Source organism: Providencia lanzhouensis (assembly GCF_050469745.1).
In the GTDB taxonomy this organism is placed as follows: domain Bacteria; phylum Pseudomonadota; class Gammaproteobacteria; order Enterobacterales; family Enterobacteriaceae; genus Providencia; species Providencia lanzhouensis.
Map to the genome: position 1 here is coordinate 4,035,959 of NZ_CP174123.1, position 57,671 is coordinate 4,093,629.

Here is a 57,671-nt window from a genome sequence, read left to right on the forward strand (position 1 = left end):
CTCGACCATGATGCAAATATCGTCAGTATTTCCCAGCGCGAATTCACGCAAATTTACCCAAAACCAGGCTGGGTAGAACATGACCCAATGGAAATTTGGGCAACGCAAAGTTCGACATTAATTGAAGTTCTCGCTAAAGCCGATATTCGTACCGATGAAGTGGCAGGTATCGGTATCACTAACCAACGTGAAACCACGATTGTTTGGGAGAAAGCGACAGGTAAACCTGTCTATAATGCGATTGTTTGGCAATGCCGCCGTACCGCTGACTTTTGTACCCATTTAAAAACGAACGATAAAGAACTTGAAGAGTATATTCGCCAAAACACGGGTTTAGTGGTTGACCCTTACTTCTCAGGAACCAAAGTAAAATGGATCCTCGATAACGTCGAAGGTGCTCGTGAACGCGCAGAAAAAGGTGAATTACTGTTCGGTACTGTCGATACTTGGTTAGTTTGGAAAATGACTCAAGGTCGCGTCCACGTCACTGACTATACCAACGCTTCTCGTACCATGTTATTCAACATTCGTAATTTAGAATGGGATGACAAAATCCTTAAAGCATTAAATATTCCTCGTAACATGCTGCCAGAAGTCCGCCCTTCCTCTGACGTTTACGGACAAACCAACATTGGGGGTAAAGGCGGTACACGTATTCCAATTTCGGGCATTGCGGGCGACCAACAAGCAGCACTGTATGGTCAATTGTGCGTAAAATCCGGTATGGCAAAAAATACCTACGGAACTGGCTGCTTCCTCTTGATGAATACCGGTGATACCGCAGTTCGCTCTAATCATGGTCTATTAACCACGATTGCTTGCGGTCCTAAAGGCGAAGTGAACTATGCCCTTGAAGGTGCGGTGTTTGTGGGCGGCGCCTCTATTCAGTGGCTACGTGATGAGTTGAAACTGATTGATGAATCTACGGACTCCGAATATTTCGCCACCAAAGTTAAAGATAGCAACGGTGTGTATGTGGTGCCTGCATTCACTGGTTTAGGCGCTCCATATTGGGATCCGTATGCGCGCGGCGCTATCTTTGGCTTAACACGTGGGGCAAACCGCAACCACATTATTCGTGCCACATTGGAATCCATCGCTTATCAAACCCGCGATGTCCTCGATGCGATGCAAGCCGATTCTGGTGAACGCCTAAAAGCCTTACGTGTGGACGGTGGCGCTGTTGCGAACAACTTCCTGATGCAGTTCCAATCAGACATTCTCGGTACCTCTGTAGAACGCCCTGAAGTCCGTGAAAGCACCGCGTTAGGTGCCGCTTACTTAGCGGGTATCGCCGTTGGATTCTGGGAAAGTTTGGATGAACTGCAAAGTAAAGCCAACATTGAACGTGTCTTTAAACCGGGTATTGAAACCACTGAACGCAATTATAAATACGAAGGTTGGAAAAAAGCGGTCGCTCGTGCTCAAGAGTGGGAAGACCGCGCTTAACTTTTCGATATCACGACATATATTGCTAAACAAAATATATTGCTAAGCAAACCGTCAAAGCAGTGCTCCGGCACTGCTTTTTTATTGCTGGTGACTACGAATCGCAACATCTCAAGTAATTCGCTAATAAATAAAAACATCACTCATAGATGAATAATAAATTAGAAAGCTCCCACTTGCTTATCTAGAATTCGTCCCTGCAATAACTATGTTTATGAATTATTTTATAAAAAATTATTTTTAAATTATTTCAGGAGTGAAGGTTATGGATAACCGGAAAAAATATGCATTGATGCACACCAATCAAACCAGTGCACAACTCACATCCCAAGCACAACAGCATGGATATTTAGAGCTTGGTCTATACAAAAATCGAGGACGAGTTGCAAAAATCCACACAGACAGTTTTTACTTAGAAGGGCTACAAGACGATCCTCAGAAAACACATTCAGGACACGCCGCTTTTGATATCACAAACTGGTTACTGGATAAGCCTCGTTTACCGGGAGAACAGCGAAAAAACTATCTATTAAGTACTCTAGATGAAGATGATTTTTCAGGGTTTAAATTCCATCCATTGCATAATTTATGGGTTGATAGCTTTAACTCCCCTCATCAATGGCGCGATGGAGAGCCTCGTTCTCAATCGCAATTTGTTGAGTTACTACTTCCAAGCGGCCAATCAGAGCGTCATTATGGCATGCTCATTCTTGCGGGTGATGCTAACGATCTGCAAGTAGAGCTGGCACGACATTGGCTTGAATTGACTGGTGGCGGCTTACTGATTATTGAAAATGATACAACGCTTATCTCGAAGCCAGTTCAATTGCTTCTTGACGAGCTAGAATACATACAAGACTCCCCAGCATCTGAGCAAGATACAACGATTTTCGCTCAATATTCTCAACCAGGGATATCCGTCACTGCCACCCCTGCATTCCATGAAGATAGCTCCGAGCAAAAATATTATGTTCTAGATAATTTAACTTACTATTTCAGCGGATTACCTCAACAAATAGAGCCAACCACTTGGGTTTATGAAGGCGTTCTCACCGTGCCTAAATCTGAACGCCTTATCCTCTATGTGGATACACAATATCATCCCTATAACCTCACACTGGATATTGATCAGTACACTCATCAAATTAATGCTCAAGATGAATGTAGCGAAATCGTGATTAAACATACCCAAAAGGGGCAGCAAGTTCACTTTAAAATCACCACCACGACACAAGATAATGCCCCCAATATCCGCTTAGGGTGGGGGTTTTCAGGGCAAGAATCAGTTCAATTTATTCCTGATGATTTCATTCATCACACTCCCTTGATTACCACAGAAAATACCTCGGTTGAGCAACCTGCCCCACATTCTTTATTCAACCCTGATGGCTACCAACAGACACTGTCATTACCTTCTACGTCGATAAACTCATTCGCACTCACAGAAGAGACCCGAAATAATAGCTATTATTTTTCAATTCAAATAAATAGCTCACGGTTGAATACCGTTTTAAGACTGGATGATATCAGCCTATCACCACACGATTCCTGGGAGGGACTTGCAGCCGAAATCGAAGACTATGTTAATCAGCAACTCGCTGATCTTGAACTCCCTCTTATCTCCGCTCATTATAAAAATAACCAGATTGTCATCACCTGTGGGGGCATGATTGTTTCCCAATTTCAGCTAAAAAATCAGCAGTTACACCCTCTTCTTATTGCAGAAAATCCCCATGGTATCGCCAATCAATTTCACGTAGGTGTGCTATCTGGAAGTTTGCCATTTCATGAGGAAATTGAATATTTTCAGCTTATTGAAGAGCCATTATTTGGAGAGGTTGTATTAAACGAAATAACCGGAGAATGGCAATATATACCTGATGGTAAACAATCTTTCCGTGGGCATGACCAGTTTGATTTTATTGCCATTATGAAAGATGGCTCTGTTTCTGCCCCTATGTCTATTCAGCTACAATCTGAAGAAGCGCCTTATCTGTCCCTTCCAAGTAAGCGTATTTTTACGTTACCAGATCCGATTTATCATCAGCCTCAGATGCGCCATCACCCCGTGCCAAGCGATATGCAAATTCACAATATTCAGCTAGCACAAACCCACTTACTTGAGCCCCATACTAAATACTTCAGTTTAACGGCTGACCGACCCGCTTTATTAAAAATTGATATTACCAGTGACTCTGAGGCTACAGCGCCCGACATTGTGGCCATTATTCGAGATAAAGAGGGAATTGAATTAGAGAAAGTGGTTTTAACGGGTCCATCAAATCTTCCCGCCGCTCTCACCCCACCGCCTAATACGCCTAGCTTCGAAGCTAAAGATTGGCACCGTTACAGCTATACCGCGCCGATAAAGGGAAAATGGATTCAACCTAATATGGAGATACAAATTCTCGCAGGAGGTATACCAATAACTCAATATGGCATCCAAAATGTTGAAGCTGAATACGCAATGCCTGGTGAAGGTACACCATTTCCCTTCTATACCGCTGCAGGAAGTTTTTTTCCTAGAATCAAAAAAATAAAGCCCATCACTGCACATGTCGCGCATAAAACGCTTTATCAAGATGGACACGGTACTTACTCTTATTCCCTTCTCAGTTGGGGATTAGAAGCGCTCGCCAAATTACCCATTCACCAGCTAACCTTATATAGCTATCCCCCTATCCCTCAGAAATCGGCTTTATACCCTTGTATCGTTCAAGATGATGCGATTTATACAGATAGAACGACGCTGGTTCATCTCTTGTATGACGCTCCAAACAGTATCCAAGAGCCATCAATGTCACAAATTGAGAGGTCTTACTTAGAGAGCCAAAAAGCAGCGCGGAGAACAGAGCTGTATAGCGAATTTTTTTATATCGCTATCCTGCCGCTATCTATGGAGGGGGGCACATCAGGTGTGATTGGGTTAGCAACCCATAACTTTGGTGGCGGAATATCAAAACCCAGTATTTTATGGCATGAAATGTTTGGGCATGGTCTTGCACTCGGCCATACCACAAATGAAGGTTACCCATATCCAGCGGAAAGTCATGGTAAGAACATCGCATATGATTCATATCGCCAGCAATACACAACCTTCCGTAAAGACGAGCCAGAATATGAGATTATACCCGCAATGTATCCGAGTGATTATCCTCATTACAGTGATCAATACGACGCATTCTTAGCGCATTCAGATTACTATATTTACTTGGCTCAACATTTTTTATCTAAAATTAACGAAAGTGAAGTCCCAGGCGAATATGTCTCCGTCTACCAACTTAATGGCATATTTCTTCCTTTACCTGATGGCTCGCAGCACCCCTATAGCTACCTCACCGTGACTCAAACTATCGGGCAATTGATCCAACAGGATCATTCTGATTCCCCTCATAGTTTGACGATCACCTATGTCACGCCATCCGGTCTACTCACCGAATCCCTAAAAATTTCCTTGAGGGATAACGAACTTAATTTGAACATTCCCAATAAGGGGGAATTAGTCAGTATTCAGATTATCGAATCTAAAGAAAACAACGACACAACGCTCTATCACTATAAAAATCCTGAATCTCTAGCAAATCGCTTATTTATTTATGGTGATGGAAAAACCGTGCCGGAACAATTGCAGATAGATAACTATTGGCGTGGTAGTCGATTATCTTGGTCTGCAACGGATAAAAATTTAATTGATATCTCAACAGGGAAAGTAAATTCTCAATATATCACTCCGCAAAGTGCGATTTGTGCCAGTTGGATAGAGAGCGGGCAATTACACCAACAATACTTCTCATTAAGTGACCCGTTTGGTCAAAATAATCAAGTTGATACAACCCATCATTTCCAACCAATTCATCATTTCGATATGCAAAATAATGAAAATGATATATCAACCTCTCATTTAAATATTCTTTCTGATATCAGGCTACTTTCTGATGTGCATATCAACCAACAAATTGATATTAGCAAGCTAGGGATCACTGAGAAAAATAACCAATATTGGGTGACCCTACTCATTTACGATGAACAAGGTATTATCCAAGAAAAAACGCCGCAGGAACCTTGGTTTTTATCCCAGAATAAAAATATACTTTCAGTCAAAGGAACAATCGACAGCACCCCAGGCTTAAAAATCGCGGGGATTAAAATTTATATCGATCAACATTTACATGATGATGTAGCCGCCAGATCAGTTTGGCTTAATCAAAATACTAATCAAACATTGGATGAAAATACCGAGTTTCTCAATTACGATCGCCCTGTGGAATTTAACTCGCTCGCTTCACAAATGGCAGGAATGAAAGAGGACACAATCAGCGCACAACAACAAGCCACTCAATGGGTTGAGTCAGCACATTTCATACCGTTGGTCGCATAATAAATCAGGGGGCTTATTTGCCCCCTTAACATAAAACTTAATCAGTATTCTAAATTAAACCATACGCTCGGTATGACTCATACGACGCGCTAATGGTAACCAGCACAACACGACCAGCATCGACATCAAGAACATCAGTAAGCCAAGGCTAAACTGGCCATTTTGTGGCATTAACGCAGACACCCACGTTGCAACACCAGAACCCACGTTCTGTAAACCACCCACTAATGCTCCTGCTGCACCGGCTAAATATGGGAATGGCTCCATCGCACCAGTAGTCGCCAACGGGAATAACATCCCAGCGCCAAAGAAGAAAATGGCGGCAGGTACCAACAGTGTCCATGTATTCATGATGCCAAACCAACCTGGTACCCACATCATGATGCCCGCAGCTAAACAAATCAGTACAGACTGCCACATCAAGGTGGAGAAATTCTTACCTTCACGCCCCGCGTACCAAGCACCAAAGAACGCCGCAGGAATAGGCAAAATAAACAGAATACTGACGGTAATACTGCTTAGCCCTAAGACACCACCCATCAATACACCGCTACAAGCTTCAAAAACAGCGATCCCCGCCAGAGCACCAATCAACATCGTCAAATACGAAAGAAACGAACCGTTAGATAATAATTCACGGTATGACGCCACTAAATTATGTTTTTCAGGTGAAATAGGACGAGTCTCCGGCATCCAGCGATACATACTGAACAACACTCCGCCACCCAACAGGAATAAGAAAATATAACAGGCGTGCCAACCAAAGAAATGCGCCAGTATCCCACCAAACATAGGGGCTAACAGTGGGCTCACTAACACCCCCATATTGAGCAAACTATTGGCGTAACGTAGTGCAGTGCCTTTATACAGGTCACGCGGCATGGTTCTCACCATTACTCCAGCAACCCCTGTACCTAAACCTTGTAAACCACTCGCGACCGTCAATACCGTCAGCGTTGGGGCAAAAATAGCGACAATCGTTGAAATTAAGAAGATAGATAACCCAGCTAAAATCACCGGACGGCGACCAATTTGGTCAGATAACGGACCATACAGTAGCTGGGAAAAACCGTAAGAAAACAGATACGCCGCCATAACGCGCTGTACAGCACCCGAAGGTTCACCGAAATACACCGCAATTTCAGCAATCACGGGGACATAAACAGTTTGAGTCATTTGCCCAACCGCAGCGAGGGCAATCAACATTAGCAACAGATTAAAATTTTCAAGCTTTCTCATTTTGCTCTCAGACATTCACAATTCCTGAGCACACAATAGCGCCGCATTATTAAAGTTTAATAACACGAACAGTTGCACTCAGGATTAAATAATAGATTTTTATTCGTTGTTTTGCCCATTACATTGGAATTATATAACTAGCAAACAATTGATGTTGTTCTTGTGTGATAAAGATAACAAAATTTATGAATTTTTCGAGGTAGGACACCATTTTAATTTACTTCACGTTGGCAGTAATATTCGCCACCTCTGTCAACTTAACTGTACATTAAAATTACCAAACTCCTCATTTGCAGAACAATCTACTAAAACACTTTATCGATAAGCATAAACAATGAACTGATCTAGTATGAAATCCTATTAAGTTCAGCAATGTATATCTTAAATAATTCACACTGTTGAATACTTTCTCTGAGGCTTTTTCGATAAGAGGGACAAATTTATGGCGAATTGGGTAACAGGTCGGGTGGTTGAAGCCAAATATTGGACAGAAACCTTGTTTAGTTTAGTGGTGGATGCGCCTATTCAACCGTTTATTGCAGGACAATTTGCTAAACTCGCCCTTGAAGTTAATGGGGAACGCGTTGCCCGCGCCTACTCGTATGTGAATGCCCCCAGTGACAACCGCCTTGAATTCTATTTCGTCATTGTTCCCAATGGAAAACTGAGCCCGAAGCTAGCTGAGCTACAAATCGGCGATACATTGCAAATCACCGATGAGGCCTCTGGCTTCTTTGTGCTAGATGAAATCCCAGAATGTAAACATCTTTGGATGCTTTCAACAGGTACGGCTATTGGTCCATTTCTCTCTATTTTACAAGAGAATAAAGGGCTAGAACGCTTTGAAAAAATCGTCTTACTGCATGCCGTGCGTTACCAAAAAGATCTGAGTTACCTGCCGCTCATGCAGCAATTAGAGCAGCAATTCCAAGGGAAATTACGCATTGTCACTGTTGTGAGCCGTGAACACGCCCCCGGCTCACTGTATGGGCGGGTTCCCGCATTAATTGAAGATCATCAATTGGAAGAGTTTGTTGGGTTGCCAATTGACGCAGATAAATGCCACATCATGCTGTGTGGCAACCCAGAAATGGTGCGAGATACACGGGATAAACTCAAAGAAACCCACGGGTTAGTTAAACATTTACGCCGTAAACCGGGACATATTACTAGCGAACAGTACTGGTAATAGCCTAACTGCTAAGACAGATAATCGACTTTATCTGTCTTTTCTCCATACGGATTTTCACCTTCCATTCCTACAAAAACGCCACAATCAATCAGCATCATCATCGTAATCAGCAATGGAAGAAAGCGCCCAATACCCCATTGCCAAATTTCGGCCAATTGGCTGACATCGAAGGAAAAAAGAGCAAAAGCTAACACGACTAAAGCAAACCATCCTCCCGGTTTACCTCTATCGTGAAGACGCTTGGTGAAAATTGCGGCAAGGGGATATAGTAATAAAATAAACAACACCACCACAACAACATCCGGTAATGAAAACGCGTTTTGAAAGAGAGAGATCAGGGTCATCAAAATAAAACAGCCTGCAACTCCTGCCCAAAATGGTCGCCGTCCTATTCTACCTTTAAAGGAAAAAGCCCATTGTAGTAATGTCATTGTCTGTAATCCTGATACAATATTAATCTCTGAAGAATAAGTGGCAGAAAAAATGGCTCAACCAATATTCCGTTCCATGTCCATCATCATAACCGCTTTTGTGTGCTATTTTCCACAAATGGCACTTTCCCAAAAGGTACCGACGTTACCTGATACCAACTTAAGCGTTGCGTATTTAGCGCCCGATGCGCCAACCTTTAATCTCACGATCCCAGAGCTACGTAGTCAATTTAATCAAACCTATAAAGATTTGTATCTTCACGAATACAAAGTGATTGCTAGCCAAGATATATCCGTGCCCTACATTCGCGCCGCATCACGTATTAATCAACAAATATACTCATCTGCTGTCCTCGAACGGGGTAGTGAGAAAATTAAAAGCTTACAAATCACATTATTACCTACTGACAATGAAGCTGACGCCCAAGAAAGTCGCCAATTAATTGAGCGCTATATCATCGCTATTATTCATCAATTTGACCCTAATGTTTCTTTGGATAAAGCCCCTGAGCTGACCGCAGCGCTGAACAAATTTATGGCCAATAAAGCCCCAACCCGCGCAGAAGAAGCGAGATTAGGCGCATTGCGATATATTTTGGTAAAAAGTGACAATAATGTGCTTACTTTTGCTGTTGAACCGATTAAGCTAGAACAACAAGCAAGCGAAAGCAGTAAATAATTGAGAGCAACAAACACGCGAAATGGATGATGATCACGCTCTGGCAATAAGCATGATGAAAAGCAAAGCTATTATTATCCATTGTTCCTATAATGCAGGAACAGCGACAGAAACGTCTCGTTGCGCGTAATACCTTGATCGCGTGATGAAAAACTAATCGATAAATCATTCAAACTTTTTGGTTGGAGGAAATAACATGCGACATCCATTGGTAATGGGTAACTGGAAACTGAACGGCAGTACCCAGATGGTCAATGAACTGATTGCTGGCCTGCGTAACGAACTGAGCAGCGTTGATGGCTGTGACGTAGCAATTGCGCCACCAGCAATGTACTTAACTCAAGCTAAACACGCTATCGCTGGCAGCCGCATTGCATTAGGCGCACAAAACGTTGACGTCAACCTGTCTGGCGCATTCACTGGCGAAATTTCTGCTGAAATGCTGAAAGATGTCGGTGCAAAATACATCATCATCGGTCACTCAGAGCGCCGTACTTATCACAAAGAAAGCGATGAGTTCGTTGCAAAACAATTTGCAGTACTGAAAGAACAAGGTTTAATCCCAGTTCTGTGTATCGGTGAAAGCGAAGCTGAAAACGAAGCTGGTAAAACAGAAGAAGTTTGTGCTCGCCAAATCGATGCAGTCCTGAACACATTAGGTGCAGAAGCATTCCAAGGTGCTGTTATCGCTTATGAGCCAATCTGGGCAATCGGAACCGGTAAATCAGCAACTCCAGCGCAGGCACAAGCCGTACATAAATTTATTCGTAGCCACATTGCGAAAAAAGATGCAGCTGTCGCTGAGCAAGTAATCATTCAATACGGCGGTTCTGTTAACGCAGGCAACGCTGCTGAGTTATTCACTCAACCAGATATCGATGGTGCTTTAGTGGGCGGTGCGTCCTTAAAAGCGGACGCTTTTGCGGTGATTGTTAAAGCTGCTGCTGAAGCCAAAAAAGCTAAGTAATTAAATTCTGTATTTAATCACTCAATTTAACCGTCTATTTTAATTTAACGTTAAATAGACGGTTTTATTTTTCCTTCTATTAAATGAAAAATAATAAAAAAAGAATTTAAAAAATCATTAATTAAAAATATAAACCATTACTTTACATTTAAAAAACCACTGCAAAATAAAAGAAAATATAAGTATCAGACAAACTTCAATTTCATTGTAAATATAAATAAAAATCGAACAAACACAACCCACTAGGTAATAAAAAGTTAGCTAACCCACTAATTTAAATGCCTATACCATCAAAAATTAACCATAGACAGCCTCAAGATAATTCATTTAGATTGCTTGCATCGGCTCGCCGATTTTTCATTATTGATATTTTTGTTCTGTTCTCTTTAAATTAGTAACGTAATAAAAATCAATGGCTTCTTATTAATTATAGTGGCGTCCCTCTTCAAAGAGTTCGACAGACTCTTGCTTATTATAATTAATCTGTGAGTCCATCGATTTTCAATCATTAAATAATTAAAGCATTCTATAAAGGATGAATATGAAGTTTATAACGAGTTTAATTCTTAATACTGCAATTCTTAGCACAGCAATCATTTTCCCTATCGCCAGTTATTCTCAATCCAGTGATAATCATTGGCACGTTAAAACCAATGTGTATGTCGAGCTCGAAGAGTATCAAGGTCAGCGGGATTCACAGAATAACAAAGTGTATGACAAAGCCAGTATGATAGGTAAGTTATCGCTGAGTAATCCGGCATCCACTTGGTCGTTTGATCTCGAACACCGAGAAACCTTAAGAAATCACGGAAAAAACTTCTCCAATTCCAGAGATTCCTACATTCGTAATCGAACCCAAATCGGTGTAACCAAACAGTTCATTAAAGATAAAATTTCCAACCTCGATATCAATTTCACCTACCGCAAAGAATCCAATGATGTAACTCCAGGCTCTAAAGCCCGCTCATCCAACAGCCTCTATTGGGTTATGCCTTCCGGTTCAATCAACCTTGATGAACGATGGACATTTAATTATTGGGGCGCGCTTTACTACTACAGTAATTTCTATGAGGCCAATAACTACGAATTTGAATCTGAAGTGGGCGTGAGTTATAAACTCACCAATAGAATTAAAGCCAAAGTCAGCTATTACAGTGATAAAGCGTGGGATAATGAGTTCACCACCCAATCCTTACAACGCCAAATTCGCCTTGGCTTACCTGTGACTATTAACCAAGATTGGAGCATTTCCCCTTATTTCCGTTATCTCATTAATGATAATGAGTACAACAGTAGAGGCTCGCTCACTCAGCAACTACGCAGTGGCTACCGTATCGGAACTCAAGTGGAATACAAAATGACACCGAAGTTAGCATTATGGGGCGGCGTTGCCTATGAGCCCACTAAATGGAAATACCCAAAAGGCAGTGAAAAAACATCAGGAAACAGTAATAAACAAACGATGTATCTCGGTCAGCTAGGCGTGAAATATAGCTGGTAGCGATAAACATTCGGCAGTTATAAATTCCTAGCCGCTCCGCCATGATAGCGGACGGTTAGGAGCTTAATTTGGTCTTCAAATCGTTAGCGATTAGCGGCGAATGATTTCATCAAAGATCCCACCATTAGCAAAATGCGTTTTCTGCGCTTGTTGCCAACCACCAAAATTCTCATCCACGGTGAGCAATTTCAATTGTGGAAACTGGTTTTGATATTCTTTGGCTACTTGAGCATCTCGCGGACGATAATAGTTTTTTGCGGCAATTTCTTGCCCTTTAGGTGAATACAAAAACTCTAGATAAGCTTGTGCCACTTCACGGTGATCTCGCTTATCCACTGTTCTATCGACAACAGCAACGGTTGGTTCTGCCAAAATGGAAATACTCGGGGTAACAATTTCAAAATCCCCCTTCGCGCCCAACTCATTAATGGCTAACAACGCTTCATTTTCCCACGCAATCAGTACATCGCCGATTCCACGCTCTACAAAGCTGTTGGTTGCCCCTCTCGCGCCAGAGTCTAGCACTTCAACATTTTGATAAAGCTGCTTCACAAACTGTTTTGCCTTCTCTGGATCATTATGATTTTTTTCTAATCCATATCCCCATGCAGCCAAATAATTCCAGCGTGCGCCGCCCGATGTTTTCGGATTAGGCGTCACAACCGAAACGTCTTTTCGGATCAAATCATCCCAATCATGGATATTTTTCGGGTTATCTTTACGTACTAAAAAGACAATGGTTGAAGTATAGGGTGCAGAGTTATCGGGCAGTTTTTTCAGCCAGCCTGGATTAATTTTGCCACTTTGTGCAATCGCATCCACATCGTATGCCAAAGCTAGCGTCACTACATCTGCCTCTAACCCATTAATCACCGAAGTGGCTTGTTTACCGGAACCGCCATGAGACTGGCGCACCGTCACTGTATCCCCCGTTTTTGCTTTCCAATAATCACCAAACTCTTGATTATATTGGCGATAAAATTCGCGAGTCGGGTCATAAGAGACATTTAAAATTTGGATATCTTTCGCCCATGCTCCCGCAGTTAATAACAATAAAGAAAATGCCGCTATTGGATAGCGTGAACTTTGCCAGAAACGTACCATCATCCTTTTCTCCATTAATTGAATACGGAATCAGGCTGACAGATACCCACGGCAACGGGAAATACCGAAAAGGTAAATCTTATAAATAAGAGGAATATCGAGGGGAACAAGGTCAATCTTCGCCGATATGGTCAGTATAAGGCCAACCATACCGGTGAGATTTGCAATAATAGAGGTGAGAAATTAGTACAGTTTTTTCGCTGTTTCCAGCCAATCTTTCTTGAAGACGCGTTTCATGTTCATGACCGCATCAACAATATCATGGTGAACTAATTTTTCATTTTGGATCCCCACACAACGCCCGCCGTAGCCTTCCAGCAGCAGTTGGATAGAGTATGCACCCATACGAGAAGCCAAAATACGGTCATAAGCAACCGGAGAACCACCGCGCTGAATGTGACCTAATACAGTTGCACGAGTTTCATGATGAGTTTCTGCTTCAATGTATTTTGCTAACTCATCCACATCGCAAACGTGCTCGGTGATCGCAACGATTGCATGGCGCTTACCTTTTTCAATCCCACGTTTGATTTCTGACAGTAACTCTTCACGGTTAAATGGCATTTCTTGTTCTGGCAGAACTAAAAACTCACAGCCGCCTGCAATTGCCGCAGAGAGAGTGAGATCGCCACAATAACGCCCCATCACTTCAACGATAGAGATGCGTTTGTGAGAAGTCGATGTATCACGTAAGCGGTCAATCGCTTCAACCACGGTTTCTAACGCAGTGAAATAACCGATGGTGTAGTCTGTTCCAGCAACGTCGTTATCAATCGTGCCTGGTAAGCCAATGCATGGGAAACCTAATTCAGTCAGGCATTTAGCACCAAGGTAAGAACCATCACCACCAATAACAACCAGTGCATCAATGTGGTTTTTCTTCAGGTTTTCAACCGCTACCGCGCGGACTTTTTCATCACGGAATTGAGGGAAGCGAGCAGAGCCTAAGAATGTACCGCCACGGTTGATCATATCCGAAACGCTATAACGGTCTAATTGCTTCATACGGTTTTCATAAAGGCCGAGGTATCCATCAAAAATACCCATTACTTCTAAACCTTCCGCAAGAGCTGCGCGTACTACGCCGCGGATCGCTGCGTTCATACCCGGTGCATCTCCACCGCTCGTTAACACTCCAATTCTTTTAATCTGCTTGACCATGATGACCTCTGATTAATGAACATAAATTGCAAATCTATGAAAAAACCACCGCACTGCACTGATATTCACTGCGACTCACTGACGGATTAACCGCAAAACTCAGCCAATAATTTTGCTGAATTGATTCAACAAGCGAAATAATACGACAAAGCAAGGATTATGCATGGGTTTTCTCGCCAACTTTTATGTTTTCTTGTGATCTCGATTACATAATTTTAGCTCAAATGACGAAAACCAACCCACTCAACGTAATCATCTTACTTCGAAGTACAAATTAAGTCTCGATGATAGCATGTTAATCTCAGCACGACCCCATCATTGCAAGATGCGGGGCATTTTCCTATAAAAAAAGCACCCTAAGGTGCTTCTGTGGTTGATGAAAAATGGAAAAATCTATTTATAACAGTCTATTAGGTATAAAAATAACGCGTTAGGTGGAAGAAAATTGGTGCAGCAAAACAGAGAGAATCAATTCTATCTAACATTCCGCCATGTCCTTCAATGATGGCTCCAAAGTCTTTGATCCCGCTGTCGCGCTTAATTGCAGACATACACAACCCACCGACAAAGCCCATTAACGTAATCGCCAGTGACATTAACCCTGCCGCCCACCAACTAAATGGCGTCACCCAGTACAAACAGATACCAATCAGCACTGACGTTAATATGCCGCCGATAAATCCTTCGACGGTTTTATTTGGGCTAAGCTTAGGCACAATAGGGTGTTTGCCAAGTAACTTACCGAATACATATTGCAATACATCAGAGATTTGCGTGACCACAATTAAGAACAGCAACAGCTTAACGTTTTCCCCTTGGTAACCTTCAATATTCAGCATCAATAATGCCGGTACGTGGCTCAAGCAGAATACCGTGACCAACATACCCCACTGTATTTTCGCCGTACGTTCGAGGAAGTGGTAAGTATCCCCCGCCAACGCGATTCGCGTAGGTAAAAACAAGAAGACAAACACGGGCACAAAAATCGAGAACATCCCATACCACTCAATCCCAACCAGCACATATTGCAGAGGAAGGAAGACGAAAAAACACCAAAATAACGCTTCATGATCGCTACGGCGAGTCGGTGCTAGCGTAATAAATTCCCTTAATGCAAAGAAAGAGATCAACGCAAACAGGATCACGACCCCAATATTCCCAAGCACTACCGCCAAAACGCAGACGATGCACATCACCCACCAAGCACGAATGCGCGCATTTAAGTTATCAATGGTTGGGTTACTTTTTTCCCCTGAATAACGGTATGCCAGAATGCCGCCTATTACGCTGGCGACCATCAAAATACCGAAGACACCAGATAACAGCAGTGCTAATTCACGATCCCAAAGACTCATGGCATCATCTCCTCAAGTGCAACTTTCGCTCTTTGCAAAAAATCCGCCTTATTTTCATCTTCAGTCAGTGGGGATAGTGGCTTCCCAACCGTTGCTGAACAGATAACTGGAACCACGAGCTTTGTTCCTTTCGGTAGCACGCGATTTAAATTTTCCAAATACACTGGGATGACTTCAACATTGGGATATTTTTTCGCTAAATGATAAATTCCGCTTTTGAAGCTACCCAGTTCCTCACCATCTCCTCGGGTTCCCTCTGGAAATAAAATTAATGAATGGTTTGCAGCAAGCACCGCTTCTAGTGGCCCAAGTACAGACTCTTTGGCAGGTTTGTCCCCTTTTCTATCAACCAATACGGCTCGAAACACTTTATTGACGAGGTATCGGCGAAACGGCGTGCCATCCCAATAATCTTTGGCGGCAACAGGATGAACAAAATGGCGCATTAAGGGGGGTAGCCCTGACCAGATAACCAACCCGTCGAGGTGACTTGAGTGGTTAGCATAGTAGATGCGGGGGGTAATAGCCGGTTGGCATCCGACCCAACGTGTACGGACACCCGTTAATAAACGACAAGTACCGGACAACAGCATTCCCATTCCTTTCGCCAGTAGAGAAACTCGCTGTGTTTTTTCCATCTTTTTTCCTTGCTCTCTTATCGAGCACAAATAAAACAATGATAAAAAAAATTCTTAATCGTATTTGCTTAATAAGATATGCAGCGTCGAACAAGAGTACAACTGGATAAGTTCTGATTTGTGACTTTATTTTCACCACCAGAATTAAGATAAAATGCAGGTTATATATAAAACTCAGATGTTAGATAAAAAATGGGGAAGCCTTAGCTTCCCCATTAATATCATTCAAGATAAAAATTATTTTTTATCTGCAGCGATACGGTCACGGATATGTTGTGCACGCTCATCTGACGGTGGATGAGAATCAAACATGCTAGTTTCTTTGCTGCCCAGTTTTGCTAATTTGTCAAAACCAGTCACTAAGCCTTTAGTATCCACACCACGTTTTTTCAGCAGATCATAAGAGAAATCATCTGCTTGGCTTTCTTGGTGTTGAGAGAACTGAGAGTTAACCAGTTTTTGACCCAGCTCACCTAATTGTGAAGAGCTTAATTGAGTCGCAACATCGTTACCTGTTGCCGCTGCCGCAGTACGTGCTGCAACTGCTGCATAAGCAACTTGCATTGCTTTACGGGTATGACCTAAAGCAACGTGACCCATCTCGTGACCCAGAACACCTTCAACTTCGTTGTCGTTCATGATGTCCATCAGACCGCTGTATACACGTACACAGCCATTTGCCATTGCCCATGCGTTCACATCTTTGGTCATGTAAACTTTATAGTTAACCGGAGTACCGTCAACTTCGTTACCCAGTGCTTTAGCAATTTTGTTTAAGCGTTGAGTATATTTGCTTGAAGCTGGAGCAATTTTGTTTTCTGCATCCATCTCTTTACAAGCGTCATCACTGAATTTTTTAACATCTGCATCAGATAATGTTGCAGCTTGGAATAATTGCATTCCAGAGTTGGTCATCAGCCCAGTGTCCATACTCTTACAGCCAGTCATAATGACCGCAGAAACTGCGACCGCAACAAGCGCCTTCATTTTCATCTTCTTTTTTTTCCTTGCTACAAAAATTATATTACTGTTTTTAATAAACCATTCTCGTTCTAATAACGATTCGGAGATATAGCCTAAAGATTCTGTTTAAAATCACAATAAGAATAAAGCCATTAAATAAGCAATCTATGAATTTGATAACAATTTTGTCCAAAGAGTGAAATTATCAGAATTATCCGCTAACTAAATAGTCGCGATTTGACTGAGTTAAATCACTCTAAAATGACTTAAATGGCTTTGTAGCGTTATCTTTCGAATAACTCAATCACACAAAAGTCCCCATGACACTCAGGAGAAGCAATATATTGCGTAGGAGCACCTGTTTTTTCGACCAATAGGGTTTCAAAATCATTTAAGACTGAGTGCTGCCCATCTACCTGCAATTCTAACTTGCCCTGTAAGTTAAAAATCAGCACACAGTTTCCATTACTGATCCACGAGTTTGCTGACTCACAAGATACCCACTGCAGCCGAGCTGAATACTTTTCAGGGTTGTAAATCAAATTAAAATCGCGGATGGCTTCATTGATTAATTCGGCATATACATCACTTTCACCATTAAAGGCATGAAATTGCTTTTGTAATAAAGAAACTGGCGAGTTTTTATCTATCTGCAAGACAATTCCAGTGCCTTCCAGCACACCAATAATGCGTTGTTTATTTGGAAAGAAAGAGAAGGAGCCTGCGGATTTTACGTCTGCAATCGACACTCGCCAGTCAAAATTTTCTAGTCCTTCCCCGTGGCTTCTTGCGAGTTCTAACGTAAATCCTTGCCCATTTTTCCAAGGCATTTTTTTATAATCTTGAGCAGTAAGTTTCTGGATCATGGCGCAATATGACCTCTTTGGATGTGTGAAAATCTATTTTGCAAGTGTTCGGAATAATCGCTGGAAATAAAGATAGTACGTGGAAAGTGAATGTATAGACAACATATCAGTAATAAAAATATTACTGATATTAATAGAAGAGTAAAAAAGAGGGTTATCTTGCGCTCTTAAATTGCAGCTTTAGTCCTAGTGAATGAACTATCTTCAAGATAGTGGTAAATGCAGGGTTGCCTTCACCAGATAGTGCCTTATATAGCCCTTCTCGGCTCATTCCTACTTCCTTTGCTAATTGGGTCATATTTCTCGCTCTAGCAATATCGCCTAATGCCGCAAGAATGAGTGCCGTATCGCCTTCTTCTAATATTTCATTAAGATACAGCTGAATTTCTTCTTCGTTCGTTAAATGCTCAGCAATGTCATACTCTTTTATTTTAATATTCATAGATCACCTTCAATTTCACGAAAAATTTGTTTGGCTTTGTCGATATCTTTTTGCTGCGTCGATTTATCACCACCGCTGATTAACAATACGATTGTATTATCAATCTTTCTTAAATAAACGCGATATCCTTTCCCTTCATGTATTTTTAATTCAGAAAAACCATCACCTATTGATTCAACATCACCAAAATTGCCTTGCTTCAAACGCCGAATTCTTACCTGTATTTTTGTTTTTGCTCGAATATCTTTCAGGTCATGCATCCATCTATTAAAAATATCTGTCGTTAGTACGGTCAACATAGAGCCTCCCTTCTCGCTATCTGTTAACTATAGTTATCACACTCACATTGTCAACTATAGTTAACATAGTTCCATTTAACACAAAAAAAAAGCCCCTTAAAAAGGGGCTATAAAGACAGGGATGGTGTCTATGGCAAGGAAAAACTTCAGTTATTGCTACTTCACTACTTACTTCGAAACTCAACGATACAGCTTAGAAACTCAACTACAGGCTTTAAAAAACTCAACTACACTCACTACTAGGAATCTCTACTGCATAACTTGATATTCAGCGAACTTATGCTGATTAATTTGCTCAAGCTGCGCCTTTTGCTCTGGCGTCAGTAACTGGTAAAGCTCGTGATGGATGCGAGCCATCTCAACGCGTTCATCCAATTCTTTTTGCAATTGTTTCTCAAGTTGCGCTCGGACAGCTTTATCATCAAAGCGATCCGCTATAATAAGTTTGTGTAATGACTCACGTTCTTGTATTGAAGCAACATTTTCACCATGACGGTGGCGCTGGGTAGCCATCAAGTCACGAAGCTGTTGGCGCTGTTTCTCACTCAACGTGATACCATTAAACATAAATTCACTGGCACGTTCGTCGCTATTTAATGATTCAGGGATCTGAAACTGAATAGCAATATGTGTGGTTTGTAGTGGCTGGTCCGGTTGCATTTGAAGCACTAATGATGGTTCATCATTAACACTACTTTCAGATGCTTCACCAAACGCAGCGACTGGCCCGAAAACAAATGCAGAAGCTAAAACGTATGCGGCTGTTTTATGTACTGAACTGTGTTTTGTTCTGTGTACTATTCTTTGCATTTAGATACCTTGTCTCCGAACGATGCTCGTGATTCAATGGAGTTAAATATACGCGGTCGGCTGCAAACTAGCGTCAGAGCATGTAAAAGAACGTAAAGTCATGGAAACGTGAAGATTGTTATCGTATTTTGGCAGTTGGAGGACTTAATTAATGCATAAAATCCTATTAGTTGATGACGACCGTGAACTCACGTCGCTTTTAAAAGAACTGCTGGAAATGGAAGGTTTCAATGTTGTCATCGCTTATGACGGTGAGCAAGCATTACAGCAAATCGATTCATCCATTGACCTATTATTACTCGACGTCATGATGCCGAAGAAAAACGGTATTGAGACATTAAAAGAGTTACGCCAAATTCACCAAACGCCAGTCATTATGTTAACGGCGCGTGGCAGTGAATTAGATAAAGTGCTGGGCTTAGAGCTCGGTGCCGATGACTATTTACCAAAACCATTTAACGATAGGGAGTTAGTAGCGCGGATTCGTGCGTTACTGCGCCGCTCAAACTGGAGCGAGCAAACTCAAGGGGACAACAGCAACACCCCAACCTTACAAGTGGATAAATTACAGCTCAATCCGGGTCGTCAAGAAGCCAGCTTCGATAACGAAATCCTTGATTTAACCGGCACCGAGTTTACTTTGCTCTATCTATTAGCCCAGCATTTAGGGCAAGTGGTTTCAAGAGAGCATTTAAGCCAAGAAGTTTTGGGTAAGCGCCTCACGCCATTTGACCGTGCGATTGATATGCATATTTCAAACTTGCGCCGCAAACTTCCAGAACGCACCGATGGTCAACCTTGGTTTAAAACCTTGCGTGGACGCGGTTACTTGATGGTTTCTGCCACATGATCAACAGCTTAACAGCTCGAATATTTGCGATTTTCTGGTTTACCCTCGCACTAGTATTAATGCTAGTGCTGATGGTGCCTAAGCTAGACTCTCGGCAGCTCACCGTCCTGATGGAAAGTGAGCAACGCCAAGGGGAGATGCTTGAGCAACACATCGAAGCCGAACTCGCGCAAGCTCCAATGAACGACCTACTTTGGTGGCGACGGATTTCCAACGCCATCAAAAAATGGGCGCCCCCAGGGCAACGGTTGATTATCGTGACCAGTGAAGGCCGCGTGATTGGTGCGATGCCGAGTGAAATGCAGGTGATCCGCAACTTTATTGGTCAATCTGATAATGCCGACCATCCGAAGAAGAAAAAGTACGGACGCGCAGAAATTTTGGGCCCATTTTCTATTCGAGACGGTGAAGATCATTACCAACTCTATTTAGTTCGCCCTGCAAGCAGCCCGCAATCAGACTTTATTAACCTCTTGTTTGACAGACCATTTTTACTCTTGATTGCCACAATGTTAATCAGCGCACCGTTGCTATTATGGCTATCATGGAGCTTGGCTCGCCCTGCCCGTAAATTAAAAATGGCGGCGGACGATGTGGCAAAAGGTAACTTGCGCCCACACCCAGAGCTAGAATCGGGTCCACAAGAATTCTTATCGACGGGTAACAGTTTTAACCAGATGATCAGTGCGTTAGATGGCATGGTCACTGCCCAGCAGCGATTGATTTCTGACATATCTCACGAGTTGCGTACCCCACTCACACGATTACAGCTAGCGACGGCATTATTACGTCGCCGCCATGGTGAGAGTAAAGAACTGGAGCGCATCGAAACAGAAACTCACCGTTTAGATAGCATGATCAATGACTTGCTGGTTCTCTCTCGCAGCCAGCATAAAAATGAAATTCTTCGCGAACACATCAAAGCCGATGAGTTATGGGGAGATATTCTGGATGATGCAAGCTTCGAAGCGGAGCAGATGAACAAGACGTTGGATGTCACGTCGCACCCAGGCTCATGGCCGTTATATTGCAATCCATCCGCCATTGGCAGCGCGTTTGAAAACATAGTACGTAACGCGCTACGTTACTCAAATACCCATATTGCGGTTGATTTCAAAGAAGAAAATAACGGTATTTTAATTACTGTCGACGATGATGGCCCGGGAGTTAGCCCTGCTGACCGCGAGCATATCTTCCGACCTTTCTATCGCACCGACGAAGCTCGCGACAGAGAAACCGGCGGTACAGGGCTTGGCTTAGCAATTGTTGAAACAGCGATTTCCCAACATAAAGGCTGGGTAAAAGCTGACGACAGCCCGCTAGGTGGATTACGCCTACAGATTTGGCTGCCAGAACACGGACGCTAATCTTGCATTATGAAGGTCTTTGGTGCTTATGTGCCAAAGACCTTTTTATATATCAGCCATATATTCCTATCTTATTTCGCCGAATATTCCCTACCAAACTCAACCTGGCTGATAATTAACTTATTCATATTCACAAACAGTGATGAAATTAGTGTCTCAAACATTTAATGATATTTGCCTATACGCGTTTACCACATATACTTGTAAGTAAGAAATAGCTCAGACAATTCTTATAAATATTATATTTCATTGATTATATCGTTATTCGAGTAATTACCTTTTTCTACGCCGCACGGGCGTGATCTATTTATATATTAATAACATACATCAAGTTACAGCTGTGATTATCATTATTTTTTATACTATCTAGCCGTATACATGCTTTTTCTTGACTATCATATTAGCCCCTACGTATAGATACCACTCAAACCAATATGCCATCCAATGTGAAATTAACAATTTTTGATAGAACTATATACTAATAACTCACTTAATGGTTTCAAAAAGGTGATCAGATGATTACGGGTAAAGTAGTGATTTTTAGGCGTCTCACACCGATAGTCACTCCGATACTTTAGTGCTATTATTAAGGGCTTTTGATTGATTGTGCTTACGGCACGAGTCAACCTATATGGGAAGGCTATCATAAGCAGTGTTTATCAATTGATCAATCCTGCAAAAAATGCAGTATTTTCAATTAATAAACACTAAATTTTGAAATTCAATGGCGCTCTGGGACCCGATAACCCAGTGCGGTAGCTATGGGTTTTTGAAATTAAAATATTCACCTCACTGCTCGAATAGCATTCTTTAATATAAATACAACGGAATCACAACGTCAAATGTACAAAGAAAAATTAATTGATAATTTAACAAAATTAAAAAATATGCATTCAGAAATTGCTGAATTAATTAAAAATGATTCTGTCTCTTATATTGATATACCTTTACATTATAATATCGGAGATCAGCTAATATATTTAGGAACAGAACAATTTATACGTGATTTTGATATAAATGTAATTCACCGTGCTTTTTTCTCGAATATAAACAATAAGAAAATTGAAGAATCAGATACTATATTATTCCATGGAGGTGGAAATATTGGGGACTTATATCCCCGACACCAAAAATTAAGAGAAAAACTCATATTAAAATATAAGAATAAAAAAATAGTTATACTTCCGCAATCAATTCATTTTGAGAGTATTGAAAATAAAATTAAGTGTGAAAAAATATTTTCATCACATCCCAACCTTCACATATTTGTGAGAGATAAAAAATCCTTTGAGATAGCTAATTCATTTTCTAAAAATGTGAAACTAATGCCTGATATGGCTCATAGTCTACACCCATTAATTTACACCAAAGAAGTCACTGACTTAAACTATATAAAGAAGATACTTAACTTAAGAAGAAGAGATAAAGAAACTCTAAATTCAGTGCCATCACTATACAAAAAAGAGTTTGATTGGGATGATATGATAGGAATTAACGATATATTAATACTGAAATTATTTTCTCTTTTACAGCTAACTCCTTTTTTGAAAAGTAAAATCAATAATTATTGGCTAAAAAATTCATCCAATCTATGCTTTAGAGCTGAACAATATTTTAGTAGCTTTGATGAGGTACATACTGACCGCCTACATGGTTTCATTCTCTCCCTATTGTTAGGTAAGAAAATAGTAATTTATGATAATGCATATGGTAAAAACTCAAATTATTTTGATGCATGGATAGAGGAAAATGAGCTATTAAGAAAAGAGATATCTAGTAAGTGAAAGAAAATAAAACCTCAAACCTGAAATTAGCTAAACTAGCCTCATACTCCGGTTTATCTCGTTTATTCAAAGCCATTTCAGGGCCTGTGATATTACTAATTATAGGAAAAAAACTATCATTAGAAGAAATTAGTTTTTATTTTACTTTTTTTAATCTAATTGCTATGCAGCAATTAGCAGAACTAGGTATTGGTCATGTAATAAAGCTATCAATCGCGCATTCATTCTCTCATACTGAAGATAAAATTAATTTTAAAATAAAATCATATTTTTATTTTTCAATTCTGTGGTTTCTCGCCATATCAATATTTATAATACTCTTTGTTGGCTATGGTGGAAACCTTTTCTATAGTTCATATAATGGTAATGTTGATTGGTTTTATCCTTGGTGGTGTCTTGTTATCTCATCATCATTGGTTAGTTTATTAACACCAATATCACTTTTATTAGAAGGCGCACAACAACAATTAATTTTATACAAATCACAAGTTATATCTTCAATTATTAATCCAATAATGATTTGTATTTCATTGTATTTAGACTTTGGTTTATATAGCATTTCACTAGGTTTAATAATATCAAATATTTTTCTATATTTAATATTATTACCATCCTTTTTAAAATTTTTGAAAAAAATAAAATCTTGTAATGTTAAAGTGAGGCTAATCGAAGTATTTAAAGAGCTTTGGCCTCTACTATCTAAGGTTTCAATTGTTTGGGGTCTAGGCTTTATTTTTTGGAATGGATTTAATTTAATTGCGTTTAAAACCTTATCACCAATTGATGCTGGAAAACTAATTTTCACTTTTACTCTAGCTAAAGCAGGATTTTCTATTGCTGAATCATTTACTCAATCACACATGACATATTATTCAGCACAAATATCCCAAAGAAAAGTCAACATTACATATAAATCATTTTTGAAATATAGAAAGATTGCATTAACCATCCTCGTATTGGGATATTCATTTTTTTTAACATTAAGTCATATTATGCCTGATTTTTATATTTTTAATAAGATATCAAATATATATATATCATTGCAGATTTTTTTATTTTTTATTTTCTTACTAATTCTCACAACAAATAATAATTTCATTCGTTGTTTTAAAGTTGAACCTTTCGCAGTTGTATCTGCTTATCATAGTTTAATATGCCCATTAGCTTTCTTTTTTTCTTGTTTATTTTTACCTAATGCCTATTTTATTTTACCGTCAGTTATAATTTTGGGCTCAATTTATTGGTCTAAAAAAATATCATATGGATATATACTCCAATGTAGAAATGATCATGACCAATAAAACAAAAATTAAACATAGAAGATATTATATTGACTCATCTACTTAGTTATGATGAACAATACTAATCGCTATCTAACCAATCAAAGAAATTATATTTTTTAATTATTAATGAGATAAAAATGAAAAATACTGACACATTAGATGTTGCAATTATATCGCTTAAAGAACATTCTGTTAGAAGAGATAAGATCGCCAAAGAATTAGAAAGTCAAGGCTATAATTCCAAAATATCCTACGCCATTAATGGTAAGAATATGAATGCTCATGAATATTTTTGTGCTTCTAGATGTGAAACATCGAAAAGGAAAGGGCGAAAATACCTAACGCCATCAGAGTTAGGATGTTTCTTGAGTCATAAAGAGACAATTCATGATTTTATAATTCATGGGAATGAGTGGTTAATAGTATTAGAAGATGATGTAAGTTTAATTAACAATTTAAATAAGCTAACAGAAAAATTAGAATCCTTACATACTGACTCTATATATATTCTTGGAGGCCAGGATGGATTAGCGAGTTTTAAGAAAGTTCTTTTTATTAGGCAAAAGAACGACACAAGAAAAATAATTATGGGTACTCATAGATGGATTTATCGCACGTGTTGCTATATGATTCATAGAAATACTGCATTGATGATAGATCAACTGATGTCTAAATATACTTTTATGGCTGATGACTGGGGATTTATTTTGAAAAATACAAAAATTAAAAACATATACTTTGAGAATTTTTTTTCACACCCAATAGATATATCCAATAGTACAATTGAAAGCGAAAGAATCTTAGCAAGATAATATGGCATATTTAATTTTAAATTTTTTAACTTTACCGATAATATATATCTATAATATATATTATCGGTCTAATTGTGCTAGATATAGTTTATCCATTGCTGTAATCTTCATGCTATCCCTACTGCCATCATTACAATATGGTGTAGGTTCTGATTATTTTAGTTACGAGAGGATTTTTAATAACACCAATATATTAGAGTATTATTATAGAAATAATGAAATTGCTTTTTACTACTTAGTAAAAGTAATTCATTATTTTAATTCTGATAGTAGATTTTTCTTTATTTTTGTTTCAATATTACAATCATGCCTTATAATTTCATCATTCAACATACTAAAACGCCATGGATATAATTTAGTTATTATTTTCTTTCTCTTTTTTACAGTAACTAATCTTTTGCATACACAAATGAATATTATTAGAGCATCATTTTCTATTTATTTATTTGTTCTTGCATTACTTTATAGATTAGAAAATAAAAATTTAAATTTTATTTTCCTAATAATAATAGCAACGCTATTTCACAAGTCAGCCTTTGTTGTTGCTCCAATGCTGTTAATACCTATGAAGTGGTATACATGGTTTTATAAGCATGCTTTGGTAATCTACATTTCAACTTTTCTAATTTATTTTTTTAATCCATTCACCATAATTTCAACATATATTATAGATACCTTTTTCTCTTATTATTCTTTATATCTTACAGAAGGGAATTTCACAAAGGTTAGTATAGTTAATTTGTTTACAAAACTTTATTATCTCCCTATCATTATCTATTTTTTTTCAATTATAAAGGGTATTAGTATAACTGAATATTCTAAACGATTGATAGGTCTATGGGTTATCACTGCAAATATGTTTATTCTAGTTTACCATTTTGATTTTTTTTCTAGAATAAATTACTTCTTTGTGTATTTCTATATTATCCCTTTATACTATTCTTTAAAGTCAGCATTTAGTAGAAAAAAATACCTAATCGTATTAGCAATGATTATATATATCTTAACCCCATATGTTCTTAAAGTCGTTGCATTTCCAATTGCAGAATTCAAATATAATACATTTTTATTTTAACTTAAATGATGTGACCTATGAAATCTATCTTTATTCGCTCATCCCGTCGATGGATGAAAAATTTAGCCGATGATATGAAATGGGATAGAACCCATGAAAAATCTAAACAGATGCATGAAATATCAGGTAAAACATATAAAGAAAAAATATTTAACTTTATTAAAAGTACATTCTTGCCACCCATTGAATGGTTTCTCCCCTACGAGCTCTTATTAAGTCAGAAAATTTCTGCTGATATAATAATTGAACCTGGCTCAAGATTGATTTTTACTAAAAAAAAATATATATGTTACTGTGAGAATGGATTAGGTATTCTAAGTTACAATATGAAGAAGAATAATTTCTTTAATAAAAAAATAGCCTCTTTTTTAATTAAAAAAAATAATTTTCTAGGCTTTGTGTTTTATTCTGAAGCTGCCAAAAAATCTGCGTATGCATTGTTTGGTGATATGATAAAGGAAAAAGATTTAGGCATTATTTATCCGTATTGCAAAATACCAACACTTGAAAATAAAATATTCAATAAAAATATCACCTTGGGATTTTGCTCTAGTTTATTTAATTTAAAAGGTGGAAGAGAGTTAGTTGATGCTATAATTGAGTTAAACTTATTAGGCACGTCAATAAATTTAAATTTATTAACTAGGCAGGATGATATACCTGAAGAGTACTTGCTGAAAATTGAAAATAACCCTTTTATTAGTATAACTGAATTTAATTTAGATAACCTCAACTATTTCAAACATATAAATAAATGGGATGCACTAATTCATCCGACATACTTTGATTCCAGTGCATTAACTGTAATAGAATTTTTGAACCTCAACAAACCAGTTATATCAACTAATATTTTTGCAATTTCTGAATATGTAGATAGTAAATATCTAATGGAAAATAAAAAAAATATTTTTGATTCCAGCTTTCTTCCAAAGAAGAATGTATTCCTAGACTCTGAAATAATACGGCTTAGCTCAAACAAGGAAAAATACTGTAGTTTTCTTAAAGAAGAAATAAAGTCTAAAATACAAATTTTATTATCAGATAGTAATTTTCACTCTAATATTTTTCATCCTAAGGTAAAAATAACCCCAAACATGATAATAAAACAGTGGACTGAATTATTAGATAAATACCAACAAGATAAACATTAGAATTAAAAAAATGGGAAATGATTTAGTTTCTATAATAATGCCAGCATATAACGCTGAAGATACAATTACAGAGTCAATAGAAAGTATAATAGATCAATCTTATCCGAACTGGGAGCTAATTATAATAGACGACTGTTCTACAGATAATACTCTACAAATAATTCAATATTATGAGAGTATTGAAAAAAGAATTAAAGTTATTAAAAATCGCATTAACTTAGGTGTTGCCGAATCCAGAAACCTATCAATATCAATTAGTGAAGGAAAGTTCATCTGCTTTCTGGATAGCGATGATATATGGTTCCCAAACAAAATAGAAAAACAAATATCCATACTAAATAGTGGCTGGAATGTTGTTTGTTCTAATTACGAAACCTTCAATACTAAAGGAACAATTAATATTAGATTTTCTCCTGAAATAATCACTTATGATGATATGCTGCGCTCGTGTTTTATAGGAAATCTAACAGGTATGTATAATGCTTATAATGTAGGTAAAATTTATCAAAAAAAAGTTGGTGCTGAAGATTATTTGATGTGGCTGTCTATACTAGAAAAAACCAAAAATGCTTATTGTGTACAAGAACCTCTAGCAAAGTATCGAATTCATGACTCCTCATTATCTAGTAATAAAATAAGATCAATAAAATGGCAATGGAATATATATAGAAAAGAGCTCAATCTAAATTTTATACGAAGCTCCTATTATCTTTGTTGTTATATTTTTCATGCATTTAAAAAAAGAATTTAATATCAAGAAATAGACAAGGTGAAATAATGAGCAACCCTAACATTTTAGTCACCGGCGGTCTTGGCTATATCGGTAGCCATACCTGCGTACAAATGATCCAACAAGGTATTCAACCGATTATTTTAGATAATCTTCACAATGCTAACCTTGAAGTATTGAACCGCATTGAAACCATCACAGGGACTAAACCGACGTTTTATCAAGGTGATGTTCGTGATAAAGCCATTTTGGATACCATTTTTGCTAAACATTCCATTAGCTCAGTCATCCACTTTGCGGGGTTAAAAGCAGTCGGTGAATCTGTCGAAAAACCTATTGAATACTATGATGTAAATGTGAATGGCACCTTAGTTTTAATACAAAGTATGCGTCAGGCGGGTGTTAAAAGCTTAATTTTTAGCTCCTCTGCGACAGTGTATGGTGAGCCTGAACATACCCCGTTAACTGAAGAATCCTCTGTCGGAAATACCAATAGCCCATATGGTACGAGTAAATATATGGTTGAGCGTATTTTAACTGACCTCAGTATCTCAGATAACGAATGGTCAATTTCCTTACTACGTTACTTCAACCCAGTTGGTGCACATAATTCGGGCTTGATGGGTGAAGACCCTAATGGGATCCCAAATAACCTGACCCCATTTATTGCGCAAGTAGCTGTCGGTCGCCGTAAAGAACTTGCTGTATTCGGCGGGGATTATGCCACCAAAGACGGCACTGGCGTCCGCGATTATATCCATGTGATGGATTTAGCTGATGGACATATTGCTGCGTTAAACTATATGAATAAAGATTCAGGGCTTTATATCTATAATCTGGGTACCGGTACAGGAACCAGCGTGCTGGAAGTGATCGCTGCTTTTGAAAAAGCTGTCGGTAAACCAATCCCTTATAAAATTGCCGAACGTCGTGCAGGAGATATTGCTGAATATTGGTCAACTCCAGCAAAAGCAGAGCGCGAGCTTGGTTGGAAAGCCAAATATACCATTCAGGATATGGCTGATGATGTATGGCGCTGGCAATCTATGAATCCTAACGGTTATCAAAGCTAAATCATTCTTTATATAGCATCAATTAGGCGAGCCACCGGCTCGCTTTTTTATTTTTTACATTCTCAAACTTTATTCTCACCACACAGTTAACCTACTCACTCCCTAGTTCGCTTCTAGTCTATTCCTCCAACCACCTTTCACTCACAAAACATTTTCTGCATCAATATCATTTTTTGTTTTATTATATTTTTATATAACATCGATTTTTGGATGAATTATTTGGTTTTTTGTTTAAAACTGAACTATTATCCCGAGCTGACTTTGTGTCGTGTAACTTCGATTGCTAAAAATTACCATTATCCATCCTGATTAGGGCTATTATCATGTTCAGTAAATTTCTCATGGCTATCACAATGAGCATCCTAATTTCTGGGTGTCATCTCGTCCCGGGAACCTATATTTCCACATCAGGAAAAAGGACTATTGATACTGGTAAGCAAGATATTAGCCAGCTTGTGGATATTTACCCTATCTCTCCCAAGCTGCTAAGTGAAATGCAAATTGCCCCCGTAATTGCCAAGTCTAATCCTCAGCTTGAAGAGCAACTAGCCGGTTATGACTATCGTGTTGGCGTGGGAGATGTGCTGGCAATTACCGTATGGAATCACCCTGAGCTCACTATCCCCGCTGGCTCCTATCGCAGCGCTGCGGATTCAGGGAATTGGGTTCACGCAGATGGCACCATTTATTATCCCTATATTGGAAAAGTCTCCGTTCTTGGTAAAACAATCAGTGAAATCAGGAAATTAGTCAGCACCCGACTTGCTGCTTACCTTGAAGCGCCACAAATCGATGTCAGCATTGCCGCCTTTCGTTCGCAAAAAATTTATGTGTCTGGCGAAGTGACTAAGCCGGGTTCCTTGCCCATCACTAATGTCCCTCTCACTATTTTGGAAGCCTTTAATACCGCAGGCGGGTTAACCGAAAAAGCGGACTGGGACAATGTGATCCTCACCCGTGAAGGCAAAGAGATAAAAATCTCGCTGCAATCGTTAATTCAATACGGCGATTTAACCCAAAACTACTTAATGCTATCCGGCGATGTTCTCTATGTTCCCCGTAATGATGCGCAAAAGGTCTTTGTGATGGGAGAAGTGGGGAAACCATCAACATTGACTATCGACCGTGCAGGAATGAGCATCACTGAAGCGCTAAGTAAAGCCAATGGACTCAGCCAAACTACCGCAAGTGCAACAGGGATTTTTGTCATTCGGTCAACGCATAAACCCGCACCAATAACAGATTCTGAAGACGAGAACCCCTTTTCTAAAATGGCAGAAATTTATCAACTCGACCTCTCCGATGCGACATCACTCGTGATGGGAACTGAATTTAAATTACAACCTTATGACCTTGTTTATGTGACAGCGGCACCAGTTGTTCGGTGGAACCGTTTAATCACCCAATTACTGCCAACCATCGCCTCATACAACCAGCTTGCCGAAGGAACTAAGCGTATTTATGCATGGTAATCTTATTTTTAATCAAATACTTATGTTTAATAACATTCTTATCGTATGCATGGGGAACATCTGCCGGTCACCCACTGCGGAGCGTTTAATGCAGGGGCTTTTCCCCCAAAAAAAGATCCACTCCGCAGGGCTGATTGCACTGGAAAATCAACCTGCTGATGCTCAAGCTCGCCATATAGCAAAAAACCATCACATTTCTTTGGAGGAGAATCGTTCACGTCGTTTAACCGGGCATTTATGCCAGATGGCGGATTTGATCCTCGTAATGGAAAACACTCATACCCAAAAACTTTATCGGCAATTTCCGCAAACCCGAGGCAAAGTCATGTTATTCGGTGAATGGCTGGATAAAACCGAAATCCCAGATCCTTATAAACATAGCGAGGAGATGTTTGTGCATGTTTATCAGCTTATGGAAAAAGCAGCCGAGTCGTGGCAAGGAAAGATTTAGACTCTATTTAAACTTATTTAAAAACTAACTCTATGAACAATACAGAAAAAAAGCATGTGCCGAACACCGATGAAATCGACTTACTCGCCATACTAAAAACACTGAAATCTAACACGCTAACGATAGCGGCGTTTACTATTGCCGCCATTTTAAGTGCCGGAGTGTATTGCTGGCTCGCTTCTCCTATTTACCAAGCGAATGCTACATTACAGTACGATAAAGTAAACCAAGCCTCACTATTAGAAAAAATGAACGATGGAATGCTTTTTGGCGGCAATAACGGGCAAATCGATTCAGAAATTGAAGTCATTAAATCCAGAATGGTGCTAGGCAAAACCGTGTCAGACTTGAATCTAGATATTCAGATTTTGCCTTCAAAGATATTCTCCAAATTTCTGAGTGATGCGGTTATTGTACATATTGCAGAGTATCAACTCCCCCCAGATTTAATCGGTCAACCCGCCACTTTAACCTTTTTAGATAGTTGCCAATATACGCTAGAACTTGCGGGCCAAACTTATCATGGGCAAATTGGCATCCCTTTAAAGCAAGGTGAAATTCACTTATTGATTGATTCATGTACCGCTCAAGGTGGGGAAAAACTGACCTTAATAAAAAATGATCGTTATTCTGCTATCGAAAATTTACGACGCCGTCTCAGTATGAATGAAGCCAGTAAAGGCTCTGGTATCATTAACTTAACAATTAAAGGGACAAATCAGCGAGAAAATATCGAGATTTTAGATAATGTGATTCAAAATTATATTAATCAAAATAGAGAACATAGGAAGCTAGCTACAAACAACACGTTGATTTTTCTAGATAACTACATACCAAAAATAAAAAATAAGCTCGACCATTATGAGAATCAGTTAAATACGTTTCGTAAACAAAATGAGTCCATTGACCTAACGCTAGAGGCCAAATCCGCGCTTGAGAGTGCATTGCATGTAGAAGAAAGGCTAAATGAGCTTACTTTTAAAGAAGTGGAGCTTCAACAACGATATACCCGCAGCCACCCGGCTTATCAAGCCTTACTTGATACACGCCAAAAGTTGCTACTCGAGAAAGAAAAAGCCAGCAAAAACATTCAACAGCTACCAAACACCCAGCAGCAAATTATTCGTTTAACTCGTGATGTTGAATCCGAGCAAGCTATTTATAATCAGTTGGTGACCAAGCAACGCGAACTCAGTGTGCTGAATTCAGGGATCACTGCCGATGTGCGAATTATTGACTCTGCGGAGTCTTACCCCATGGCCATCGCTCCCAAGAAAAGCTTAATCATGGTTTTGGCCTCTTTATTGGGTCTCGTGATGGGCTGCGCCTTTGTGATCGGAAAAGAGATTCTCAATAATAAAATTAAGAACACGGAAGAACTCGAGGCGCTAGGCCTTCGTGTTTATGCCACCGTTCCATTCTCGTTGGATGAAAAAAAATCACGGTATCGCGAAAGTAAAAAGCCCCTATCCATTGAAAATCCAGCAGATATGGCAATAGAATCCATTCGTTCATTAAGAACAAGTGTCTATTTCTCTGTGATGAATCAAGACAATAATATTGTAATGGTGACAAGTGCATCCCCAAATGTAGGAAAAAGTTTTATTACTGCGAATATGGCTGTCGTCCTCGCCAATGCAGGTAAAAAAATTCTGCTTATTGATACTGATTTACGCAAAGGACATATTCATAAAACATTTGGGTTAGAAAATAAATCTGGGCTTTCAGAATTCTTATCTCAACACGGCGAGGATTCCATCTCAAAACATCAACAAGTTATTGAGAATTTGGATATTATCAGTCGAGGAAAAAGCACCACGCACTCTTCAGAACTGCTTATGAGCGAGCAATTTAAGCATTTATTGGACTCAGTTAAACATCAATATGATATGGTTTTGTTGGACACTGCGCCCATTTTTGCGATTACAGATCCCGCTATTATCGGAAAATATGCCGGCACATCACTCTTAGTGGCCTATTATGGCGTGAATACCGTTAAAGAAATTGAACGCGCACTTAAACATTTCAAACAAAATAATATCGAAATTACTGGCACCATCCTTAATGGCATTGATGAAAAATCTGACGATTATCATTATGTCTACCAGTATTAATAGAATGGCGAGCCACCCCTCGCCTTTCGCTCTCATACCGACACAACTAATGCATCTTTCCAAATTTGCGCGTAAACTCTGCATCATCTTTTTCATCCCGACCAATAGCCGTTAACGTTATGCCACATATTGTTTTATTCGAACCTGAAATCCCACCAAATACTGGGAATATCATCCGCTTATGCGCCAATACAGGCTTTAGTCTGCACCTGATCCATCCCCTCGGTTTTACTTGGGATGACAAACGCTTACGCCGTGCAGGGCTAGATTACAGCGAATTTGCGGATATCAAACATCATCATGACTATTACGCATTCTTAGAAAGTGAAGGGTTAAATCCTGATAATAATCAGTCTCCAACGGGCGCCCGTGTGTTTGCGTTAACCACCAAAGGTAAGCCAAGCCACAGCAATGTAAGCTATCGGGAAGATGATTATTTGATGTTTGGACCAGAAACCCGCGGCTTACCGCCGTATGTTCTCGACAATATGCCGATCGAGCAGAAAATTCGTATCCCGATGCTGGCTGAAAGCCGCAGTATGAATCTTTCTAACTCGGTCGCCGTTGTGGTTTTCGAAACTTGGCGCCAGCTTGGATATCCGGGTGCGCTGCTGAAAGACTAATTTAGTTTGCTTATGCCGTTTGCTAGATTTAGAACAAATCTTGAACATCATTTAAGTTGCTGCTAGACTTGTACAATAAATAGTACAAGATAGGTATCATACAATGAAAACCATTTCCTTTAGTGATGCTAGAAGCAATTTGAAAGCAGTGCTTGATAGAGTTGTTGATGATATGGATACGACGATTATAACCCGCCGTGATTCTGAAGCGGCTGTAGTTATGTCCTTGGAATACTACAATAGTTTAATGGAAACCATCTACCTATTGCGCTCTCCTGCAAATGCAGAGCATCTCAACAAATCCATCGAGCAATTTAAAGCGGGTAAGATTTCAGAGAGAAAGCTAATCAATGAGTAGACTTCTAACATGGACGGATCAAGCTTGGGAAGATTATCTATACTGGCAAAGCCAAGATAAAAAAACATTAAAGCGGATCAATAAACTCATTGAAGACACAAAAAGAACGCCATTCAGCGGTATAGGTAAACCAGAGCCACTAAAAGAAAACTTAGCTGGCTTCTGGTCTCGTAGAATAGATGAAACTAATAGGCTAGTTTATGCAATCGAAAATACCGCACTAATCATCATTGCCTGTCGCTATCATTACTAGCTTTATTTAAATCCCATCCCCGCCTTCAAAACCATCAACGTTGCCATTAAAGTTTTGATCCATCTCCAGCGATGGCTTATCGCTTGTTGGCTTACCAACAATACGCGCAGGAACTCCCGCCACTGTGGTATGAGGAGGAACTGGGTGCAACACTACAGAGCCAGCACCGATTTTTGCGCCGCGACCAATTTCAATATTGCCCAGAATTTTAGCGCCAGCGCCAATCATCACCCCTTCACGTACTTTAGGATGACGGTCGCCACAGGTTTTACCGGTACCGCCTAGCGTAACAGACTGAAGAATAGACACATCATTTTCGACAATCGCCGTCTCACCAATCACGATCCCCGTCGCGTGGTCGAGCATGATCCCACAGCCAATACGGGCTGCTGGATGGATATCGACCCCAAAAGAGACCGAAATTTGGTTTTGCAGATAAACGGCCAACGCTTTACGCCCTTCACCCCATAACCAATGCCCAATACGATAGGCTTGTAGGGCGTGAAAACCTTTCAAATACAGCAGTGGCGTAGAATATTTATCAACCGCAGGGTCTCGTAAACGAACAGCAGAGAGATCCATCGCCGCAGAAAAAATCATCTGCTCGTCATTACGATATGCTTCTTCCACAATTTCGCGGACTTCCATTGCGGGCATAATCGGTGAGCTCAACTTATTCGCCAACATATAGCTAAGCGCACTACCGAGGTTGTCATGCTTCAGTAATGTCGCGTTAAAAAAACTGGCAAGTAAAGGCTCACAGTCAGCAAGCGCCTTGGCTTCTTCCTTAATGTAACCCCAAATTCTATCCAGTTCTTCACGCGACATAATGGCTCTCTTCTATATTATTATTAGCTTGGTAATTTAGGCATGTCTGCAATTTCATCTTTAGTTGCACGCCCGAGCAATGCTTGGGAGGCTTCTAACACATTTTTATTGCAGTAGAGAATTTGATAAATCTGTTCCGTGATTGGCATTTCAACACCAGCACGCTCCGCAAGGGCTTTCACCTCTTTGGTATTACGATAGCCTTCAACCACTTGCCCAATCTCTTTTTCCGCCTCTTCCACACTGACACCATTGCCTAGCATCATGCCGAAACGGCGGTTACGAGATTGGTTGTCGGTGCAGGTTAACACTAGGTCGCCAAGTCCTGCCATACCCATAAATGTGGATGGATCAGCACCCAGTGATACACCTAAGCGGCTCATTTCGGCTAAGCCTCGTGTGATCAATGCCGTACGTGCGTTTGCGCCGAAGCCCATACCATCAGAGATCCCAGCGCCAATCGCGATAACGTTTTTCACTGCGCCACCAAGTTGCACACCAATCATGTCAGGGTTTTTATAGACGCGGAAACTTTTGCCACAATGGAATAATTTTTGTAAATCATCACCAAATTGGCTATCGGATGCAGCGACTGAAATAGCCGTAGGGAGACCGGCTGCAAGCTCTTTTGCAAAAGTGGGGCCAGAAAGTACCGCCAGAGGAATTTCGTTTCCTAATACCTCACGCGCTACATCTTGCAACAAACGCCCGGTATCTCTCTCTAACCCTTTGGTTGCCCAAATAATGCGGGAGCCCGCTTTTAGATACGGTTTGATTTGCTTGAGCACATCACCAAATACATGGCTAGGTACCACAATCAAGATATTCAGGCTCGCTTCAACGGCGCTTTTTAAGTCCGTTTCGAGAGATAAACTATCAGGGAAAGAAACACCAGGTAAAAACGCTTGATTGCTACGTTCTTGGTTTAATTTACGGATGTGTGCTGGGTCATGCCCCCACAACACCACCTGATGACCATTACGTGCAAGAGTAATGGCTAAAGCGGTGCCGTACGAGCCGGCACCGATCACTGTCATTGAAGCAGTATTCATTAAGCGACCTTATTGAACTTCAGGGTTCTGCGCTTGTTCACCTTGTTGCTGCTGTAAGTAATTCATGAACAGTGCATCAAAGTTAACTGGCGCTAAGTTCAATTGTGGGAAAGTACCACGACCCACCATGTTCGTGATAGTTTCACGCGCATATGGGAACAGGATATTTGGGCAGTATGCACCTAAGCAATGTGCCATTTGAGTGCCTTCGATACCATCAATGGAGAACACACCCGCTTGCTGAACTTCACACAGAAATGCAGTTTCTTCGCCCAGAGTAGCGGTAGTTGTCACACGCAGAACAACCTCATATACGCCTTCAGCTAGCTGAGTTGAAGAAGTATCTAAATCTAATTTGATCTCTGGCTGCCACTCTTTTTGAAAGATTTGAGGTGCATTAGGTGCTTCAAATGAAACGTCTTTTGCGTAGATACGTTGAATTTGAAATACCATTTCTGAGTTGTTTTGTTCTGACATAATAATTACCTTACTTCCATATTAGAGTTTCGAGATATATTCAGTTGCCGGCACATTTTACAGTGCCGGATAATTACTTCTTACCACGAGCCAGTGGTAGGTTTTCACCCGCCCAACCAGCGATCCCTTCTTTCAGGACAAAGACTTTTTCAAAGCCATGATGAGCAAGCTGTTCAGCAGGTTTAGTTGCTTCCATTCCACTTGCAGAAACCATAATCACAGATTTCTGTTTATGTTTTTCCAGCTCACCCAAATTATTATCTTTAATTTCAGATGGTGTTAAGTTAATAGAATCAATAATATGCCCTTTGCGGAACTCTTCGCGAGTACGTAAGTCCACAACAACTGCTTCTTCTTTATTGATCATTGTAATCGCTTGAGTGCGCGCAATGACTTTAGTTTTAGAGAATAGGCTTCTGAAGGTCATCACGACCACGGCAACAAATAACACTATCCAAGTCAGACTAACAAACGTGTTACGACCGACAAATTGCATGATTTCTTGGATCATGGGGGGCAATTACTCCCGTTAGTTAAAAACGAATATCAAAGGGTTCAGAGTATACCTTTGTGCTGAGCTAATTACAGCCAGTTAGCGCAAACTAGAATGTCTTTTTTGCGAAAACACTCGCAGAGTTAACACCTTTTTACTGAAAAAAGAATTTTTTTCTCAAAGCTGTACGCAGGCATTTTAACATAAACATGCTCCGACTAGACTTTGACGCTAAATTAATTCCCATCTAAATAGAGTATATACAGTAAAATTCAGTGATAATACGCCTATGATTTGACTTAGTATCAAATGGTATAATAGCAATATTCTTAATTTTTAAGCGTTTTTATGACTATTTTTAAGAGAACACTGGAAAGCACGACTTGCAGATGAAATAATCAGTTATTGCATTTAATTGAGGTGATCTATCACAATGGCCCATACATCCCATCGAATAAAGACGTTTTTTGTTCGTCAGGCAATGATCCCCGCCCTGCTTGGTTTGGGGTTATTCACTTTGGCGCCTTCTCACGTCGCGCTCGCGAATCAGATCACCGAAAATAAAGGTCAATTAAATGACCTGCTAAAAAGCATTGCTGAAAAAGAAAAAAGCGTTAAAGAACAGCAAACTAAAAAAAGTAATCTCCTTCAGCAACTTAAAGAGCAAGAACAAAGTATTTCAGCAGCAAGCCGTGATTTGCATCTAACACAAAACCAATTAAAACAGCTAGATAAAGAAATATCCGCCTTATCTAGCAATATCAGTCGGCTGCAAAAGAAAAAAAATGAGCAAGAAAAACTACTTGCTGAGCAGTTAGATGCTGCATTCCGACTTGGTAAACACCAAGGTTTATCACTACTCTTAAAGGGTGAAGAAGGTCAACGGGAAGAGCGAATTCTTGCGTATTATGGTTACCTCAACCAAGCTCGTGAAAAAAATATTCTTGATCTAGAAGAAACCACCAAAGAGCTGCACGAACAGAAACAATTAGAGCAAAAAAAGCAAGCTGAGCAGAAAACAACGCTCACACGCCAGCAGCAAGAAAAACAAAAGCTCGATAATGCGCAAGCTTCACGGCAAAAAACCTTAACCGTATTAGAAAGCTCATTAAAAGAAGATCAAAAAAATCTCGCGGTCTTAAAGCAGAACGAAGCCAGACTACGCGACAAAATTGCTAAAGCAGAACGCGAAGCCAAAGCACGCGCTGAGCGTGAAGCTCGTGAAGCCGCGCGAATTCGTGCTCAAGTGGCTGAAAAGGAAAGAAAAGCCAAACAGAAAGGCGCCACGTATAAGCCATCTGAAAGTGAGCAATCACTTATGTCTCGAACAGGCGGTTTAGGTCGTCCTGCTGGTCAAGCTATCTGGCCGGTACGCGGTTCCACCCTACATAATTATGGGGATGTGATCTCCAGCGAATTACGTTGGAAAGGTATGGTGATCGCCGCAAATGAAGGCACCCAAGTTAAGGCTATTGCGGATGGTCGTGTACTACTCGCTGACTGGCTTCAAGGTTATGGTTTGGTTGTTGTCGTTGAGCATGGTAAAGGGGATATGAGCCTATATGGCTATAACCAAAGTGCGCTGGTAAATGTGGGACAAGAAGTCCGCGCAGGTCAGCCAATTGCGTTAGTGGGAAGTAGTGGCGGTCAAGAACGCCCTGCACTTTACTTTGAAATTCGCCGACAAGGTAAAACCGTCAACCCTCGCCCATGGCTAGGAAGGTAGCACAACCACCTTTCACATTACCTATAAAATGCTAGGCTATAAAAAGTTAGGAAAATAATTATGTTAAGACACTCGCCGATGAAATTACTGATTAGCCTGCTCCTTATCATGGTCAGCTCTCAGGCGAGTGCCGCCAAACTCGCTATTGTCATCGATGATTTCGGTTACCGAGCCAAAGAAGATAATCAAATCCTAGCGTTACCGGCCGCCATCAGTATTGCTATTTTACCTAACTCACCTCATGGTGCTGAAGTCGCGGCAACCGCCTATCAGCAAGGGCGGGATATTTTAATCCATATGCCCATGAAACCATTGAGTAAACAACCTCTCGAAAAAGACACTTTGGCACCCTCAATGAGTGCTGAAGAGGTTGACCGCATCATCAAAAATGCCATTAGCCGAGTTCCTCACGCTAAAGGAATGAATAACCATATGGGCAGCGAGATGACCTCCAGCCTTTCTGGGATGCGCAATGTGATGCGCTCGCTGTCGCAATCGAACCTCTTTTTCTTGGATAGCGTCACGATTGGTAATACGCAAGCATTGAATGCTGCTAAAGAATTTGGCGTTCCCTCTACGAAGCGCAATATTTTTATTGATAATCACCAATCTGAAGAAGAAACCCGTACACAGTTGAATAAAGCCATTGCTTACGCGCGTAAACATGGCAGCGCGGTGGCTATTGGTCACCCGCATCCATCAACCGTGCGCGCCTTACAAAAATTTATTCCACTGGTTCCCTCTGATATTGAGCTTGTGCCTGTCAGTTCACTGGTCGGCTATCAGCCAGCAACTGGCGCACCACGTAAAACGCTCAGAATGCAACCTGAAGGTGTTAATCCAACTCTGCCAGTGACAAAGCCAGAGACAAAAATGCCATTCAAATCAGAGGCAAAACCTCATGAAGCGGCTAAAACAAAGGTAGATTCTGATGATGCTACACCAACTCTTGCGGAGCCAGAACTGACCAACGATGCTGCGGAGCAACCTGAAAAATCAGTCAGTCCCGTAGAGTTAGGTGTATGCGATATCGAACTGCCATCAACCCGCCTGCAAGGTATTGAGCTACTCATGTTTGTGGTCGAAGCCATTTATCAAGATAAAACCCTACAGCCTCTGATTGCAGGAAAGAAAATGCTTTAACGGGTAAGGCTAAAAATAAAAAAGGGTTTAAAGGCACTTGCCAATAAACCCTTTAAACTCATAAGTTAATTCTGCATTAATCCCAGTTTAAAATCACTTTTCCTGACTGCCCTGAGCACATCACATCAAAGCCTTTTTGGAAGTCATCAATAGAAAACTCATGAGTAATGATTGGTGATAAATCGAGACCTGATTGCACTAGTGTCGCCATCTTATACCAAGTTTCAAACATTTCACGCCCATAAATTCCCTTGATAAACAGACCTTTAAATATAACTTGGCTCCAGTCCGTTGCCATCGATGCAGGGGGAATACCTAATAGCGCAATTCTGCCACCATGATTCATTGTATCTAGCATATTTTGGAAAGCAGCGGGCGCCCCTGAAACTTCTAGCGCCACATCAAAACCTTCTTTCATTCCCAGTTCATTCATGACGTCTTTAAGATTTTCACGGCTCACATTCACCGCGCGGGTTACACCCACTTTCTTCGCCAATTCAAGGCGATAGTCATTTACGTCCGTGATCACCACATGGCGAGCACCAACATGTCGGCAAACTGCTGCCGCCATAATACCAATAGGACCTGCGCCAGAAACCAGCACATCTTCCCCCACTAAATCAAATGATAGTGCCGTATGTACTGCATTACCAAATGGGTCAAAAATTGCTGCAATTTCATCGGGAATATTATCTGGAATTTTAAAGGCGTTAAACGCTGGGATCACCAAATACTCAGCAAAACATCCTGGGCGATTTACACCGACGCCAATGGTATTACGGCATAAGTGGGTACGCCCACCTCGGCAATTACGGCAATGACCGCAGGTAATATGCCCTTCGCCAGAAACACGGTCACCAATTTTAAACCCTTTAACTTCCTGCCCAATCTCAACAATTTCCCCTATATATTCATGACCTACCACCATCGGAACTGGAATCGTTTTTTGCGACCATTCATCCCAGTTGTAGATATGAACATCCGTTCCGCAGATGGCGGTTTTACGGATTTTAATCATCACATCATTGTGTCCCAGTTCCGGTTTCGGAACGTCTGTCATCCATATACCTGGTTCTGCTTTTAATTTGGACAGTGCTTTCATAGGCGACCTTTTATTTATGATTACATTAATTTCATGACCACTTTAATTTCACGACTGTATTAATTTCATAAGAAAATCAAATTTATAACTAAATTAGTTGAAGCTTTTTGCCAATACGGGTGAATGCATCAACAGCGTGTAAAATATCCTCTTCGCTGTGTGCAGCAGACATTTGCGTGCGAATTCGCGCTTGTCCTTGCGGAACTACCGGATAGAAAAATCCAGTGACATAAATACCTTCTTTTAATAGTTCTGAGGCAAATTGCTGAGCAATTTTGGCATCACCCAACATCACAGGAATGATGGCATGATCGGCGCCTGCTAATGTAAATCCTGCAGCCGTCATTTTTTCTCTAAATAACACCGCATTACGCCACAATTTCTCACGGCGCTCTTGCCCTTCGGTCATCATATCGATCACCTTAATGGACGCAGCAACAATGGCAGGAGCCAAAGAATTGGAGAATAAATATGGGCGCGAACGTTGACGTAACCACTCGACAACCTCTTTTTTGGCGGCAGTATAACCACCCGATGCACCACCTAATGCTTTTCCGAGTGTGCCTGTAATGATGTCAACTCGCCCCATCACTTTACAATACTCGTGGCTACCACGACCGTTTTCACCAACAAAACCAACAGCATGAGAGTCATCTACCATGACCAATGCGTTATATTCATCTGCAAGGTCACAGACAGTTTTCAAGTCAGCAATCACACCATCCATCGAGAAAACACCGTCAGTCGCAATCAGAATATGACGCGCACCCGCAGCTTTCGCTTCTTCAAGGCGCTGTTTTAATTCCGTCATATTGTTATTGCTGTAGCGATAGCGCTGGGCTTTACACAGGCGAACACCGTCAATAATGGATGCGTGGTTTAGTGCATCAGAAATAATGGCGTCTTCTGGTCCCAGTAGCGTTTCGAAAAGCCCGCCATTGGCATCAAAACAAGAGGAATAAAGGATCGCATCTTCCATTCCAAGGAAATCCGCGATTTTCTTTTCAAGAACTTTATGGTTGTCTTGGGTACCGCAAATAAAGCGAACCGATGCCATACCAAAGCCATGGCTATCCATACCCTGTTTTGCCGCTTCAATCAGCGCGGGATGATTGGCTAAGCCTAAATAGTTATTTGCACAGAAGTTAATAACGCGCTGTCCACCCTGGATTTCAATATCCGCGTCTTGAGAGGTCGTAATAATGCGCTCATGTTTAAACAAGCCTTCAGCTTCTATTTGCACCAATTGTTGTTTAATCTGCTGGTAAAATTGTTCTGACATGATTTGTTCCTGTAAAGAAGTTGTTTACAGAGTTTAATAATAGTCACTAGAACTAGCGATATCTGGTGAGCAAATAAGTTAAGTTTGTAGGCAAGATCACGATAATGCCCTTTAAAGAGGTATGACAACTAGGACAATTATCTGGTCGATATACTGTTGTCTGCACAAAGAGGTGTTATTATAGACCCCAATTTTGTATCTATTTATTCTTAACCCACTTGAGGTATTCACGATGATCGTAGTCACTGGCGGAGCTGGTTTTATTGGCAGCAATATTATTAAAGCCCTGAATGAAATGGGTCGCACCGATATTCTGGTGGTGGATAACCTGAAAGATGGTACTAAGTTTGCCAACCTTGTTGACCTCGATATCGCCGATTACATGGATAAAGAAGACTTTATCGTGAGCGTTATTGCGGGTGATGATTTTGGCGATATTGACGCTGTTTTCCATGAAGGTGCTTGCTCATCCACCACTGAGTGGGATGGTAAGTATATGATGGATAATAACTATCAATTTTCTAAAGAACTGCTGCATTACTGTTTAGAACGTGAAATTCCTTTCCTGTATGCCTCTTCCGCAGCGACATACGGCGGACGTAGCGATAATTTCATCGAAGAACGTGAATTTGAAAAACCACTGAACGTATACGGCTACTCTAAATTCCAATTCGACCAATATGTCCGCAGCATCATGCCTGAAGCTCAGTCTCAAGTGTGTGGCTTCCGCTATTTCAACGTTTATGGACCAAATGAAAACCATAAAGGCAGCATGGCGAGTGTGGCTTACCACTTAAACAAACAAATTAATGAAGGGCAAACCCCGAAACTGTTTGAAGGAAGCGACACTTTCCGCCGTGATTTCATCTACGTTGGCGATGTGGCAGCGGTGAATTTATGGTTCTGGGAAAATAATGTTTCTGGCATTTTCAACTGTGGTACAGGTCGCGCGGAATCATTCCAAGCCGTTGCCGATGCCGTCACTGAATTCCATAAAGATAAAAATGTGTCTATCGAATACATTGAATTCCCTGAGAAATTAAAAGGTCGCTACCAGAGCTTCACTCAAGCGGATCTGACTAAATTACGTGCCGCAGGTTACACAGCACCGTTTAAAACCGTTGCTGAAGGCGTGACCGAATATATGCAATGGCTGAATAAAGACGCGTAATCGTCTTTTATGAAAACAGTACCTATGAAAATACTCGTGATTGGCCCCTCATGGGTAGGGGATATGATGATGTCACAGAGCCTTTATCGTACGATCAAGGCACTGCATCCTCATGCTCAGATAGATGTGATGGCACCGGATTGGTGCCGCCCGTTATTGGCGAAAATGCCCGAAGTGTCTGAAGCGATCTCCATGCCATTAGGGCATGGAAAGCTCGAAATTGGCGAACGTCGTCAATTAGGCATCAATTTGCGGAAAAATGGGTACGATCAGGCGATTGTTTTACCTAATTCCTTGAAATCTGCTCTGGTGCCGTTCTTTGCTAAAATCGCCAAAAGAACGGGGTGGCGTGGTGAAATGCGTTATGGGCTGCTCAATGATTTACGCCCATTAGATAAACAAGCATTTCCGCTGATGGTGCAACGCTACGTAGCATTAGCGTATGACAAGCAGCTCATCAAATCTGCCAATGATATTCCCGCCCCAATTCTATGGCCTAAATTAGTCACTGATAAACAGCAAGTTAGCGATACTGTTAGTCAATTTAATATTGATTTTTCTCGTCCAATTATTGGTTTCTGCCCAGGCGCTGAATTTGGTCCCGCAAAACGCTGGCCACACTATCACTATGCGGCGCTCGCCCAGAAATTAATTAGCGAGAAAGGCTACCAAGTTCTGTTATTTGGCTCTCAAAAAGACCATGAAGCAGGTGAAGAAATCCGCCAAAATTTAACGGATGACGCTCGTCATTACTGCCTCAATTTCGCAGGAAAAACGTCGTTAGAACAAGCCGTTAATCTTATTGATGCGTGCCAAGCCATTGTGAGTAATGATTCTGGCTTAATGCATGTAGCTGCGGCTCTCGATAAACCGTTAGTCGCACTCTATGGCCCAAGCAGCCCTGACTTTACTCCACCACTGTCCGATAAAGCGGAAGTTATCCGCCTGATTACGGGTTACCACAAAGTGCGTGAAGGTGACGGCGAAAGTGGCTATCATCAGAGCCTAATTGATATTCAACCGCAAATGGTACTGGATGCCCTCACGCGTTTAAATATAGGTATTAAATAATGAGAGTGTTATTAGTAAAAACATCATCTATGGGAGATGTTTTGCACTCTCTGCCTGCATTAACCGACGCGCAGACAGCAATACCGAATATTCAATTTGATTGGGTGGTCGAAGAGGGGTTTGCTCAAATCCCCACATGGCATAGTGCAGTGAATAAAGTCATCCCTGTGGCAATCCGTCGTTGGCGAAAAAATTGGTTTTCTGCGCCAATTCGTGCCGAACGTGCAGCATTTCGTCGCCAACTACAGGAAACCCACTACGATGCAGTGATTGATGCGCAAGGGTTACTTAAGAGTGCGTTGCTAGTCACTCGCCTTGCTCTCGGTTCTAAACATGGTTATGACCGCCATAGTATCCGCGAGCCGATTGCTAGCTTCTTCTACGACCATCGTTATTCCATTAGTAAACAGCAACATGCAGTGGAGCGTATTCGCCAATTATTTGCTAAAAGCCTCGGGTACACTTGCCCTAGGACCCAAGGAGATTACGCGATAGCTCGCCATTTCTTGCAATCAACCGACGAAGCCGAAGCGCCCTATGTGCTGTTTTTGCACTCCACAACCCGCGACGATAAGCATTGGCCTGAGTCTCATTGGCGTGAACTGATTCAGTTAATGAAGGAAACTGGGCTGAGAGTGAAACTCCCTTGGGGTGCAGAGCATGAGCATCAACGAGCGATGAGACTAGCTGAGGGTTTTGATTTTGTTGAAGTCTTACCAAAATTAACGCTGGCACAAGTCGCGCAACAGATTGCAGATGCCAAAGCGGTAGTTTCTGTCGATACCGGTTTAAGCCATTTAACCGCTGCGCTGGATAAACCGAATTTCACGCTGTTTGGTCCAACAAACCCCGGTTTAATTGGTGGTTATGGAAAAGACCAAAATGAGATAAAAAGCGTAGATAATAGAATGGATAGCATTAAAGCTGATGTGGTCTTCCAACAACTGTGCACCGAGTTATAGCCCACTCAGAGTATTATCTAAAGCCTATCTCCCATAATAATTAAGCGGTCATTTGACCGCTTAATTATTTTTTTCACTGTATAAAAGATTTATTTTTTCTCTGGGGCAATAAACCCAAAACACATGGTTTTCGGCTCAGCATCCGGTTCAGAGCGATAAATTACATCTTCTTTTTCGATCGTAAATTGTGGCCAGAATTTACGCACTTTAGCGAAATCTTCGTGGGCACAATCGTCATATTTTCGCCCTAATAAAATAGCACCGTGCTCACGAATTTCTGCTTCGGTAATCTCACGGTTATACACATTCGGCGGCATATGATTTTCTAGCGTCCAAGGCTGGATAACATGCGGTCTATCTTGGGCATAGATAATAAACCATTGATGTAGGTTATCCTCACCGCCAACATATTTGACTGGCGTTCCGTAACGTTGATACCAGCGCTGTTCACCTTCAGCAATTAAGGTTTTCACGCCAATAAACTTCTGACCTGCTCCTCGAATATTCCCAGCTTGAACAATGAGATAGCCCGATACCATTAAGACACCAACAACGGCTAAGCCAATTAATGGTTTTTTCAGTGACTTTTTCGGCATTACAGTGATTGAGCCAACAAATAAAGGCGCACAGGCCATCATAAATGGCTGTAACCACTCAGTAATTCGCCCACCATCATGGAACGAGAACCAACCGTAAATCACGGCTAATGGAAATAAAATAATGAAGTTTGCCATGCGGTTCGATAAGGCTTTCGGCCAACCGATTTTTCCGCCACAGCAATATAAGATAATTGCTGCGATAATCAGCGGGTAAAACACACTTAACGCAGCTTCCGTGGTATGTAAGTTAAAACCGGGGTCAATTTGCGAATCTACCCATTTAAAGGCTGAAAAATCACTCGCCATCAACCAGAAGAAGTTTGGCAAGATCATCGAAAACCACAGTGCTATCGCTAAATAAAACACCGGATGGCGATAGCTTTGGCGCGCTTGTTTCACAAAAAGGGTGAGTAAGAAAACGGAGCCGACTAAAGCAAGCGTGGAGTATTTCCCCATTGTTGCCAGACCGGTCACTAAAGCAAAAGGTAGCCACCACAGTGGGTTATCTTCGACGGCACGCAGAAATAAGTAAATCACCCAAGGCCAGAATGTCACTAAAATATAGTTATCATTATAAGGAATAATATCGAAATTAATGACGCCTGATAAATTCATCATCAGCATCGCAAACCATGCAAGGTCACGGCGCCCTGTTAACCGATAGGCAAGTTTCCATACCCCAAGTAACCCAAATCCAATACCGATAAAATGGCTTAAATACCAATAGAAACTATAAGAAATTCCCAAATGGATGGCAGGCCACATCATCGTACCGACAAACCACGGATTTTTTGGGGAGCCCCACTCACCATTCATTCCCCAGTTAACGGCTTCGACCGTATCGTAAGGAACGGTCGGGTCAAAAAAGAAACTCGCAAGGATCCAGGCAATGGCATAGCCAATGATCCAAAGATACACATACTTATTTGAAGTTGGTTGATTGGTTGTCGGCATTCTTTTTTCAGCGAAATTTATCAATAAAGTTAAAGGGAAATACGCATTATTTTACGTCAAGCTTGTAGAGTGCTACCTCTCGCTCGGCTGAGTATGCAAAAACGTGACTGGGTAGTTTACTATAGTTTAAACAAAATAATCAGAAATGAGAGAAATTGTTATTACTCATTATAGTAATATTCAAGTTATCAATATTTTGCTGAATATTACTGTTCTCTAGGAGGTAAATAAGGCTGCAACAATTTAAGTAAACGCTGCAATGCGCCTTGGTTTTCATGTAATACTTCTGCGGCATGTCGACCATAATACAGTCGATAATCTTCATCGGATAGCAGGCTCGTGACGGCTTGAGCCAGTGATTCGCTGTCCGTCACGGTGATCAACCCATCTGCTTGGGTTAATTTCGCGCAAATATCTTTAAAATTAAAGGTATGTGGTCCCATCAAAACAGGTAATGCATGCGCAGCTGCTTCAAGTGGATTATGACCGCCCGTTTCAACTAAGCTCCCGCCAACGAAAGCAATATCTGCAATTCCGTACAGCAACATCAATTCCCCCATCGTATCGCCAATAACCACTTGGGTTTCTAGAGATGGGATAACGCCACTACTACGACGAATGAAGCTTAGCCCTGCTTTTTGCGTCAACTCTTCCGCTTTTACGAAACGTTCTGGATGCCTTGGAACTAAAATGAGTAATAAATTGGGAAATTTTTTCAACAACTGTTGGTGAGTTTGTAAAACAATGGCTTCTTCACCTTCATGGGTGCTTGTCGCAATCCATACAGGGCGATGTGCGGCCCACTGCCTGCGTAAGGTAATCGCTTTAACAGCCAATTCAGGGGTAACGGAAATATCAAATTTTAAGCTTCCCGTCACTTCTAACTGCTTACGTCTTAACCCTAATTGAATAAAACGTTCACCATCTTCTTGATGCTGAGCTGCCACCATCGTGACATTTTGCAGCATACGCTTCACAAAGCTACCAAGCTTTTGATAACCCGCAGCAGAGCGTTCAGATAACCGAGCATTCGCGATAACTAATGGAATATTACGCTTATGCAATTGGTTGATCATATTTGGCCAGAGTTCTGTTTCCATAATAATCACCAGTTTAGGATCAACTTGATTAAGGAAACGGCTCATTGAGCCTGGTAAATCATAAGGGAGATAAACGTGACTAATATCGTCACCAAATGCCGACTGAACACGCTCTGACCCGGTTGGCGTCATTGTTGTCACAGTGATAGGGAGTGATGGATAGTGATGGCGAAGTGCACGCACTAACGGTACTGCCGCAAGGGTTTCCCCCACAGAAACTGAGTGTAATAAAATACCTTTAGGAACAACTTTGCCACCACAAAAACCATAGCGTTCCCCCCAGCGTTTGCGATACGCAGGGGCTTTACGGCTACGCAATAATAAGCGTATCCAAATCAATGGCTGGATGAGATAAAGAAGTACCTGATATACACGCAATAACATTCGATCTGATTCACTTACCAAAATTGGCGGTATCTTACCATAAACCATTACTGAAAGTGTGTAGAATCTGTGCCTAAAATGAGACTTAAAATAAATGGATGCTTACCAGTGATTGTTGCAAGAGAACGCAATTGCCGTTAATGTGGATTTCACCGTCACTTATTCCTATCGATATATTAGGATAAGCAATAATAAACAAAGAGATAGCAATATCATGACCCATAAAGCTATTTATCCGGGAACCTTTGACCCGATTACCTCTGGACACGTCGATATCGTCACCCGTGCCGCCGCGATGTTTGACCATGTTTTGCTCGCTATCGCAAATAGTCAACGCAAAAGCCCTATGTTTAATCTGGAAGAGCGTGTTGAGCTAGCAAAGCAAGTTACAGCTCACTTAGGGAATGTCGAAGTGGTTGGCTTTTCTGAGTTAATGGCGAATTTTGCACAGAAAAATAATGCGAATATTTTAATTCGTGGCGTACGTTCAGTGGCAGATTTTGAATATGAATGGCAACTGGCTAATATGAACCGCCATTTTGTTCCTGAGCTAGAAACAGTATTTTTACTTCCATCACAAAGCTTATCTTTCGTTTCATCCTCATTAATTAAGGATGTCGCGCTTCATGATGGAGATATTTCGTCGTTTTTACCGCCTATAGTTGCTGAGGCTATGTTGAAAAAACTCAACAAAATCTAGCAATTACTTCTGACATTGAGGGCAATAAAAGGTTGTCCTCTGTCCTTGTTTGATGCTCTCAATCTGGGTTCCGCATAAAGAGCAAGGCTCGCCTTTTTTTCCATACACAAATAACTCTTGAGCAAAGTAACCCGGTTTTCCGTCTGACTGTAAAAAGTCTTTGAGAGTGGTTCCACCTTGCTCTATTGAACGTTGCAGCACTTTTTTAATCTGCGTAACCAGTTCGGTAATTTCATTGAGTGTCAGTGTGTTAGTCAGCTTTTCTGGGGAGATTCTTGATGCAAAAAGCGCTTCATTAGCATAGATATTCCCTACCCCAACAACGATTTTGTTGTCCATCAACCAAGGTTTGACCGCAACCTTACGTTTAGCTGCTAAATCAAAGAGATATTTAGGATTGAATTCCTCGGAAAGAGGTTCAGGCCCTAAATGAGCGAGAACAGAGCTGGACGCTAAATCATCGCACCAAAGCCATGCACCAAAACGTCGAGGGTCAGTGTAGCGCAGTACTTTACCGTCACTCAAAATAAGATCTACATGGTCATGTTTCCCTTCAGGTATCTCTTCCGTTAGAATCCGCACACTGCCAGACATTCCTAAATGGACAATAATCCACCCTTTGCGCAGTTCAATCAGTAGGTATTTTGCCCGTCGTTGAACACTTATCACAGTTTCATCAGATAAACGCATGATTTGTTCACTTACCGGCCAACGTAACCGTTCATCACGTACAACGGCATAACTAATTGTATTGCCGACTAAATGTGGTTCAATACCTCGGCGACTGGTTTCAACTTCGGGAAGTTCTGGCATTATTTTTTCTCAATTTGGCAAAAAACTTGGTTAATAATCACATATTACCCCTATAACATGCATAACCATTGTTATACCATAAGCCCTATTAATCAAAGAGCACAGATTGATAAACTTACTAACAAGGGTGACCGAATAAATATTCTATTTGGCTATCTTGACGCCACTATATGAATGACGTTCATCCTCGTAACAGTTAATAATTACACATTGGCATTTTTCGATGAAAAACATTAAGTTATCTGTTATTGTTCCATGTTATAATAGCGAAAAATATATTGATGAATGTTTATCTTCAGTTATTTCATTTATGGATAATGAAGTCGAATTGGTCATCATCAATGATGGTTCAACAGATAGTAGCGAGCAGGTTATTTTTAATAAAATCAACCAATATACTCATCTAAATATACTGTATGTAAAAAGAGACAATGGGGGACTATCAAAAGCAAGAAATCATGGGATATCCCTAAGTTCAGGAGAGTATATTGCCTTCTTAGATGCTGATGATTTTCTAAACAGTCAATTTTATCATGAAATAAGGCCAATAATATCTTCATCAGATTATGACCTCATTGAATTTGACACACTAAAATTTGAGAATTCACATCCAGATATAAAAAATAAAATAAAAACGAGTAGCTTTTCTGGCGCCGTGAAAATAACGACCTATCATGATTTGAAGCCTGTTTTTAATAATAAAAAGTGGTTTGCATGGTCAAGGGTATATCGAAGTACTCTATTTAAAGAGGTAGGTATTCATTATCCTGTCGGTATTTTGTATGAAGATATGGCAACTACTCCCTTTCTTTATTTAGAAAGTAAAAATATCTATAGCATCAATAAAACGTTAATTCATTATCGAGTAAATGAAACTAGTATCACGCAAACCTTTAGACGAAGTGATATTAACAGTCTTATTTATGTTATGGCTACCTTGTCATTTATTGCTCTTATTAAAGGCCCTCTAGTGGCAAAAATGTTGGCAAAATCACAATCTGAAGCATTTCACTTACTGAAAAAGTCAATATCCAAGAATACTGGAGAAAAGCTATCGAAATCTGAAGCCTTTCAAATAAAGCAATCTATAGCGTTATTTAAAAAATATTTATCCTATAAAGAACGGCTTCAAATTTATTTTCTAGAGATTTATTTTTCCTTATGGAAAAAGAACAAATCTTGACTTTCAATAAAACACAATCACTTGAAATAAACAACTTTAAAACAACAGGTAACTTTGTGAAAATAGCCCAAAAACTTCGCGAACAAGCTCCCTTTTTCTTACTTTTTGTAATGATAATTGGGATGTTTACTAACGATACACAAGGTATTCTAAATATTTCCGCTGCGCTGCTTTTTTTATTTGTTGTCTATACCGCCGCAACAAAAAAAACCAACATACTTAGTGGGCTGCGTCGACTCATTAGCGGTCGAAAATTTTTATTCCTTTTTTTAGCTTGGTGCTTATTTTGCGCAACCTTCTTTACATATTCCGGCTTTACTACTGATGCTCTCAAAGCGATATTTGATGATTGGCGTTATGTTATTGTTATAACTTTATTTTTGATTGTATTTCAAAGTGAACAGAGTAAATCCCAGAAAGTCATTACATATGCTCTAATTTCCACCTTAGTATTTATTCTTTTTATTACGCCTGTTTTAAAAATTATAAAAGGTAGCGATATGCCGATGTATCTTCAGCTTAGGTATGGGTTTGCTCATTACGCTACTCTCATTTTTCCATTTGTGTTAACTGGTTTTTTTATATCGAAGAACATTTCTTTCAAAATAATTTTATTTTTACTCTCGATTATAGGGTTTACTTTTGTTCTTTATACTGGCAGCCGTGGTGGAGCATTGGCTATCGCCGTTGAATCTGCACTGATATTGCTACTATTATCACCTAGTCTAAAGAAATTTTGTTATTACAGCCTGATTTGCTCACTACTGTTATCTGCCACACTTTATGCTTCTTATTCCTTCATCCCCCAAGTAAAGAATAAAGTTAACCAAACTATTAGTGCGAATAATATCACCTCAAGCAGAGATCAAATTATTGATGTACGTTATCCACTTATCATGAATAGTATAGAAAATAACTTACATGGAATTGGATATGGCGGAGTAGCTTATAATAATTACTTGAATGACCATAATGTAAAACCTATCAAAAGTGCATCAGGCTATTCAGAAAAGAAAAAAATGATGACTCACAATAATGATGAACCTTTCTTCCTGAATATTGCATACAGCATTGGTTATATTGGATTATTTCTATTCTGCGTAGCTTTTATTTTCAACATGAAAGATCTTTTACACAGTTTTAAACAAAAGAAAGACATCCTTAATGTCGGTATATTCGTTTCATCAATTGGCTACTTTTTGGTCTATTGCCTATTTGAATTTATCTTCTTAGATATCTTTATTTTGTACAACATACTCACCGCGATCTTGATAAATAACGTTTTAGTGAAAAAATGATACGAAAAAGGCCATCTACATTGATGGCCTTTTTAATACAATACCTAATGGGACGCTTTTTTCATTAAGTATTGAATTGTCGTCATAATAAACTGAAGATATTTACCATTTTTTCTTAGATGAGATTTCTTACGAGATAACTGTTTATAGCCTTCTGGCTTTAATAAAGGTATATCTTTCCAAGGTGAATTCTTGCGGGCACGCTCTAAATAATCGTATTCTTCATAGAAATTTGCCCACTCATGGAAAGGCTTGGTTAGCCCCACAAAATGAATAAAAACCACACTATCAGGGATCTTAGTCAGATGCCCTTTACTCGTAATATACCAATCAAGAGAAAACATATAATTATAGTTTTCACTAATATTGACTAACTTATCGTTGAGTAAAACGTTTAATGCATCTTGGTCCGGATGTGAGAAATCATTTTTTTCAACTAACTCAATAACTTTATTTGGAATATCGCTCTCAGCCAGATACTTGAGAGACATATATAAAAAACCTGAATTAAAATACTTGCTCATATCGATCGATAAACGCTGTTTTTCACTACAGAATTTATCTTTCACTGCATAAACAAAGGTATTTTCACCAAATTGTAAAGTCTTTAACTCTGCCATATTACCTTTACAAATGATGTCAGCATCAAGATATAACAAGTTATCAATGGTATCCGAAAGATATGAAATAATGAGCAATCTAAAATAGATTGCATGGCTCCACGCTTTAGATGGAAGCGGCAGCTGCTTAAATTTTTCGTTATCAATAAAGTAAATAGTTAACTTATGTGGAGTATTTTCGACTAATCCACGGAATAGTTTTTCATCAGGCAAATTATCGACAAAAAGGTGAAAATGGAAATTTGTTTCTTGATTATTGAGAAGAACCGATGCAATTGACGTACCGACACCGTATAAAAACTTCTCATCAACACCATAGCCAATGTGAAAATAACTATCTTCACTGTTTTGATTATCGTTTATTTTTATCAATGATTTAATCATATCATTGTTTATCATGTCGTTACCTTTTACCTAATCAATCACAATGTTTGAATAACTGTCTATGATGCTAATATTGAGTATCTTTTATAAACGATATTTTAAACTTCTTTGGCGAATTTTTTCTGCTCTTTGCTCAGAGATTTGTATTAATCGTTGCTCTTTCTTCAAAATCTCACGCAGCGGCATTTCAAAATAAACCTTCATAAACCGGAAAATATCTCGTTGAGTTAAGCCGATTTCTAGTGACGAAAAGTATAAACCAATTAAATCCTTATTTCGCCAACGGGTAGGAACTGACGACCGTAGCTGTGCGCGATGCAAATCGATAACTGAAATTTTTAAATCGTGCAGATTTTCTGTGAACGGTAGATGCAGTAAGAAATGGCAAATATAACAGTCGCGGTGATTAATGCCGATGCGATGCATCTTACGTACCATCTCGGCAACTCGCTGGATCAACATTTGCTTAGTTCTGAATTTAGGCGGTTGAGTTGCCCAATTAGCGCAGTAATCTTCTAAACTCACTGTTGGAGTGAGGTCTTCAGTAATAATAAATGAATGACGTCGAAGTGGGTTCCACCCTCTTTGCCCAAAAGCACGCCCGTTCATGGTATCAATGCCAGCTTCAGTCAATCGATGAATTGCATTCCATTCACGATCTGCACCTAAAACAGGTAAACGGAATGAAAATAAATTCTTCAAAACCTCTTTTAGCGTCGTGCCATAATGAATCTTAATAAAATAGCTTTTATCATTAAGCTGGAAACGCAATGTTCTGCGCGTTTCCAATGCACGAAAGACTTCGCCATCCAGTTTATCTGTTTCAACAAATGGGTCTTTATCTTTCCATAATTCGTTAAAAGGTGCTTTTAACTCAACCATTAGAGCATCCTAAAATAATATCGGCCGCTTTTTCCGGTAAACTATACAGATCTTCTGTGTCTGCATAGTATTTAGCATTGTTTACCCATTGAGCTCGTTTTTGTGTATCTTGCAGACTATCACATAGCGCCTGATTTAAAACTGCCTGTTCAAACGGCTCATTAACCACCACACCACATTGTGCTTTGTCGATAAACGACGCATAACCACACACTTCAGTGACTATAATTGGCAATCCAGCAACAATCGCTTCAAGCAGGACAATCCCAGCCGCTTCTTGATAAGCCGGATGCATCAAAATATCCGCAGCAGCCATTAGCTCCGCAATGTCATTGCGTCCGCTAAAAAATGAAACTTGTTTAGTAATTCCCAACGTTTCCGCTACTCGTTGATATTTACCGGGTTTATCTTGCCCTACCACCATCAAAAGTGTGTTATTTCTGATGTTTTCAGGCAGTGCTGCCATCGCCTTAAGAGTTCTATCAACTCCCTTGCGTTTAAAATCAGACCCAACTTGAAGCAGTAAAAATGCAGACTCTGGAATTTGATTCTTTTCCCGATAAATACGCTTAGCATCCACAATCTGTTGGTCATATTTTCGATCAACGGCTATACCCGGAGGCAGCATGTGAAAACGGTCACTTTCCGTTCCATAGTGCTTTTCAAAATGGGTAATTTGATGAGGAGTGAGCATCATGAGCTGCGTTGCCTTTCCTTTTTGGAAGACCGCTTTTTCAAAAGCAGCATAATGTTTATAGCGTGGAGTCAGCTTATAGAAAAAGCCTTTTTCTTCAGCCACTTTTTGCGCATAACAAACATCCGCAGCAAAATATACATCCAGCTCAGGCATTTTATTAAAGCCAACAATTCTATCTACAGGATGTTGCTTCAGATGTGCCATTACCCATTCACAATATTGGGCATTTCGTCCATGGTTAGTGCCTGAACTAGTAGGAACAATAATAATTTCAAAATGTTCTGGGCGTTCACCTTCCCATGACTGGGTATAAACACGAATCTGATGTCCACGAGCTTGGCAAGCCATCGCGATACGTAAAAAGTCGCGTTGTAGCCCTCCAAAGGGAAAATATTTATACAGACAAAATGCCAACACCATCTTAGTACCTTCCCATCATTGAGCGCATATTCATCGGCAGCATTTGCTCTGTTGCTTCAATCACATCACTCGCAGGGATCACGGAGAGATATTTTTTATTGCGGTCTAGCTCATCTCTAGGTGGCATATTTTCATAGTCCCCCGCCCAGAATTTCACCACATTATCGCTCCATGGGCGCCAGAAAATATGGTTAGTGGCACCAAATAAGCAAACGATGGGAGTTTTAACCGCGGCAGCAATATGCATCGGTGCAGAATCGACACCAATAAAAAGGGCAGCATGCGCAATTAATGCGCCTAATTCAGGGAAAGATGTTTTTCCTGCAAGCTCAGTCGTTGGCTTGGTTTGGCAATTCTCCGCAATTTCATTCACACACGCTAAGTCTTCTTTGCTTGGGCCCGATGTTAATACCACTTGATAGCCACGAGACTGCAACGCATCAATGACGGCTGAGAATTTTTCATTATCCCAACATTTAAAAATTTGTCGGGCAGTAGGCTGGATCACGACATAGCTACTGTGAACGCCAAGGTCTAACAGTCTTTGATCAATTTTTTTCCAATCATCTTCCGCATAAGACATGGTTAGGTCTGTTTTGAATTCTTGGATCCCTAACGGTTTTAATACCGAAAGATTATTTAAAACAACATGCTCTCCTTCAGGGGGAGTGAGATGCGTAAAGCTATTTCGCCAAAATTTCGAATCACGATGACCGAAATCGTGTGAAATCTTAGTTTCTGCGGGGATCGCGCGAACAAGTAACGAAACCATCCATTGGTCGGCAAGGTTAACCACTAAATCATACTGATTACGACGTAATTTAAACAGTAGACTTAAAAAGTTGCAGGCTTTGCTCAAACCACCACTTTTCTTACCTTTCATGCCATATAGTGTATGGATCTCTTGGTTTTCCGACAAAATGGGAATGGTGTCCTGATAAAGCAAAACATCAATCTGGGCATCAGGATAATTTTGCTTCAATGAGCTGATAACAGGCGTCGTCAGTAGCATGTCACCATGAAACCGCATCTTGATTACAAGAATTTTTTTATACTGTTTTTTCACCAGGAGCTCTTAATCAGGTCTAGTAGATAAATTGATATGGATATTTGACAATAAAATGCGTTATTAATTCCATGAATACTGAACATGTTACTACGTTCAGATTAATGGTTATAGTTTTTAATCAATATCCCTATGGATAGCCACTTTATGGCTAATTTTTGACATAAAAAAACCCAGCCTAAGCTGGGTTCTTCGTACGCAGAAAGCAAAATTATTTGATTTTTGCTTCTTTGTAGATCACATGCTTACGAACAACTGGATCGAATTTTTTCAGTTCCAGTTTTTCTGGCATTGTGCGCTTGTTCTTCGTAGTGGTATAGAAGTGACCTGTACCTTCAGAAGAAACCAGCTTGATTTTCTCGCGAATACCTTTAGCCATTTTTTAGCTCCTTAG

General features: G+C 40.2%; 55 protein-coding genes (2 of these 55 running past the window's edge). 29 read left to right on the plus strand and 26 right to left on the minus strand.

What is annotated here, in order from left to right:
* A protein-coding gene (gene glpK / locus ACIH2S_RS18940) for a glycerol kinase GlpK (RefSeq protein WP_036950842.1) crosses the window boundary here: on the plus strand, nucleotides 1-1,449 show its 3' portion. Its footprint begins 78 nt before the window's first position; 1,449 of the gene's 1,527 nt are visible here — the last part of the coding sequence; its start codon lies off the left edge, out of view; the stop codon is at nucleotides 1,447-1,449.
* A 265-nt stretch (nucleotides 1,450-1,714) separates the two neighbouring features.
* Nucleotides 1,715-5,827, plus strand: coding sequence for a hypothetical protein (locus ACIH2S_RS18945; RefSeq protein ID WP_430247852.1), 4,113 nt, complete (start codon nucleotides 1,715-1,717; stop codon nucleotides 5,825-5,827).
* 54 nt (nucleotides 5,828-5,881) lie between these two features.
* Here the strand turns inward: ACIH2S_RS18945 and emrD are convergent, their stop codons facing one another.
* Nucleotides 5,882-7,066 (minus strand): multidrug efflux MFS transporter EmrD, encoded by a 1,185-nt coding sequence (emrD, locus tag ACIH2S_RS18950; protein ID WP_036950922.1) that lies wholly within the window; start codon nucleotides 7,064-7,066, stop codon nucleotides 5,882-5,884.
* Between the two features lie 442 nt (nucleotides 7,067-7,508).
* On the opposite strand from emrD, the gene fpr reads away from it, so the two are divergent.
* Nucleotides 7,509-8,255, plus strand: a complete 747-nt coding sequence (gene fpr / locus ACIH2S_RS18955) for a ferredoxin--NADP(+) reductase (protein ID WP_154609494.1) — start codon at nucleotides 7,509-7,511, stop codon at nucleotides 8,253-8,255.
* Nucleotides 8,256-8,266: 11 nt separating this feature from the next.
* Here fpr and ACIH2S_RS18960 read toward each other — a convergent pair whose 3' ends face one another.
* A complete protein-coding gene (locus ACIH2S_RS18960; protein ID WP_036950836.1) occupies nucleotides 8,267-8,689 on the minus strand; it encodes a DUF805 domain-containing protein in 423 nt (140 codons plus the stop codon).
* Between the two features lie 52 nt (nucleotides 8,690-8,741).
* Between ACIH2S_RS18960 and ACIH2S_RS18965 the strand changes: the two genes are divergently transcribed.
* From ACIH2S_RS18965 to ACIH2S_RS18975, 3 genes are all read left to right on the plus strand, one after another.
* Nucleotides 8,742-9,368, plus strand: a complete 627-nt coding sequence (locus ACIH2S_RS18965) for a DUF1454 family protein (protein WP_036950834.1) — start codon at nucleotides 8,742-8,744, stop codon at nucleotides 9,366-9,368.
* Nucleotides 9,369-9,564: 196 nt separating this feature from the next.
* Nucleotides 9,565-10,335 carry a triose-phosphate isomerase gene (tpiA, locus tag ACIH2S_RS18970; protein ID WP_036950832.1) on the plus strand — a complete coding sequence of 257 codons (771 nt, stop codon included), beginning with the start codon at nucleotides 9,565-9,567 and terminating at the stop codon, nucleotides 10,333-10,335.
* 535 nt (nucleotides 10,336-10,870) lie between these two features.
* The gene (locus ACIH2S_RS18975; RefSeq protein ID WP_430247854.1) at nucleotides 10,871-11,836 is read left to right on the plus strand and encodes an OmpG family monomeric porin; all 966 of its coding nucleotides are present in this window, start codon (nucleotides 10,871-10,873) and stop codon (nucleotides 11,834-11,836) included.
* Nucleotides 11,837-11,926: 90 nt separating this feature from the next.
* Here ACIH2S_RS18975 and ACIH2S_RS18980 read toward each other — a convergent pair whose 3' ends face one another.
* The 9 genes from ACIH2S_RS18980 to ACIH2S_RS19020 form a co-directional block, all read right to left on the minus strand.
* Nucleotides 11,927-12,940 carry a sulfate ABC transporter substrate-binding protein gene (locus ACIH2S_RS18980; RefSeq protein ID WP_349488180.1) on the minus strand — a complete coding sequence of 338 codons (1,014 nt, stop codon included), beginning with the start codon at nucleotides 12,938-12,940 and terminating at the stop codon, nucleotides 11,927-11,929.
* 183 nt (nucleotides 12,941-13,123) lie between these two features.
* Entirely contained in the window at nucleotides 13,124-14,101 is a 978-nt protein-coding gene (pfkA, locus tag ACIH2S_RS18985) for a 6-phosphofructokinase (RefSeq protein ID WP_132497045.1), read from the minus strand.
* 410 nt (nucleotides 14,102-14,511) lie between these two features.
* Nucleotides 14,512-15,456 carry a phosphatidate cytidylyltransferase gene (locus ACIH2S_RS18990; RefSeq protein ID WP_036950825.1) on the minus strand — a complete coding sequence of 315 codons (945 nt, stop codon included), beginning with the start codon at nucleotides 15,454-15,456 and terminating at the stop codon, nucleotides 14,512-14,514.
* Entirely contained in the window at nucleotides 15,453-16,094 is a 642-nt protein-coding gene (locus ACIH2S_RS18995; protein ID WP_108479170.1) for a lysophospholipid acyltransferase family protein, read from the minus strand. The genes ACIH2S_RS18990 and ACIH2S_RS18995 overlap by 4 nt, the downstream gene beginning before the upstream one ends.
* Nucleotides 16,095-16,331: 237 nt before the next feature.
* Nucleotides 16,332-17,087, minus strand: a complete 756-nt coding sequence (locus ACIH2S_RS19000) for a M48 family metallopeptidase (protein ID WP_036950820.1) — start codon at nucleotides 17,085-17,087, stop codon at nucleotides 16,332-16,334.
* A gap of 254 nt (nucleotides 17,088-17,341) precedes the next feature.
* Nucleotides 17,342-17,923: a HutD/Ves family protein gene (locus ACIH2S_RS19005; protein WP_108479169.1), complete on the minus strand. Its 582-nt coding sequence runs from the start codon at nucleotides 17,921-17,923 to the stop codon at nucleotides 17,342-17,344.
* 154 nt (nucleotides 17,924-18,077) lie between these two features.
* Nucleotides 18,078-18,365, minus strand: a complete 288-nt coding sequence (locus ACIH2S_RS19010; RefSeq protein ID WP_108479168.1) for an addiction module antidote protein — start codon at nucleotides 18,363-18,365, stop codon at nucleotides 18,078-18,080.
* On the minus strand, nucleotides 18,362-18,664 hold the full coding sequence (locus tag ACIH2S_RS19015; RefSeq protein WP_132497042.1) for a type II toxin-antitoxin system RelE/ParE family toxin: 303 nt from the start codon (nucleotides 18,662-18,664) through the stop codon (nucleotides 18,362-18,364). The genes ACIH2S_RS19010 and ACIH2S_RS19015 overlap by 4 nt, the downstream gene beginning before the upstream one ends.
* 249 nt (nucleotides 18,665-18,913) lie before the next feature.
* Nucleotides 18,914-19,474, minus strand: a complete 561-nt coding sequence (locus ACIH2S_RS19020) for a Spy/CpxP family protein refolding chaperone (protein WP_036950811.1) — start codon at nucleotides 19,472-19,474, stop codon at nucleotides 18,914-18,916.
* A 151-nt stretch (nucleotides 19,475-19,625) separates the two neighbouring features.
* Here ACIH2S_RS19020 and cpxR point away from each other — a divergent pair, with 151 nt between their 5' ends.
* The 15 genes from cpxR to ACIH2S_RS19095 all read left to right on the plus strand — a co-directional run bounded on the left by cpxR (nucleotide 19,626) and on the right by ACIH2S_RS19095 (nucleotide 34,870).
* Nucleotides 19,626-20,324, plus strand: coding sequence for an envelope stress response regulator transcription factor CpxR (cpxR, locus tag ACIH2S_RS19025; protein ID WP_006660535.1), 699 nt, complete (start codon nucleotides 19,626-19,628; stop codon nucleotides 20,322-20,324).
* Nucleotides 20,321-21,691 carry an envelope stress sensor histidine kinase CpxA gene (gene cpxA / locus ACIH2S_RS19030; protein ID WP_036950809.1) on the plus strand — a complete coding sequence of 457 codons (1,371 nt, stop codon included), beginning with the start codon at nucleotides 20,321-20,323 and terminating at the stop codon, nucleotides 21,689-21,691. The genes cpxR and cpxA overlap by 4 nt, the downstream gene beginning before the upstream one ends.
* 842 nt (nucleotides 21,692-22,533) lie before the next feature.
* On the plus strand, nucleotides 22,534-23,475 hold the full coding sequence (locus ACIH2S_RS19035; protein ID WP_430247860.1) for a polysaccharide pyruvyl transferase family protein: 942 nt from the start codon (nucleotides 22,534-22,536) through the stop codon (nucleotides 23,473-23,475).
* The gene (locus tag ACIH2S_RS19040) at nucleotides 23,472-24,776 is read left to right on the plus strand and encodes an O40 family O-antigen flippase (protein WP_430247861.1); all 1,305 of its coding nucleotides are present in this window, start codon (nucleotides 23,472-23,474) and stop codon (nucleotides 24,774-24,776) included. Before ACIH2S_RS19035 ends, ACIH2S_RS19040 begins: the two co-directional genes overlap by 4 nt.
* A 119-nt stretch (nucleotides 24,777-24,895) precedes the next feature.
* On the plus strand, nucleotides 24,896-25,570 hold the full coding sequence (locus tag ACIH2S_RS19045) for a glycosyltransferase family 25 protein (RefSeq protein WP_430247862.1): 675 nt from the start codon (nucleotides 24,896-24,898) through the stop codon (nucleotides 25,568-25,570).
* 109 nt (nucleotides 25,571-25,679) lie between these two features.
* Nucleotides 25,680-26,645, plus strand: a complete 966-nt coding sequence (locus ACIH2S_RS19050) for an EpsG family protein (protein WP_430248594.1) — start codon at nucleotides 25,680-25,682, stop codon at nucleotides 26,643-26,645.
* Nucleotides 26,646-26,662: 17 nt separating this feature from the next.
* Nucleotides 26,663-27,796 (plus strand): hypothetical protein, encoded by a 1,134-nt coding sequence (locus tag ACIH2S_RS19055; RefSeq protein WP_430247864.1) that lies wholly within the window; start codon nucleotides 26,663-26,665, stop codon nucleotides 27,794-27,796.
* Between the two features lie 10 nt (nucleotides 27,797-27,806).
* Complete coding sequence (locus tag ACIH2S_RS19060; protein WP_430247865.1) at nucleotides 27,807-28,547, plus strand: glycosyltransferase family 2 protein; 741 nt, start codon at nucleotides 27,807-27,809, stop codon at nucleotides 28,545-28,547.
* 26 nt (nucleotides 28,548-28,573) lie between these two features.
* Nucleotides 28,574-29,599, plus strand: a complete 1,026-nt coding sequence (galE, locus tag ACIH2S_RS19065; RefSeq protein WP_430247866.1) for a UDP-glucose 4-epimerase GalE — start codon at nucleotides 28,574-28,576, stop codon at nucleotides 29,597-29,599.
* Nucleotides 29,600-29,922: 323 nt separating this feature from the next.
* A complete protein-coding gene (locus ACIH2S_RS19070) occupies nucleotides 29,923-31,071 on the plus strand; it encodes a polysaccharide export protein (RefSeq protein ID WP_430247867.1) in 1,149 nt (382 codons plus the stop codon).
* Nucleotides 31,072-31,093: 22 nt separating this feature from the next.
* Nucleotides 31,094-31,522 carry a low molecular weight protein-tyrosine-phosphatase gene (locus ACIH2S_RS19075; RefSeq protein ID WP_196712520.1) on the plus strand — a complete coding sequence of 143 codons (429 nt, stop codon included), beginning with the start codon at nucleotides 31,094-31,096 and terminating at the stop codon, nucleotides 31,520-31,522.
* A gap of 32 nt (nucleotides 31,523-31,554) precedes the next feature.
* Nucleotides 31,555-33,636 carry a polysaccharide biosynthesis tyrosine autokinase gene (locus ACIH2S_RS19080; protein ID WP_430247868.1) on the plus strand — a complete coding sequence of 694 codons (2,082 nt, stop codon included), beginning with the start codon at nucleotides 31,555-31,557 and terminating at the stop codon, nucleotides 33,634-33,636.
* A gap of 119 nt (nucleotides 33,637-33,755) precedes the next feature.
* Nucleotides 33,756-34,259 (plus strand): tRNA (uridine(34)/cytosine(34)/5-carboxymethylaminomethyluridine(34)-2'-O)-methyltransferase TrmL, encoded by a 504-nt coding sequence (trmL, locus tag ACIH2S_RS19085; RefSeq protein ID WP_006660558.1) that lies wholly within the window; start codon nucleotides 33,756-33,758, stop codon nucleotides 34,257-34,259.
* Between the two features lie 103 nt (nucleotides 34,260-34,362).
* The gene (locus ACIH2S_RS19090; protein ID WP_006663215.1) at nucleotides 34,363-34,617 is read left to right on the plus strand and encodes a type II toxin-antitoxin system Phd/YefM family antitoxin; all 255 of its coding nucleotides are present in this window, start codon (nucleotides 34,363-34,365) and stop codon (nucleotides 34,615-34,617) included.
* Nucleotides 34,610-34,870 (plus strand): Txe/YoeB family addiction module toxin, encoded by a 261-nt coding sequence (locus ACIH2S_RS19095; RefSeq protein WP_036950778.1) that lies wholly within the window; start codon nucleotides 34,610-34,612, stop codon nucleotides 34,868-34,870. The genes ACIH2S_RS19090 and ACIH2S_RS19095 overlap by 8 nt, the downstream gene beginning before the upstream one ends.
* A 6-nt stretch (nucleotides 34,871-34,876) precedes the next feature.
* On the opposite strand, the gene cysE is transcribed toward ACIH2S_RS19095, so the two are convergent.
* From cysE to ACIH2S_RS19115, 4 genes are all read right to left on the minus strand, one after another.
* Nucleotides 34,877-35,698: a serine O-acetyltransferase gene (gene cysE / locus ACIH2S_RS19100; protein WP_036950776.1), complete on the minus strand. Its 822-nt coding sequence runs from the start codon at nucleotides 35,696-35,698 to the stop codon at nucleotides 34,877-34,879.
* 23 nt (nucleotides 35,699-35,721) lie between these two features.
* Complete coding sequence (gene gpsA, locus ACIH2S_RS19105) at nucleotides 35,722-36,750, minus strand: NAD(P)H-dependent glycerol-3-phosphate dehydrogenase (RefSeq protein WP_108479153.1); 1,029 nt, start codon at nucleotides 36,748-36,750, stop codon at nucleotides 35,722-35,724.
* A gap of 9 nt (nucleotides 36,751-36,759) precedes the next feature.
* A complete protein-coding gene (gene secB, locus ACIH2S_RS19110; protein ID WP_006660561.1) occupies nucleotides 36,760-37,227 on the minus strand; it encodes a protein-export chaperone SecB in 468 nt (155 codons plus the stop codon).
* 73 nt (nucleotides 37,228-37,300) lie between these two features.
* Nucleotides 37,301-37,735, minus strand: a complete 435-nt coding sequence (locus tag ACIH2S_RS19115; protein ID WP_230085095.1) for a rhodanese-like domain-containing protein — start codon at nucleotides 37,733-37,735, stop codon at nucleotides 37,301-37,303.
* Nucleotides 37,736-38,153: 418 nt separating this feature from the next.
* Between ACIH2S_RS19115 and envC the strand changes: the two genes are divergently transcribed.
* Both envC and ACIH2S_RS19125 read left to right on the plus strand, forming a co-directional pair.
* Nucleotides 38,154-39,446, plus strand: coding sequence for a murein hydrolase activator EnvC (envC, locus tag ACIH2S_RS19120; RefSeq protein ID WP_036950769.1), 1,293 nt, complete (start codon nucleotides 38,154-38,156; stop codon nucleotides 39,444-39,446).
* Nucleotides 39,447-39,506: 60 nt separating this feature from the next.
* A complete protein-coding gene (locus ACIH2S_RS19125; protein WP_430247869.1) occupies nucleotides 39,507-40,589 on the plus strand; it encodes a divergent polysaccharide deacetylase family protein in 1,083 nt (360 codons plus the stop codon).
* A gap of 76 nt (nucleotides 40,590-40,665) precedes the next feature.
* Here the strand turns inward: ACIH2S_RS19125 and tdh are convergent, their stop codons facing one another.
* Both tdh and ACIH2S_RS19135 read right to left on the minus strand, forming a co-directional pair.
* Nucleotides 40,666-41,691: an L-threonine 3-dehydrogenase gene (gene tdh, locus ACIH2S_RS19130; RefSeq protein ID WP_321146281.1), complete on the minus strand. Its 1,026-nt coding sequence runs from the start codon at nucleotides 41,689-41,691 to the stop codon at nucleotides 40,666-40,668.
* Nucleotides 41,692-41,779: 88 nt separating this feature from the next.
* The gene (locus ACIH2S_RS19135; RefSeq protein ID WP_108479149.1) at nucleotides 41,780-42,973 is read right to left on the minus strand and encodes a glycine C-acetyltransferase; all 1,194 of its coding nucleotides are present in this window, start codon (nucleotides 42,971-42,973) and stop codon (nucleotides 41,780-41,782) included.
* A gap of 232 nt (nucleotides 42,974-43,205) precedes the next feature.
* Between ACIH2S_RS19135 and rfaD the strand changes: the two genes are divergently transcribed.
* The 3 genes from rfaD to rfaC are packed head-to-tail and all read left to right on the plus strand — an operon-like array spanning nucleotide 43,206 to nucleotide 46,177.
* Entirely contained in the window at nucleotides 43,206-44,144 is a 939-nt protein-coding gene (gene rfaD / locus ACIH2S_RS19140; protein ID WP_036950761.1) for an ADP-glyceromanno-heptose 6-epimerase, read from the plus strand.
* 24 nt (nucleotides 44,145-44,168) lie between these two features.
* The gene (rfaF, locus tag ACIH2S_RS19145) at nucleotides 44,169-45,215 is read left to right on the plus strand and encodes an ADP-heptose--LPS heptosyltransferase RfaF (RefSeq protein WP_430247873.1); all 1,047 of its coding nucleotides are present in this window, start codon (nucleotides 44,169-44,171) and stop codon (nucleotides 45,213-45,215) included.
* Entirely contained in the window at nucleotides 45,215-46,177 is a 963-nt protein-coding gene (gene rfaC, locus ACIH2S_RS19150) for a lipopolysaccharide heptosyltransferase RfaC (RefSeq protein ID WP_430247874.1), read from the plus strand. Before rfaF ends, rfaC begins: the two co-directional genes overlap by 1 nt.
* Nucleotides 46,178-46,266: 89 nt before the next feature.
* Here the strand turns inward: rfaC and ACIH2S_RS19155 are convergent, their stop codons facing one another.
* Both ACIH2S_RS19155 and waaA read right to left on the minus strand, forming a co-directional pair.
* Nucleotides 46,267-47,730 carry an ArnT family glycosyltransferase gene (locus ACIH2S_RS19155; protein ID WP_108479145.1) on the minus strand — a complete coding sequence of 488 codons (1,464 nt, stop codon included), beginning with the start codon at nucleotides 47,728-47,730 and terminating at the stop codon, nucleotides 46,267-46,269.
* A 206-nt stretch (nucleotides 47,731-47,936) separates the two neighbouring features.
* Nucleotides 47,937-49,214 carry a lipid IV(A) 3-deoxy-D-manno-octulosonic acid transferase gene (gene waaA, locus ACIH2S_RS19160; protein WP_036950750.1) on the minus strand — a complete coding sequence of 426 codons (1,278 nt, stop codon included), beginning with the start codon at nucleotides 49,212-49,214 and terminating at the stop codon, nucleotides 47,937-47,939.
* A gap of 214 nt (nucleotides 49,215-49,428) precedes the next feature.
* Here waaA and coaD point away from each other — a divergent pair, with 214 nt between their 5' ends.
* Nucleotides 49,429-49,914 carry a pantetheine-phosphate adenylyltransferase gene (coaD, locus tag ACIH2S_RS19165; RefSeq protein WP_036950747.1) on the plus strand — a complete coding sequence of 162 codons (486 nt, stop codon included), beginning with the start codon at nucleotides 49,429-49,431 and terminating at the stop codon, nucleotides 49,912-49,914.
* A 3-nt stretch (nucleotides 49,915-49,917) separates the two neighbouring features.
* On the opposite strand, the gene mutM is transcribed toward coaD, so the two are convergent.
* A complete protein-coding gene (gene mutM / locus ACIH2S_RS19170) occupies nucleotides 49,918-50,727 on the minus strand; it encodes a bifunctional DNA-formamidopyrimidine glycosylase/DNA-(apurinic or apyrimidinic site) lyase (protein WP_430247876.1) in 810 nt (269 codons plus the stop codon).
* Between the two features lie 223 nt (nucleotides 50,728-50,950).
* Between mutM and ACIH2S_RS19175 the strand changes: the two genes are divergently transcribed.
* Nucleotides 50,951-51,910 carry a glycosyltransferase family 2 protein gene (locus tag ACIH2S_RS19175; protein ID WP_108479143.1) on the plus strand — a complete coding sequence of 320 codons (960 nt, stop codon included), beginning with the start codon at nucleotides 50,951-50,953 and terminating at the stop codon, nucleotides 51,908-51,910.
* The gene (locus ACIH2S_RS19180; protein ID WP_108479142.1) at nucleotides 51,889-53,208 is read left to right on the plus strand and encodes an O-antigen ligase family protein; all 1,320 of its coding nucleotides are present in this window, start codon (nucleotides 51,889-51,891) and stop codon (nucleotides 53,206-53,208) included. Before ACIH2S_RS19175 ends, ACIH2S_RS19180 begins: the two co-directional genes overlap by 22 nt.
* A 44-nt stretch (nucleotides 53,209-53,252) precedes the next feature.
* Here ACIH2S_RS19180 and ACIH2S_RS19185 read toward each other — a convergent pair whose 3' ends face one another.
* From ACIH2S_RS19185 to rpmB, 6 genes are all read right to left on the minus strand, one after another.
* A complete protein-coding gene (locus ACIH2S_RS19185) occupies nucleotides 53,253-54,227 on the minus strand; it encodes a glycosyltransferase (protein WP_154634486.1) in 975 nt (324 codons plus the stop codon).
* 69 nt (nucleotides 54,228-54,296) lie between these two features.
* Nucleotides 54,297-55,094, minus strand: a complete 798-nt coding sequence (gene rfaP / locus ACIH2S_RS19190) for a lipopolysaccharide core heptose(I) kinase RfaP (RefSeq protein ID WP_321146876.1) — start codon at nucleotides 55,092-55,094, stop codon at nucleotides 54,297-54,299.
* Entirely contained in the window at nucleotides 55,087-56,211 is a 1,125-nt protein-coding gene (locus ACIH2S_RS19195; RefSeq protein WP_108479139.1) for a glycosyltransferase family 4 protein, read from the minus strand. The genes rfaP and ACIH2S_RS19195 overlap by 8 nt, the downstream gene beginning before the upstream one ends.
* A 1-nt stretch (nucleotide 56,212) precedes the next feature.
* Nucleotides 56,213-57,277, minus strand: coding sequence for a lipopolysaccharide core heptosyltransferase RfaQ (rfaQ, locus tag ACIH2S_RS19200; RefSeq protein ID WP_036950725.1), 1,065 nt, complete (start codon nucleotides 57,275-57,277; stop codon nucleotides 56,213-56,215).
* Nucleotides 57,278-57,488: 211 nt separating this feature from the next.
* Nucleotides 57,489-57,656: a 50S ribosomal protein L33 gene (gene rpmG / locus ACIH2S_RS19205; protein ID WP_004265124.1), complete on the minus strand. Its 168-nt coding sequence runs from the start codon at nucleotides 57,654-57,656 to the stop codon at nucleotides 57,489-57,491.
* Nucleotides 57,657-57,667: 11 nt separating this feature from the next.
* Nucleotides 57,668-57,671: the end of a 50S ribosomal protein L28 gene (rpmB, locus tag ACIH2S_RS19210; RefSeq protein WP_004265123.1), read on the minus strand. 233 nt of this gene lie beyond the right edge of the window; only the last 4 of its 237 coding nucleotides appear in the window; its start codon lies beyond the right edge, outside the window — the gene reads right to left on this strand; the stop codon is at nucleotides 57,668-57,670.

Excerpts from the sequence above, each read along its gene's own strand:
- ACIH2S_RS18945 (WP_430247852.1), top strand. The coding sequence starts at position 1,715 with ATGGATAACCGGAAAAAATATGCATTGATGCACACCAATCAAACCAGT.
- emrD (WP_036950922.1), bottom strand. The coding sequence starts at position 7,066 with ATGAGAAAGCTTGAAAATTTTAATCTGTTGCTAATGTTGATTGCCCTC.
- fpr (WP_154609494.1), top strand. The coding sequence starts at position 7,509 with ATGGCGAATTGGGTAACAGGTCGGGTGGTTGAAGCCAAATATTGGACA.
- ACIH2S_RS18960 (WP_036950836.1), bottom strand. The coding sequence starts at position 8,689 with ATGACATTACTACAATGGGCTTTTTCCTTTAAAGGTAGAATAGGACGG.
- ACIH2S_RS18965 (WP_036950834.1), top strand. The coding sequence starts at position 8,742 with ATGGCTCAACCAATATTCCGTTCCATGTCCATCATCATAACCGCTTTT.
- tpiA (WP_036950832.1), top strand. The coding sequence starts at position 9,565 with ATGCGACATCCATTGGTAATGGGTAACTGGAAACTGAACGGCAGTACC.
- ACIH2S_RS18975 (WP_430247854.1), top strand. The coding sequence starts at position 10,871 with ATGAATATGAAGTTTATAACGAGTTTAATTCTTAATACTGCAATTCTT.
- ACIH2S_RS18980 (WP_349488180.1), bottom strand. The coding sequence starts at position 12,940 with ATGGTACGTTTCTGGCAAAGTTCACGCTATCCAATAGCGGCATTTTCT.
- pfkA (WP_132497045.1), bottom strand. The coding sequence starts at position 14,101 with ATGGTCAAGCAGATTAAAAGAATTGGAGTGTTAACGAGCGGTGGAGAT.
- ACIH2S_RS18990 (WP_036950825.1), bottom strand. The coding sequence starts at position 15,456 with ATGAGTCTTTGGGATCGTGAATTAGCACTGCTGTTATCTGGTGTCTTC.
- ACIH2S_RS18995 (WP_108479170.1), bottom strand. The coding sequence starts at position 16,094 with ATGGAAAAAACACAGCGAGTTTCTCTACTGGCGAAAGGAATGGGAATG.
- ACIH2S_RS19000 (WP_036950820.1), bottom strand. The coding sequence starts at position 17,087 with ATGAAAATGAAGGCGCTTGTTGCGGTCGCAGTTTCTGCGGTCATTATG.
- ACIH2S_RS19005 (WP_108479169.1), bottom strand. The coding sequence starts at position 17,923 with ATGATCCAGAAACTTACTGCTCAAGATTATAAAAAAATGCCTTGGAAA.
- ACIH2S_RS19010 (WP_108479168.1), bottom strand. The coding sequence starts at position 18,365 with ATGAATATTAAAATAAAAGAGTATGACATTGCTGAGCATTTAACGAAC.
- ACIH2S_RS19015 (WP_132497042.1), bottom strand. The coding sequence starts at position 18,664 with ATGTTGACCGTACTAACGACAGATATTTTTAATAGATGGATGCATGAC.
- ACIH2S_RS19020 (WP_036950811.1), bottom strand. The coding sequence starts at position 19,474 with ATGCAAAGAATAGTACACAGAACAAAACACAGTTCAGTACATAAAACA.
- cpxR (WP_006660535.1), top strand. The coding sequence starts at position 19,626 with ATGCATAAAATCCTATTAGTTGATGACGACCGTGAACTCACGTCGCTT.
- cpxA (WP_036950809.1), top strand. The coding sequence starts at position 20,321 with ATGATCAACAGCTTAACAGCTCGAATATTTGCGATTTTCTGGTTTACC.
- ACIH2S_RS19035 (WP_430247860.1), top strand. The coding sequence starts at position 22,534 with ATGTACAAAGAAAAATTAATTGATAATTTAACAAAATTAAAAAATATG.
- ACIH2S_RS19045 (WP_430247862.1), top strand. The coding sequence starts at position 24,896 with ATGAAAAATACTGACACATTAGATGTTGCAATTATATCGCTTAAAGAA.
- ACIH2S_RS19050 (WP_430248594.1), top strand. The coding sequence starts at position 25,680 with ATGCTATCCCTACTGCCATCATTACAATATGGTGTAGGTTCTGATTAT.
- ACIH2S_RS19055 (WP_430247864.1), top strand. The coding sequence starts at position 26,663 with ATGAAATCTATCTTTATTCGCTCATCCCGTCGATGGATGAAAAATTTA.
- ACIH2S_RS19060 (WP_430247865.1), top strand. The coding sequence starts at position 27,807 with ATGGGAAATGATTTAGTTTCTATAATAATGCCAGCATATAACGCTGAA.
- galE (WP_430247866.1), top strand. The coding sequence starts at position 28,574 with ATGAGCAACCCTAACATTTTAGTCACCGGCGGTCTTGGCTATATCGGT.
- ACIH2S_RS19070 (WP_430247867.1), top strand. The coding sequence starts at position 29,923 with ATGTTCAGTAAATTTCTCATGGCTATCACAATGAGCATCCTAATTTCT.
- ACIH2S_RS19075 (WP_196712520.1), top strand. The coding sequence starts at position 31,094 with ATGTTTAATAACATTCTTATCGTATGCATGGGGAACATCTGCCGGTCA.
- ACIH2S_RS19080 (WP_430247868.1), top strand. The coding sequence starts at position 31,555 with ATGAACAATACAGAAAAAAAGCATGTGCCGAACACCGATGAAATCGAC.
- trmL (WP_006660558.1), top strand. The coding sequence starts at position 33,756 with ATGCCACATATTGTTTTATTCGAACCTGAAATCCCACCAAATACTGGG.
- ACIH2S_RS19090 (WP_006663215.1), top strand. The coding sequence starts at position 34,363 with ATGAAAACCATTTCCTTTAGTGATGCTAGAAGCAATTTGAAAGCAGTG.
- ACIH2S_RS19095 (WP_036950778.1), top strand. The coding sequence starts at position 34,610 with ATGAGTAGACTTCTAACATGGACGGATCAAGCTTGGGAAGATTATCTA.
- cysE (WP_036950776.1), bottom strand. The coding sequence starts at position 35,698 with ATGTCGCGTGAAGAACTGGATAGAATTTGGGGTTACATTAAGGAAGAA.
- gpsA (WP_108479153.1), bottom strand. The coding sequence starts at position 36,750 with ATGAATACTGCTTCAATGACAGTGATCGGTGCCGGCTCGTACGGCACC.
- secB (WP_006660561.1), bottom strand. The coding sequence starts at position 37,227 with ATGTCAGAACAAAACAACTCAGAAATGGTATTTCAAATTCAACGTATC.
- envC (WP_036950769.1), top strand. The coding sequence starts at position 38,154 with ATGGCCCATACATCCCATCGAATAAAGACGTTTTTTGTTCGTCAGGCA.
- ACIH2S_RS19125 (WP_430247869.1), top strand. The coding sequence starts at position 39,507 with ATGTTAAGACACTCGCCGATGAAATTACTGATTAGCCTGCTCCTTATC.
- tdh (WP_321146281.1), bottom strand. The coding sequence starts at position 41,691 with ATGAAAGCACTGTCCAAATTAAAAGCAGAACCAGGTATATGGATGACA.
- ACIH2S_RS19135 (WP_108479149.1), bottom strand. The coding sequence starts at position 42,973 with ATGTCAGAACAATTTTACCAGCAGATTAAACAACAATTGGTGCAAATA.
- rfaD (WP_036950761.1), top strand. The coding sequence starts at position 43,206 with ATGATCGTAGTCACTGGCGGAGCTGGTTTTATTGGCAGCAATATTATT.
- rfaF (WP_430247873.1), top strand. The coding sequence starts at position 44,169 with ATGAAAATACTCGTGATTGGCCCCTCATGGGTAGGGGATATGATGATG.
- rfaC (WP_430247874.1), top strand. The coding sequence starts at position 45,215 with ATGAGAGTGTTATTAGTAAAAACATCATCTATGGGAGATGTTTTGCAC.
- ACIH2S_RS19155 (WP_108479145.1), bottom strand. The coding sequence starts at position 47,730 with ATGCCGACAACCAATCAACCAACTTCAAATAAGTATGTGTATCTTTGG.
- waaA (WP_036950750.1), bottom strand. The coding sequence starts at position 49,214 with ATGTTATTGCGTGTATATCAGGTACTTCTTTATCTCATCCAGCCATTG.
- coaD (WP_036950747.1), top strand. The coding sequence starts at position 49,429 with ATGACCCATAAAGCTATTTATCCGGGAACCTTTGACCCGATTACCTCT.
- mutM (WP_430247876.1), bottom strand. The coding sequence starts at position 50,727 with ATGCCAGAACTTCCCGAAGTTGAAACCAGTCGCCGAGGTATTGAACCA.
- ACIH2S_RS19175 (WP_108479143.1), top strand. The coding sequence starts at position 50,951 with ATGAAAAACATTAAGTTATCTGTTATTGTTCCATGTTATAATAGCGAA.
- ACIH2S_RS19180 (WP_108479142.1), top strand. The coding sequence starts at position 51,889 with ATGGAAAAAGAACAAATCTTGACTTTCAATAAAACACAATCACTTGAA.
- ACIH2S_RS19185 (WP_154634486.1), bottom strand. The coding sequence starts at position 54,227 with ATGATAAACAATGATATGATTAAATCATTGATAAAAATAAACGATAAT.
- rfaP (WP_321146876.1), bottom strand. The coding sequence starts at position 55,094 with ATGGTTGAGTTAAAAGCACCTTTTAACGAATTATGGAAAGATAAAGAC.
- ACIH2S_RS19195 (WP_108479139.1), bottom strand. The coding sequence starts at position 56,211 with ATGGTGTTGGCATTTTGTCTGTATAAATATTTTCCCTTTGGAGGGCTA.
- rpmG (WP_004265124.1), bottom strand. The coding sequence starts at position 57,656 with ATGGCTAAAGGTATTCGCGAGAAAATCAAGCTGGTTTCTTCTGAAGGT.